We start from the raw sequence: 56,825 nt of genomic DNA on the forward strand, positions 1-56,825 counted from the left end.
CACCCGGAGGCGTCGAAGCGGCTGCAGCACGCGATCGACGAGCTGGACGGGACGATCCGGCAGATCCGCTCGTCGATCTTCGCGTTGCAGGGGCCGGTGGGCGAGGTCGCGCCGGGGCTGCGGGGCCGGATCGTGGAGCTGGTCGAGGGGGCGGGTGGCCACCTCGGGTTCATGCCGGGGCTGCACATGGAAGGTCAGCTCGACACCGTGGTGCCGGAGCCGGTCGCCGAGCACCTGCTGGCCGTGCTGCGCGAGGCGCTGTCCAACGTGGTGCGGCACTCCCACGCCCGGCGGGCGGAGGTGTCCGTCGAGGTGGGCCGCGACCGGCTCGCGCTGGTGGTGAGCGACGACGGCACCGGCGTCGGGGAGGCCGGGCGGCGCAGCGGCCTGCGCAACATCGAGGAGCGCGCCCAGCGGCTCGGCGGCGCCGCCCGCCTGGAGGCGCCCGGCGGGGGCGGCACCCGCCTGTGCTGGGAAGTCCCCCTGGGGCCCACCGGCCCTTCCCTGTAGGACCTTCGGCCCTGATCCTGGCCGCCCGAGCCGTGATGCGCTGGGCGAACAGCGAGGTGAAGGGACGAGGTCATGATCGATCGTTCGGTGAAGGCCGCACTGGACGCCGCCGTGGAGGCCGCCCGCTGGGCGCCGTCCGTGCACAACACCCAGCCGTGGACGTTCTCGGTGTCGGAAGAGGAGATCGGCCTGCGCGCCGACACCGGCAGGAAGCTCAGGGTCGGTGACGCGTCCGGGCGCGAGCTGCTGATCAGTTGCGGCGCCGCACTGTTCACGTTGCGTACGGCGCTGCGCTGCCACGGCTTCGAACCCGTCGTCCGCGTCCTGCCCGACCCCGACCGCCCGTCGCTGCTCGCCACCGTCAGGCCGGGCCCGGCGACGCCGCCCGACGAGGCGACCCGCCTGCTCGGCGAGCACATCGAGCGCCGCCGTACCCACCGCGCGGGCTTCACCGGCCTGCCCGTGCCCGGCAAGCTCCTCGACCGGCTGGCCGCCGCGGCGGCGGACGAGGGCGCGAGGCTCACCCCCGTCCTCGCGCCCGGCGCGGTGGACGTGCTCGCCGCGCTCACCCGCGCCGCCCAGGCCGTGCAGGCGGCGGACCGGCGCTGGAGCCTGGAGGTGATCCGCTGGGCGCGTCCGCCGGGCAGCAGCCGCAAGGACGGCGTGCCCGCCGACGCCTACCCGCGCACCGCCGCGCGCACCGAGCCGCACTTCCCGCAGCGCGACTACTCCTGGCGTCACGACTGGGGCGGCGAGGAGGCCGAGGGCGCCTCGCTCGGTGTGCCTGCCCTGCTCACCACCGGGGGCGACGGCCGCGAGGAGTGGCTGGCCTGCGGGCAGGCGCTGCAGCGCGTGCTGCTGAGCGCCGCCGCGCACGGCGTCAGCGCCGCCTTCCACACGCAGGCGCTGGAGATGGACCTGCTGCGCGAGTTCCTGCGCCACGAGCTCTGCTCGGGCGAGCACCCGCAGATGATCATGAGGTTGGGCGTCACCTTCGACGACAAGGGCGCGGTCCGCCGCCCCCTGACCGACCTCGTGGAGTGACCCTTGCCGGGGCGCGAGATCGCGGAGACACTGCAGGCGACCATCGGTGCTCGAGACGCCCCTGGGAGGCGCCGTGAAGTGGCGTGCCGTGATCGCCGCACTCCTGATGACGCTCACCCTGGGAGCCGCCTCGGCCGCCCCCGGCCGTGACGCGTACGAGATCTGGCTGGTCGACCAGTCCGACAGCAACGGCCTCGCGTACGGCGGCTACATCCACGTCTACGACGGCGGCGACGTCACCAGAAGGTTGTCCGCCGCGCGCCCGACCGGCGTGATCGACCTGGCGGGCGCCACGTCCGCCCTGTGCCTGTCCGCCACCGGCAGGAACCCGGTCAGGCCGCACATGATCGTGTTCAACCAGGCCGGGACGCACGCGGCGCTCGCCTTCGTCGCCAGCGGCCACGTCGTCATCTTCGACGCCGCCACCCGCCGCCCCCTCACCTGCGTCGAGACCGAGACCGGAGCCGGCGGCGCCCGCCAGGCGCACGCCCTGTGGCCCACCGGCGACGACCGCTACCTCGTCATCGCCAACCAGAACGGCAAGAAGCTGGAGCGCGTCCGCACCGACTACGCCACCGGCACCTTCACCCAGGAGCCCGCCGCGACGCTCGACCTGGCCGGCTGCACCACGCCGTCCGGCGCGCCCTGCCAGGCCCCCGCCGTGCGCCCCGACAACGCGCCCATCTGCCCGTTCATCGCCTCCGACAACGGCCCCGTCTTCGTCAGCCTGCGCGGCGGCGGCATGTTCGTCGTCGACTGGCGCGCCACCCCGATGGCGATCGCCGGCGAGTACGACGCCACGCACGTGCCCGCCAACGGCTGCGGCTTCGTCGAGGCCAAGGGCTCCGTCTACGGCGACGGCGGCGGCGGCACCCCGGCCAACCTCGACCAGTTCAGCGTCTTCCGGATGCCGCGCGGCGGCTACTCGGCCGCCAACCCGCCCAACACGCCCGCCGTCGAGCGGCTCTTCGACGACGACACCCCGGAACGCGACGCCCACGGCACCGCCGTCAGCGCCCGCGAACGCCACGTCTGGGTCGGCGACCGCGACGCCAACGTGGTGGAGGTCTTCGACGGCCGCACCGGCACCCGGGTCAACACGGTGCCGCTCACCTCCCCGTACAGCGCCGACCCGACCGTCGACCTGTTCGCGTCCTCACCCGACCACGCATGGGCGTTCGCCTCCACGCGCGGGCCCAACCCGCTGTCCGGCGACCCGCACTCCTCCCACGGCCACGATCCCGGCATGCTCATCGTGCGGATGACCGACGACGGCCGCTCCGGGCAGGTGCGCGGCCTGATCCCGATCACGAACGTCGACGCGGGCGGCACCGAACGCGCCGACGCCCACGGCATCCGGGTGCGGCGCGTCCGGTGAGCGGTCAGCGGGCGTACCGCAGGGTGAAGGAGTCCAGGTCGAACCCGCCGCCCTCGAACACCAGGTGCACGGGGCCGGAGGCCGAGCCGGTGGCCAGCGTGGCGGTGACGCGCTCGCCCCGTCCCTTCGCGGCGGGCACGACGGCCGTGCCGAGCAGCGGCCCGGCGGGCGTGCCCGCCCGCACCTGGATCGCACCGCCACCTCTGGCGGACACGTGCGCCGAGAAGCCCGTCGCGCCCGCCACGGAGACGCGCCCGTAGCCCGCCCAGTCGCCGTCGTCGATCCGGCCGAGCACCTTGCCGCCGCTCGCGGAGCCGCGCCGCACCACCCGCACCCCGTCGCCCGCCGTGCACGCCTCGCCCTCCACGGTGATCTCCAGGCGTTTGACGCGGATGTCGCGGAAGGCGACCTGGTCGGCGTCCCCGTGGTTCTGGATGCCGACGTGCCCCTGGCGCAGCGAACGGCGGGGGTCGGTGTTGGTGAAGTCGTTGATCAGCACGCCGTTCAGGTAGACGCGCAGCCGTTCGCCCTCCACCAGCAGCTCGTAGGTGTTCCACGAGCCGGGCGGGTTCAGCGCGGCGTCGCGGGCGGCCAGGTCGGCGGCCTGGAACCCGTAGATCGAGCCGGTCGTGCGGTCCGGGGCGTCGGTGGCGTCGATCTGCACCTCGTACCCGTTGTTCACCGCCGACCACGGATCGTCCGACGCGGGGAAGCCTGCGAACACGCCCGAGTTGCTGTCGCCGGTCACCCGCCAGTCCAGCTTCAGCGAGTACGAGCCGAACTCCTCCGCCGAGTACCACAACAGGCCGAGCCCGCCCTGCGAGGTCAGGGTGGCGTCCGCGTTCGCGAACCCGCCGGGGCCCGCCTGCGACCAGCCGGTGGTGTCGCCGTCGTAGAGCGAGCTGTAGCCGTTCTCCGGACGGCAGTCGGCCTTGACCGTCCCGGCCGCGTACCGGATGCCGCCCAGCAGCACGTCGCGGAACGCCGGGTCGGCGTAGGACTCGATGGTGTGGCCGAGCCCGGTGTAGAAGGCGCGGCCCCGCTCCTGCGGGTGGCACCAGGTGATGGGGTGGTCGCCGCCCATGTCGCCGCCGCTGTAACTGCTCTCGTCCAGAGATTGCAGGACATGTACGGACGCGCGGGGGTTGGTGCGGTAGTTGTACCACTCGTCGGTACGCGTCCACGTGGGGCCGAGATGCGCGGTCGCGGGATGCGCCCGGTCTTCCGTGCGGACGGTGGCCTGCTGGATGGCCGGATGGTTCCTGAAGTACGCGCCCACGAGCTTCCCGTAGTACGGCCAGTCGTACTCGGTGTCGGCCGCCGCATGCACGCCCACGTAGCCGCCGCCACCGTCCACGTACTGCTGGAAGGCCGTCTGCTGGGCGTCGTCGAGCACGTCGCCGGTGGTGTTCAGGAAGACCACGGCCTCGTAGCCGGACAGGCTCGCGAAGGCGTTCGCGTCCTCGGTGGCCGTGACCGAGAAGTCGTCGGCCGCGCCGAGGTCGCGGATCGCCTCGATGCCCGCGGGGATCGCGTCGTGGCGGAAACCGGCGGTCTTGGAGAAGACCAGCACGTCGTACGCCGGCTCCGCCGGGGTCGCGGTCAGGGTGGCCGCGACCAGCGTGAGAGCAAGGAGTCTGTGCAACATCGCCGCCTACCCGCTGATCGGTGGGACTCGCCCTCGACCGTCACCCCTGGGACGCGGAACGTCAAGACGCGGCGCGACAGGTGTGGGCTGGTCACCAGTCCCCTCGGTAGAGCTGCCCCCGCACCGCCCCGCCCGGGAACTTGGCGTTGTGCAGGTTGGCGTACCAGTTCCTGGGGTTCTTCCAGATGCGCCGCGACACGGCCGCCGACGTCGTGGAGCTGCCCGCCAGCCCGTTGACGCTGGCCGGCAGCCCGCCCTTGGCCTCGAAGAACGGCACCACCACGGGCCCGTTCTTGCCCTTGGGCGCGCGGTGGATGTGCGCGGCCGTCGGGGCGCTGATCTTCTTCCAGGCGGCGGCGAACCACACCCGCCGCCCCTCCGGCTGCACCAGCCAGGCGGCCCGCCCGTTGCCGTCGCCGACCTTCGTGCCCGGCGCCGGGATCTCCTGGCGCCCGTCGGCCTGGGCCGTCAGCGTGCGGCCGAAGCCGTGCGCCAGCACCGACTCCATCGACACCGGCCGGACGCGGTGGAGCTGGGCCCGTACGGCGCCGCCGCCGAACTCGGCGTTGTGCAGGTTGGCGTACCAGTTCTGCGGGTTGGCCAGGATGCGGCCGAGCAGGGCGCGGTCCTTGACGAAGACCGTGCCCTTGACGGCGTGGAGCTGGGCGGGCAGCGCCGTGGCGAAGAACGGGATCCTGACGTCGCCGTTCTCGCCCGCCGCGCCCCGGTGGATGTGGAACCCGCTGGGCGCCTTCACCTTGTGCCACCGCACCGCGTAGTCCACGCGCTCCCCGTGGATGCGGAACACGGCGAGCGCGTTCCCGTCGGTGTCACCGACCTTCGTGCCCTGGGCGGGGACCTCGTTGGCGCCCGTGAGGGAGGCGGCCAGGTAGACGGGGGTGCTCGACTGCGCGGCGGCCGGGGTGACGGAGGTGGCGATCATGGCCGTGGCGACGGCCAGACCGGGAAGAGCGAGGGTGCGCTTGGTCATGGTCGGCCCTTCTCAAGGGGTTGCTTGCTCCTGAGAGGTACGGGCGGCGTCCTGAGCAAGGTTCAACCGTCACAGCGGCCGTCACAGCGGCAGGGTGGCCGCCAGCGGCGCTCCGATCTGGACACGGAGGTAGGCGACCAGGTCGTCGCCGTCCACGGCTCCGCGATCCGCGTCGATGATCACGACGGTGCCGGCCACGATGCCCGCGAAGCTCGTCCCCTCGCGGCGCGACTGTTCGAGGCGTTCGGTGACGGGCCCGCGCACCGCGTCCGTCAGGAAGGTGAGCCCGTGCGGGAACTCCTGGCTCAGCGGATGCCGTTGCCGCCCCGCCTCGATCAGGCTGCCGATGCCGAACCGGGCCGTGATGATCTGGTCCTCGCGGAGCGTGACCTCGAAGTAGCCGTTGGACTGCACGCGGTTGCAGTTCGTCTGCGGCGGATAGTGGCAGTCGTAGCCGCCCGCCAGGAGGTCCCGCACGGCGGAGCTCATGGTGGTGGCGTAGTGCTCGCCGCCGGACGGCCAGCGCCGTACGGCGGCGTCACCGGCGGTGACGATCAGGCCGTCGAGGTCGGAGAAGTGGTAGTCCGCGTGCTCGTCCCGCCACGCGACGGCCGAGGGGATCTCGTGCGTCTCCCGCGTGTGGTCGTCGATCTCCTGCCGGATGCGCTCAGGGGCGCCGGTCCAGATCGTGCCGAGCGCCGACGTGGCGGCCGCGGTGACGTGGCCGGCGGCGTCCTGGTCGGCGGGCGGGAACCAGGCCCAGGCGAGCCGGTCGCGGCTGTCGAGCAGGAAGTGCGCGGCCTGCGCGCTGACCGTGTCCGACGCGTCGCGGCGGCCGATCCGGCACCACAGGGCGCGGCCGTCCGCGTTGCTCCTGGCCTGCGCGCAGAACCAGCCCGCCGCCGTCAGTGGCCGGGTCAGGGCGCCGGACGTGCCACTACCAGGGGCGGGTTCGGCCCGGGAGTTCTCGCCCGCCGTGTCGTGGTCGTAGACGCCGGTGGGCGGCATCGGCGGCGGACCGGCCGGGAGGGTGCAGCCGGTCAGCGCGAGCAGGCCGATGATCGCGAGCGTCCGGGCGAGTGAGGGGAACGAGCGGGGCACGCAGGTCATCGAACCGGCTGAACGCGCGTTCGGCAAACGCGCGGCCCTGAGGATCCTCAGCGCCGCGCGTTCGGCGACTACGAGGTCAGCGGTGAGCGGAGGAGCGGGTCGTCCGCCTGAGGGCGGCCCGGAGGTCGGCGAGGACGGCCTGGGCCGCGCGCCGCCCCGACACCATCGCCCCTTGGAGGGACCCGGTGTCGCGGTGGTCGCCGCACACGTACAGACCGGCGCGCAGCCGCACCGGCCGGCGCAGCGGGTACGGCGGCGGCATCGCGGGCAGCGCGGCCGGGATCGGGTACGTGGCCAGGTGCTCCCAGCCGGAGGTGTCCCCGTAGATCTCGCCCAGGCGCCGCCGGACCGGCCGCTCGTCGGTGTCCAGGCCCAGCACGGACGTGGACACCAGCGCCCGCCCGTCACCGGAGTACTCGGGGGCGGCGTCGGTGAGCACCAGGGTGTCGGTGACGGCCCCGGTGGCGTCGATGATCTGGATCGGCTCGCGCACGGGGGAGCGGGGCGCGGCGTGGTAGAAGGTGGTCACCGCGCGCATCGGCGGCACCTCGATCTCGCTCAGCAGCTCGCCGGCCGACACGGGGTCGGCGGCGACCACCGTGGCGCGGCCCTCGATCACGGTGCCGTCCGCGAGCCGCGCGCCGCCGGCCGTGACCTCGCTCACCCGGGCGCCGAGCGTGACGGCGCCGGGCGGCAGCCGGTCGGCGAGCAGGCGCGGGATGCGCCCCATGCCGAGCGCGGGCACGCCGATGGTGCCGCGCGCGAACGACCGCCAGAACAGGTGGAACATCCGGCTGGAGGTCTCCAGGTCGCGTTCGAGCAGCACCCCCGCGAGGAAGGGACGGATCAGGCAGTCGATCATCTTCTCGGACATGCCCCAGGAGCGCAGCTCGTCGTCGGTGCGCCGTTCGCGTCCGCCGCGCAGCCAGGAACCGGGCAGCAGCAGGTCGCGTGCGGTGAGGGCGGCCAGCACGGCGTGGTCGGCGAGCGTGCCGGCGCCGGACAGCGGCCCGCTGAGCGCGTGCCGGGGGTGCCGCCACGGCAGCATCACCCTGGCGCGGGCGGTGCGGCCCTGCACGAGCAGCCCCGAGGCGAGGGGTCGCAGGTCGAGCGCGCCGAGGTCGAGGAGACGGCGGGCCTCGGGGTAGGCGGTGTTGAACACCTGGTAGCCGCGGTCCAGCCGGAAGCCGCCGATGACGTCGGTGCGCACCCGGCCGCCGACGTCGTCGGAGGCCTCCAGCACGCGCACCGGCACGCCGGCCTCGTGCAGCCGGACGGCGCAGGCGAGCCCCGCCATCCCGGCTCCGGCGATGATGACGGCCTCGCGTGTTCCCCGATCGGTGTTCATGCAGCGGGACCTACCCAGTCGCTCACGTGGAGTGTCCTTTCCCGGGTGCCGCGCGCGGCTTCCTGGCGGCACGCTCAGCTTGCCAATCCGGTAACTTTAAGTGACAGTCTCGTAAGTAAAGCTTTGGCAAAGCCCTTGCTACCTGCGATTATGCTCGCTCAAGATCTCCATCGCTACCACGCTGAGTAGTCGCGTCGCCGATCTGGAGGATGCCATGCCCGATCCCGCCACCCGCACCCCGACCGCCTGCCTGCCCCCCGCGGTGGCCGCCGCCGGACCGTTGCGGCGCACGGCCCGGTTGTGCGCCGTGGCGGTGGTGCTGGTCGCGGCCCTGCCGCTGTATCCCGTTCTGTGCCTGGCGCCCGCGACGTGGCGGACCCGCCTCGTCAAGAACGAGGCCAGGCTGCTCCTGCGCGCGATCGGGGTCACCGTGCGGCTCATCATCGACCAGGGCGGCGGGGCGAGCGGCGGGACGAGCGCCGGCGCGCTGATCGTGGCCAACCACGTCTCCTGGCTCGACCCGCTGGTGCTGGCGGCGACCGTGCCCGCCCGCCCCCTGGCCGGACGGGAGTTGCGCAGACGGCCGATCGTCGGAGCGCTGGCGGCGGCCGGCGGCACCCTGTTCATCGACGGGGAGGACGCGCGGGCGGCCGTCCGCGCCGTCGCGCGGGCGCTGCGGGACGGCGACACCGTGATCGCCTTCCCCGAAGGCGCAGCCTCGCGCGGCGTCAGGACCGGCGCCTTCCGGCCCGCCGTCTTCCAGGCCGCGATCGACGCGGACGCCGTGATCCGGGCCGCCGCGCTGCGCTACCACGAGGGCGACCTCCCGTCCACGCGGGGAAGCTGGGCCTGCGACGACCCCATCACCGCCTCACTCCTGCGCGTGGTCGCCACCCGCCACCTGCGCGCCGAGGTGCGCGTGTCCGCCCCGCTGGGGCCGGTCCCGGCGGGACGGCCGCAGCAGGTGCGCGCCCTGCTGGCCAGAAGCGCCGAGAGCCAGGTGCGCGCCGCCCTCGCGTGACCGGGTGAGCCTCAGCGGGCGCCGAAGTCCTGCGTCCAGTAGATCTGCCCCTTGCCGTCCTTGGCCGCGCCCACGCCGATGTGGGTGTAGGTGCAGTTCATGATGTTCTGACGGTGACCGTCGCTGTTCATCCAGTCCCGGACGACGGCGGCGGCCGACCGCTGGCCCATCGCGATGTTCTCCGCCCACGCAGAGCCGCCGAAGCCGGTCGCGCGGATGCGGTCCATCATGTCGCGCCCGTCCTGGGAGTCGTGGTCGAAGTAGTCGTTCTCCGCCATGTCGGCCGAGTGCCCGAACGCCGCCCTGCGCAGCTTCGCGTCGTGCGTCAGCGCGCGGCAGCCGCCCTTGGCCCGCTCGGCGTTGGTCAGCCGGACGACCTCGTTCTCCAGCGCCGAGCCGACCGACGACACGGTCGTCTTCTTCGCCGTGGCGGCGGGGCTGGGCACGCGGGTGGGGCTGGCACTGGGGGTGGCGGTCGGCTTGGGGACGGGGCAGGTCAGCCGCACGGCCTTGGACGTGGCGGCGCGGCTGCGGTAGTCGGTGGCCACCGCGTAGTAGGTGCCCGCCTTGCAGGGCATCTTCAGCGTGATGCGGTCCTGTCTGACCGCGCCGCTCTTGACGACCGGGTCCTCGCCGGGCACGGCGCGCTTGATCCGGACGCGCAGCAGCGCCGGGCGCGTGCACTCGCGGCGGACGGCCGAGGTCTGGATCGTCCGCGCGGTGATGGCCGGGGCGGCCACGCTGACGCGGCAGTCGTCCGGCTCGGGCGTCGCAGTCGGGGTCGCGGCCGGGGTCTGGGGCGGGGTCTGGGACGGTTCTTCGGCAGGTGCCGACACGGTGCGGCCGGCCTGCAACTCGGCGGGCGACGGGCCGCAGGCGGCCAGGCTGAGCACGGCGGCGAGTGCCCCAAGGGGTTTTCGCATGGGCTTCCTCCACGGGCGTGACACGCTGGACGTCCCGCATCTAACCATGAAAGCGGACATTTCGCCCATCGTTCATGTCATCAGGGACTGTCGCGGCCCCGTAGGATTCCGCCTTATGATCATCCGTTTATCCGTCGGGACCGCCCTGGGGCTGGCCCTTCTCGGCGCTCCCGCGCTCGCCGAGCCGATCAAGGGCGCCCCCGAGCTGACCCACAACGCCCTCTACAAGGCGGCCAAGCTGCCCAAGGTCGCCTGCAAGCTGACCAAGGGCACCAGCAGCGCCTCCACCAAGAAGTACGTCACCAAGCTGGTCGGCTGCCTCAACAAGGCGTGGAAGCCGGCCATCAAGGGCTTCGTCCCGGTCAAGGTGGTCTTCAAGGACGCCGACGACAAGGAGTCCTGCTCCACCGGCATGACCGTCTCCGAGTCCTTCTCCGAGATCTGTGCCACGGACATCCGCGTCCGGCTGGCCGGCGACTGGATCAAGGCCAAGAGCGACGTGGCCGTGTTCACCGCCATCACGCGGACGTGGGGCGGGGTGGTGACCGGCCAGACCGGCATCGGCAAGGCGTGGTGGGCGCTGGAGAACGACGCGTCCGAGTCGGTCATGGACGAGCACAACCGCCGCTACTACCTGCAGATCGGCTGCTTCACCGGCGTGTCCGCCAAGGCGCTGGGACGTCAGGTGAAGGACTGGAAGCCGGTCGTCAAGGTGCCGGAGTTCTGGCCGAACAGGTTCCAGGGCAAGACCGCGAACCGCCTGTACTGGCTGGACAAGGGGTACAAGGCGGGCAAGCCGGGTGCCTGCAACACGTGGACGGCGACCTCGTCCAAGGTCGCCTAGCCGGACAGCGCGTCCCGCACGGCGGCGACGTAGGCGTGGAAGTCGGCCGTCCAGTGGGCCGGGTCTTCGATCCACGCCCGGCTCAGCCTGCCCTGCTCGAAGAAGCGCCGGCGCTGCCCCTCGCTGACCTCCAGTTGCACGCCCATGCCGCGCAGGTTGCGGTTGGCGATGTTGCGCGGGCTGGTGCCGGCCAGCTCGGGCGGCACGGCCGCGGCGACCGCGAACCCCGCCTCCTCCAGCGCCGCGCCGACCCTCTCGATCAGCTCCTCGTCGCGCCCGCCGACGTAGGTGGCCGGCGTGGCGCCGGAGGCCCCGTGCCAGGAGACGGTGGCGGACACGGCCGACTGCACGGCGAGCGCGCGCGGCTCGTCGAAGTGGGTGGAGGTGAGGTGCAGGGCGCTGTTCCCGGTGGGCTTGACGCCCTCGAAGGCATAGAACGCGTAGTTCCCCTGGCCGGCCGCGTGCCCGGCGAGCTGGGACGTCCCCGCCTCGATCGCGCCGCCGTGGATGGCGATATGTGACACCCCGGCGCCCGCCGGGAGCCGGTGGACGACCCGGTAGTCGACGCCCTCGACCTCGTGGGCGGCCAGGTCGGCGTAGTCCGCGTAGACGTCCGCCAGCGCGGGGGCCGGGACGGCGGCGACGCCCACCGCCAGGGCGGCGGTGACGACGCGGGTGAGAAAGGCCGGCATGAGGCGACTCCTTGTCGATGCGGGCCCCGGCGCCGAGCCTAGCGGTTCCCGCCGTGCGCCGCGCGGACCGGCGCAAATCCCCGGCCGCCACGGAGCCGGATGGCGGCATGTCTGAACGTTCGTGGTTCCGCGCTCTAAGGTGTGCCGCATGAGTAAATCGACTACCGAGAGTAGCTTCCTGCAAACTCTCAGATACGACCTCCCGGCGTCACTGGTGGTGTTCCTCATCGCGGTGCCCCTGTCGCTGGGCATCGCCATGGCCGCCGGGGCGCCGCTGGCGGCGGGCCTGATCGCCGCCGCCGTGGGCGGCATCGTCGTCGGCCTGCTGGGCGGCTCGGCCGTCGTGGTGAGCGGGCCGACGGCCAGCCTGACCGTGGTGGTCGCGGGCCTGGTGCACACCTACGGCTGGCGCGCCACGTGCGTCATCACGATCCTCGCGGGCGCCGTCCAGGTGCTGCTCGGCGTGTTCAGAGTGGCCCGGGCGGCGCTGGCCGTCTCGCCCGCCGTCGTGCACGGCATGCTGGCCGGCGTCGGCATCATCATCGCGCTCGCCCAGCTCCACGTGGTCCTGGGCGGCAGCCCGCAGCACTCCGCGCTGGCCAACCTGACCCAGCTCCCCGGCCAGATCCTCGACATGCACGGCCACAAGGTCATGGTCGGCGTGCTCACCGTCACGGTCATGCTCGTCTGGGGACGGCTCCCGCAGCACATCCGGGCGATCCCGGCCCCGCTGGCCGCGCTGCTCGTGGCCGCAGGCACCGCCTGGGTCTTCGGCTGGAACGTCACCCGCATCGACCTGACCGGCGCGATCACCGCGTGGGCGCCGCCGGAGCTGCCGCGCGGCGACTGGCACGACGTGGTCGGCGGGATGTTGCTGATCGCGCTGCTGGCCGGGGCGGAGTCGCTGCTGTGCTGCGTGGCCATCGACGGCCAGCACACCGGCCGCCGCGCCGACCTCGACCGCGAGCTGTCCGGTCAGGGCCTGGCCAACGTGGCCAGCGGCCTGCTCGGCGGGCTCCCCGTGGCGGGCGTGATCGTGCGCAGCACCACCAACGTCCGGGCCGGCGCCCGCAGCCACTGGTCGGCCGTCCTGCACGGCGTCTGGGTGCTGATCTTCGCGCTCTGTCTCGGTGGAACGATCCAATTCATCCCGATGGAGGCGCTGGCGGCCCTGCTCGTCTTCATCGGCATCAGGACGATCAGCCTCGGCCACGTGCGCAAGGTGCACGGACACAACGAGATCCCCGTCTACGTCGTCACCATGGGTGGCGTGATCCTGGTCGGGCTGGCCGAGGGCGTGCTGGCCGGGCTCGCCCTGGCCGCGCTGATGGCGTTGCGGCGGCTGACCCGCATCACCGTCGACAAGCGCGAGGAGCCGAACGGCCGGCTGCACGCCACCGTCTCCGGCTCGCTCACCTTCCTCGGCGTGCCCCGCCTGACCCAGGAGCTGCGCACCATCCCGGCGGGCACCGTCGTCGACCTCGACCTGAACATCGACTTCATGGACAACGCCGCCTTCGACGCGCTGCACAACTGGCGGCTCGACCACGAACGCCTCGGCGGCACCGTCACCATCGACGAGCTGCACGACGAGTGGTACACCCTCGCCGCCGGCGGCGCCCGCATGTTCCCCGCCAAGAGCCCGCCCAAGCCGTCCGGCCGCTGGTGGCTGCCGTGGACGCACCGCCGGCCCGACTCGGCCACGACCGTCGAGTGCCGGCTCACCCAGGGCGCCGAGGAGTTCCACCGGCGCACCGCGCCGCTCGTCCGGCCCATCCTCACCGAACTGGCCGCCGGGCAGCAGCCCACCCACCTGTTCATCACCTGCGCGGACTCCCGGATCATGCCCAGCCTGATCACGTCCAGTGGTCCCGGCGACCTGTTCACCGTCCGCAACATCGGCAACCTGGTGCCGCGCGCCGGTTCGCTGCCGGGCGACGACTCGGTGGCCGCCGCCGTCGAGTACGCGACCCGCGTGCTGAACGTGCACACCATCACCGTCTGCGGCCACTCCGGCTGCGGCGCGATGGCCGCGCTGCTCAGCGGCCCCGCCACCACGGCGGACCTGCCCCAGCTGCGGCGCTGGCTGCAGCACGGCGACCCGAGCCTGTCCCGGCTCGGCGGCGAGCGGCCCGGCGACGCGCTCGAACTGCTCTGCCGGCAGAACGTGCAGCAGCAACTGGAGAACCTGCGGACCTATCCCCGGGTTGAGGAGCAGGTCGCGGCCGGGCGGCTGAAGCTGGTCGGGCTGTACTTCGACATCGGGGCGGCGCAGGTGGACGTGGTGCCGCCCGTGATGCCCGTCCCGCCGGAGCCGACGCAGCGATGACCGGCGCGGAGCGGGGGCGCGTCGGCGGCCCCGCTCCGCGTATCGAACATGTTATCTAAAACTCGCTGGTCTCAGGTTATGATCTTGCTGTTTCCCCGAGGACAGGAGATCGACTTGAGGCGTGCCCTGATCGCGTTAGGCATCGGCCTGAGCGTGCTGGCCCCAACCGCCCCGGCCCAGGCCGTGAGCGTGGTGAACGTCCGGCTGGCGTACACGACGGCCGCCGCCCAGGAGGTCGCCAGGTTCTGGCTGGCCGACGGCGCCGCCAATCTGCGCAACGCGACGCCGTACGACGTGCAGACCGAACTGGCGGGGGAGCGCCTGGCCACGGACGTCGCCCCCACCGGCCCCGCGTACACGATCCCGCCGGTGGAGGGCGTCGCCCAGCCCGCCGGGGACGCGCCCGCCACCCTGGGCAAGGTGTTCTTCATCGGCAGCGACCTGCGGCCCCACTGGTGCACCGGCACGTCCGTGCAGACCGCGTACCGCAACCTCGTCGCGACGGCCGGCCACTGCGTGCTCGACGTCGAAGCCCCCATGGGCGCGCTCGGCAAGTGGGTGTTCGTGCCCGGCTACGCCGGGGGCGAGGCCCCGCACGGCCTGTACGTCGGCAAGGAGGGCATCGGCCACTACGACTTCGACGACCTGCGCGACCGGGACCGCGACTACGGCTTCGCCGTCGTGCACGACGGCGTCGCCCTGTCCGGCGCGGACGCGCTGACCAGCGTCGGAAGGCTGGGCGACAACGTCGGCGGCCAGGGGCTGACCTTCAACCAGCCGCTCGCGCCCGCCGCCGACCTGTTCGGCTACCCCGGCGGCGACAGCCTCGCGCGGACGGCCGGATCGCCGTTCGCGATGCTGCTGGCGGGCCCCCGCGAGGACCGGCCCGTCGGCGTCGGCTCCTCCCACGCCGGTGCGGGCTGGCTCGGGTCCTCCTGGCTGACGCGGTACGCGGCCGACACCCGGACCGGGTATCTGAACGGCGTCACGATGGGCGTGTCCGACACCGACGGGGACGGCTCGTACGACGCCAGCGTGTCGGCGTACTTCGACGGGGCCGCCGCCGAGGTCTACCGGTACGCCGCCCACCGCTGGAGCGGCAAGATCGCGTAGCCGGTCAGGCCGTGTCGCGGGCGCCCACGGTGACCACGCCGGCGGTGTGCAGGCTGGTCAGCAGGGTCCAGTCGTCGGCCGGGTCGAGCCACACCTGAAGCTCGGCCGGGCCGGACGGCCTCGGCAGCGCTCCGCCGGGCGCGTAGAACGACGCGACCAGGACGAGCGGGACCGGGGCCGTCCATCGGGCCGGGGCCGGCGGCTCGTGCCGGGGGCCGAGCAGCACGGCGCGCTCCGCCTCGCCGCACCCGCCGAGCCGTCCGGCCGCGAGCCGGGCCTGCAGCCTGACCTGGACGTCCAGGGCCAGGCCGAGCCGCGCCCGCGCCCGGTCGCCGTCAGCGGTCAGCGCCAGGTAGCCGGGCACCAGCATGCCGACCAGGTCGGCCGGCTCGTCGGCGTAGCCCCGCAGCGTGCCGTCCGCGTGGATCATCTCGTAGCGGTACGGCCGCCCCGGCGGTCCGGCGTCAGGGGCGTTACGGACGATCACGGTCATGGCTGTGCCTCCTCCCGGGCGTCGGCCCAGCGGGTGATCGCGTACAGGGCGGTGAGCTGCTCCTTGTCGGCGGCCCGCCAGAACAGCTCGTCCATCAGCCGCCGGAAGGACAGGCTGCCCTCCCGCGAGGTGTCCGCCACCGAGCCGAGGTCGCGCAGCCCGGCGTGGGCGCCCAGCGCGTCGTGCCGGCCGTCGTTCGGCGGCAGGTCCAGGATCGCGTTGCGGAACGCGGCCTCGACCAGCGCGAGCGACACCTTCACCTGCGCCTGGATGACGGCGGGATCGAGCGAGCCGTCCCACATGCGGAACTCGATGTGGTCCGTCGGCTTGCCCGCCACGCCGAACGTGTTCACCGCCGCGTCGCGCGTGTGCAGGTCGCGCACCTGCCCGATCGAGGTGTAGCCCGCGGACGGCGGCGCGTACGGGCGGCACCACTTCTGCCCGCGATGACCCTCGCGCTCCGGGTTGTGCCCCAGCCGGTAGAGCGTGTCGGTGTGCCGGTCCGCGTAGTCCAGCACACTCGCGTAGTTCGCCACGATGTGGTGGTAGTCGTGCGTGCTCACGTGGATGTGCCCGCCGGTCCTGACCGTGGCGACGCCGCCGTGCGCGCGGATGATCTCGCAGGCCAGGCGGAGGTTCGCCCACGTCTCCGGCTCGTCGTACAGGATGGGCGAGACCAGCTCGCCCAGAACCGTGCTGTCATTCTCCAGCAGCCACAGCCCGCGCCCGCCGGGAGGGCCCGAACGGTAGCCCCTGTCCTTCGTGGTGTGGTACGCGTGCGCGGTGGCGTCGATCGTCAGGCCCGCCTCGTACAGGGCGCGGGGGATGGCCAGCGCGAGGTCGTCCGTGGCGCCGGGCGGCGTGTCGTACTCGATCTCCAGGCCGAAGCCGCGCCCGCCGTCGCGGGCGCCCAGGCCCGCGGTGGCGTTCTCGTACAGGTAGGGGATCACCGCCTCGCCCCGCAGGCCGCGCGCCACCGCCTGGTCGTAGGCCCTGATGTATGCCTCGAAGTCGCGGGTGAACGACACCTCCGGGGTTTCCGGCCAGCGCTGCCACGACCGCTCGCGGGCCTCCAGCGAGGCGACCCAGCGCCGCTCCGCGATGATCCGCGGGTCCGTGCCGAAGGCGTCCGCCGAGGCGCGGCGCAGCCGCGACTGGTTGCGGTGATGTTCCTGCTCGGCGTGCGCGTGGTGGCCGCTCGCCGCCTCCCTGGCCTTCCGTACGGTCGAGGCGGGCAGATCATGCAGGCTCTCGGCGCTTCCCCAGCGGCTCGCCGCCCTGCTTCCGCCCTCGCCGGGGGCTTCGCCTGCGAGTCCGGGCGGTCGCAGCGCGCCGGGGCGTTCTTCCGCGAGTCCGGGCGGTCGCAGCGCGCCGGGGGGTTCGGCCGCGAGGCGGGGTGGTCGTAGCGTGTCCAGTACCTGCCGCCGGTCGACCGGGCCGAAGAGGTCGAGGCCGTTCTGCCCGGCTTCGGCCGCCCGCCGGGCCAGCCCCTCCACCGAATGGCCGAGCCCCGCCTCGTCGGCCAGGCGGCGCAGCGGGTCGAACACCCAGATCCGGGACGGCGGCTGCGCGGCGGTCAACTCCGAGAGCCGGGCCAGCGCACGCGCCTCGGCGTCGGCCACCCGAGGGACGCCGTACTCGGTCGCCAGCCGCAGCCCGTCCCACAGGTACGGGTCCCGCGACCGATGCGCGGTCAGCGAATCGACGAGTTCCCGGACGCCGGGCGCGTGCGCCGGATCGGCGCCGTGCGCCCGCGCGTCCCCGGCCAGGCGGATGAGCTGCTCGACCGAGCCCGCCTGACCGACCTCCCCGGCCAGGCGCTCCAGCGGCAGCACGACCCGCCGCCCCATGCCCGTCTCCGGGTGCCTGACGACGTCGTTCAGCGCCGAGAGCAGCCGGACGCCGTCGTCGCCGAGGCCGGCCAGGGCGTAGTTCTCGGCCACCAGCAAGCCGTTCCACAACCGCGGGTCGTTCAGCTTGAACCCCCGCATGGCCTCCTGGAAGGCGCGCTCCCCGGCCGACGCCGGCGGCAGCAGCCCCCGCTCGTGCGCCGCCCGCACGAACGGGAACAACTGCCGGACCGTCTGCACACCCGCGGTCTCCATCATGGGCCGGGTGAACGCGCTCACCGTGCTCGGCGTGACCAGCGGCCCCATCGCCTCCACGATGATCCCGGCCGCGCGGGTGTCCTCGACGGTCGTGGTGGGCAGCAGGGAGCGGTGCAGGTAGCCGAGCCACCGGTGACGGTCCTGCTCCATGGTCCTGTTCAGCACCTCGGCCACCTCGGCGTCGCCGCGTGCGGCCCCTGGTGCCATGCCCTGGCGTTCTGCCTCGTGGTGGAGCTCCACCAGGGCGTCGATGTCGCCACGACCGCCGAAGAGGCGCGTCGACAGGTCGTCGATGGCTCTTCTGGGGTTCTCGGCGCGCAGGCTCGTGCTCAGTACGGCCAGGGCTGCGGCGGTGGCGTCGCTCTCGTTCTGGACGGGGAGGTTCCGCATGATGTACCGGCCGTGCTCCAGAAGCTGCTCGTCCAGCAGCCCGCCGTCCTGTCGGCCGTTGCCCGGTGGGTCGCCGTCCGACGCGCGGCCGATTGGTGCGGTGCCGTCCGATGGGTGGCCGTCCGATGGGTGGCCGTCCGATGGGTGGCCGTCCGATGGGTGGCCGTCCGATGGGCGGCCGTCCGATGGGCGGCGGTCCGATGGGCGGCCATCCGGCGGGTGGCCGTCCGGCGGGTGACCGTTCGGTGCGGTGCCGTCCGATGGCCGGCTGTTCGTGTTCTGGCCGTTGAGCAGCCTTTCGATGCGGGTCGACGCACCGTCGCGGCCGGACGCGCCGTCGCCGGGCGTCCAGCGGTGGACCATCGCCGCGGCCTCGGCGAAGTTACGCGGCCGGGGATCCGCGATGGGGGTGTGCCCGTCGGCCTGACGGTCACCTGGGGCCGTGCGGGCGGCCGGGGCCACGGCGTGGGTCGAGGGCAGCTCTGTCCGATTCCCGGGCAGCTCCGTCCGGTCGGCAGACGTCCGGGAGGCCGTGGACGTGTGCTGGTCCGCCACCGGCTGGGTGCCGCCTTCCGCCTGCACGTGCGGCGCCGGTCGTAAGACCCCACCCCCAGCATCCCTCACCGCCTCCCGCTGGGCCGCCTCCCCCTCGGCTGTGTCTCGCTCGGCCGTGTTCCGCTCGGACGTGTCCCGCTCGGGTGTCTTCCGCTCGGCGGTGTCCCGCTGGGCTGTGTCTCGCTCGGCCGTGTTCCGCTCGGCTGTGCCCCGCTCGGCTGTGCCCCGCTCGGCTGTGCCCCGCTCGGCTGTATCCCGCTCGGCCGTATCCCACTCGGCCGTGTCCTGCGCGTCGCTCTCCACGACGTGGTGGACCGCGTTGACGGCCGGGACCGTGGCGGGCAGCGCCGAGCCCCGGGACAGCTCCCCGGGAGGCGCGGCGTCAGTACGCACCGGCGCGACCTCACCCACCGGCCCCCGCTCGGCGACGACTCCGCCCCGCCCGGCTGATTCGTCCGCCGCGTGCGCCGGTCCAGCGGGCAGCAACGTGTCGTGACGCCGGACGACCTCACCCACGATCGTCTCGCCCCGATGCGCCGGAAGCACGCCACCCCGCGCTTCGGCCGGCGGCGACGACGAACGGTCACCCACCGGGCCGACCCCACCCTGACGCTCAACCGGCGCGTGCTGCCCGGCTTGCGTGGCCTGTGCGTGCTGCGCCGCCTGCGCATGCCGCCCGGCCTGCCCAGCTTCTGCGTGCTGCGTGGCCTGCGCGTGCCGTCCGGCGTGCGTGGCCTGCCCGGCCTGTGTGTCCTGCCCAGCCTGTGTGCCCTGCCCGTCCTGCCCGTCCTGCCCAGCCTGCGTGCCCTGCCCGTCCTGCCCAGCCTGAGCGCTCTGCGAGCGCTGCTCAGCCTGCCCGGCCTGCGCATGCTGCAAATCTTGCCCCTGCGACCCATGCTGTGCGAGGGCCGTGACACTGTGCCGTACAGAAGACGAGCCGTCCCCGGCGGCGGCCCCATCACCGGACCGCCCGCCCAGCGAGGCGACGGCCTGCATCGGGCTGTAGCTCACCCTGGCCGAAGCCGGCACATCCAAGCCCCCCGCAACCCCCGAAATGAACGTGTACCCCAGATGCGCGGCATCGAGCTGCCCGCTGAGCGCCAGTCCCGGAACCGCCCCCGCGGTCCCCGTCACCCCGCCCAGCAGCGCCTGCCCGTACATGCTCTGCCCGATCGCCACGAACTTGTCGCGTACCGCCAGCTCGGCCTTGGAGGCGACGTACACCATCTCCCGGCTCAGCAGCCGCGACAGCCCCGCGTTCGCGCCGGCGAACAGCGCGCCGGTCAGCGCCCCGCTGCCCGCCGACATGGCCAGCGACGCGTAGTCGAAGTCGCCCGCCTCGCGATCTCCCCAGAACTGCTGAGCGATCTGCACGCCGAGGTCCAGGCCGCTCACGATGCCGCCGAACTTCAGCATGTTGATCAGGACGAGCCGTTTCAGCGTCTGGATGCTCACCTTGGTCAGCAGCGTGTTGTGCTGGATCATCCCGAGCACGGCGGGACCGTTCACGTAGATCCACACCAGCAGCCTGATGATCATCGCCCCGAGCAGCGCCAGCGACGCGTAGATCATCCATTCGGTGTGCTGCATCCGCACGCCGTGCTCGCGCAACGACCGCGCCTCGTCCCGGAGCGCCTGTTCCAGCAGGTCGAGCAGCGCTTCGGGGGAGCCGGGCCCGTCGTGTCCGCTGAGCGCGGCGAAGACCTGCTCGAACGTCTCCTTGGCGACCCCCTTCCAGAGCCCGTCGCGTAGCTGCCGCATGATCGCGCCCGCGTCGTCGGCCTTGATCTCGGCCAGGGCGTCGGCCAGTTCCTCCATGGTCCGCGCCTCGGCGATGATCCCGCCGACGTCGGCCGCGGGCAGCGCCCCGCCCGTCAACGGTTGCGCGATCGGCCGGACCACCTCGGGCACCAGGCTGAGGTCGAGCGGCATCTAGGACGTTCCGGGCCGGGGGAGGAAGGACTCGAAGCTCGTCTTCTCCCCGAACAGGTCCTCGAAGGGCAGGTCCGGGACGAAGGGCTCCATCAGCTCCTTCATCTCGCCGGAGACCTGCCGGGTGGCGTCCCTGATCTGTGCCACGATCGTGTCGGACAGCTCCGACGGCGTCAGCTTGCGGTAGACCCGCGGATCGAGGTCGATCGTCCGCACCTCACCGCGGGGGCCGACGGTGACGGTCACCATGCCGTCCTTGGACGTGGCCGTCGCCGACAGCTCCCGCATCCTCTCCTGCATCTGTCTGAGCTGCTCGGTCTGCTGGTCGACCTCCTGGACGAGCTGCTCCAGCAGCCGCCACTGCTCATCCGACGCCATTCGCCGTCCCCACGTCAGCCACTTCGGCCTCAACGGCCTCTTGCGTCTCATCTTCTCTCACGTATGTCCGGCAGATCCACCTTGGTGGACGATGACGGATACGCTGCCGACTCGTGGAGTTCGACGGAATCGTCTACAGCAAGAGCGAGTTGCGCCGGTTGGCGCGCGGGGCGAGCGACGTGTCCGGTCTCGTGTCCGGCGCCGACACCCGGTTCGAGACGTCGGCGAGCGTGGCCCGCACGGCCCTGGGCGACGACGACTACGGCCGCGCCTACTGGCAGGCGCGCGGGACGCAGCTCGGCAACATCGGGGCCGGGCTGAACCTGCTGGCCGCCGCGCTCGGCCGGCAGGAGACCCGGCTGCTGCGCGCGCTGCGCACCTACAACGCCGGCGACGACGCCTCGACGATGCAAACCTGACACGCCCCCTGCTCGCCAGGGGGTCTTGACGGGGACGATGGCGTACCGGGCGGGGACCTGCGACCGCGCGCAGGCGTACCGGACGGTCGCCTGAGACCACCGCGCGCAGGCGCCGTCCTACTGCGGGCCGGGTGGCGCGAGAGCCGCGTCGAAGTACGGGCTGAGCAACGGCCCCAGCGTGGCAGCCATCAGCCGATCACCAGGCTCGATGGCGCGCCGCGCACCGTCGAACGGCACCCCCAGCGTGCTGACCGCACCCGTGGCAGGCGACCTGACGACGATCTTCAGCATGTCGTCGATGCCGTTGCGGCGCAGGAACGTGTCCGCGAAGTCCCGCTCAGGACCGGTCGCCCGCAGCCGAAGCTGCCCCAGGGTCGCCACCCCGTGACGAGTAAGACAGGCGACCCCCTCACGCGACGCGAACGGATTGTTCAGGCGCCAACGCTCGGCGTACTCCTCCACGAAGTCCGCCCGGAACATGGTGCGGTACTGCTCCTCACCGCCGCCGTCCAGCGTCAGGTACGCGGGATTCTCGGCCACGAACGCGTCCTTCCAGCCGAGATGGACGGCCAGGGAGTCGGCGAGCACCGGATACAGCGCCCCCTGCCGAGCCGTGGCGACCTGCTCCAGCACTCTGATGAGCTTTCGGTATTCGAGCTGTTCCACGGATCCGCCATCGCACTCGGTCTTCAGCGTTCTCTCTGCCAAGGATCGCGTAGCAGACGGCCGATCACCCAGCACTTGGCCAAGGACGGCCCATGTTTCAGGACGCGTCCCGGCCACAGACCACGGCGAATCCGGCCAATGCCCTCAGCCGGCGGCCTGGCCGCTGACCGGGACGGGCTGTGCCGCCCGGAGCGCGGCACGGATGGCCGCCTCCAGGGTGTCGTGCACGTTCAGCCCGCTCGCGGACTCGGTGGCGTGCAGCAGGTGCGCCGGCCCTCGCTGCAGCGACGCGAGGTGCAGGCCGGCGCCGTGGTGACGGGCGACGGTGTGGGCGTGCAGCAGGACGTGCAGCGCCGACTCGCCCAGGTAGGGCACTTCGCTCAGGTCGAGCACGAGGTGGTCGCCGGGGTGGCGGCGGGTGCGGCTGATGTAGTCGTCCAGGAGGCAGGCGGTGGTGATGTCCGCCCGCCCGGCCACCGCGATGACGGTCACGCCGGGCAGGTACTGGGAACTGAACGTCAGCGACGGCACAGCAGCGGACCTCCATCAGAGCCCAGGGGGGACGGGCACGTGTCGGGGCACTGCCAGCCTATGCCCTCTACCTGGTCTGCCCGCTACCCCTGAAGAGGTCTTCGGGCCGAGAAATGTCCAGCTCACCCGGCTTCGCGCAGAAAGTTCTCGCGGCTGGCGGGGCGGTCGAGCACCGTCGCCCTCGCCAGTCGCGGGGGCGGCGAGCACCGTCGCCCCCGCCAGCCGCGAGGTCCCCGAGCACCGCCGCCACGACGACGCGGCCAACTTGTCGGACCCGCCTGCCATACTCGCCGCGACCATGAGAAAAGGAGCCCGATGAGCAAGGTCATGCTCTCCGACTACGCGTGGGTGCGCGACTGGGCGGAGGAGATCTTCACCGTCACCTTCGTCCGCGGCCTGGACGAGCGCGAGACGCTCCGGCGGTTCGGCGTGGTCGACCAGAACATCCACCCCGTGGACGACGATGAGGTCGTGGAGTGCATGGAGGCGACCGAAGGCTGCGGTGACCTGGTGCTGGTGACCCGGGCCGGTGACTGGACGATCGCCTTCGAGCACGGAGGCTGGGAGGGCACCCGCGCCGAGACCCTGCGCGAGCTGACCCGTGACGGCGGCGAGCCCGTGTCCGTGATGCGCCACGACTACGCGGCGGCCCACGACTTCGAGCACGCCGTGGACGGCCGGATCCGGACGGCGTTCCGCCCGCAGCTGCCCCACGAGCGCTGGGGCACCCACCCCGACGCGCTGAACGAAGACCTGCGCGAGCTGGGCCTGGAACCCGAACCGGACGAGGAGCTCCAGTACCTCCCCGGCACCGTTCCTGCGGCCCTCACCCTGGCCTCCCGCATCTCCGGCGTGCTCTTCACCCCTGCGCTGCTGGACATGCCGCTGCTGGGCGGGGTCATCACCGACGCCGCCCCCGCCGATCCCCAGGAAGGCGACCCGCTCGCCCGTAGCGTCCTGCGGGTCTTCCACCCGGAGCTCGCCCAGGCCATCGACGACGCCCCGCCCGTCCTCCAGCGGCGGGCCGCGCTCGCCGAGGCCCGCCGCCAGTGCGAGGTGGCCGGCGTGGCCTCCCACCCAGTGCTGACCGCCGCCCTGGCCGAGGCCGAACGGGGTGGGGTTGAGCGGGGTGAGGCTGACCAGGGCGAGAGCAAGCGGGGCCAGGCCGAGCGGGGCGGGAATGAGCGGGGTGAGGGCGAGCGGGGCCAGGCTGAGCAGGGCCAGGCTGAGCGGGGGGAGGCTGAGCGGGGCAAGGTCGAACGGGGCGAAATCGAACGGGGCGAGGCCGGGCGGGCCGAGGTCGAGCGAGGTGGGGTCGAGCGGGGCGAGGCCGGGCGGAGTGAGGCGAGTCCGGCCGGATGTGACTCCCCGGGCGCCCGGCCCATCCGCGACGACGACTCTCCGCTCGCCGCGCTCATCCGCGACTACGAGTCGGAGCTGACCGGCCATCCGATCGACGCGGCCACCGGCGAATGGATGACCGGCCCGCCCGCTGATCCGCGCCTCTTCCCGGTCGGCGGCCCGGATCCGGGCGCGCCGGCGTCGGGCGGCCAAGGCGGCGTGCGTGGCCGCAACATCTTCTCCACCGAGAACGCGACCGGCATGCCCGCCTGCCCCAGCTGCAAGTGGCATCACCGGCCGGACAAGGCGGAGCGGGAGGCGGTCCGGCCGCGCTGGCAGGCGGCGATCTCCGTACGGCACGCCCTGTTACCCGACCCCAGGAGGGCCGCCTACAACACCCACACCACCCTGATCTACGGCGCTGAGGTCCTGACCGCTCCCGAGCGAGCGGCGGACGTCGCCGCGATGCTGCGCGCCGGCCCCGGCCTGACGGAGGCGCTGGTCTGGCACCGAACGGACGGCCCAGTCTGACGGAACGGACGGCCAGCCTGACAGAAGGGACGGCCCGGCCTGACGGGAGCGCCGGCCTGGCTCGACCGAACGGACGGCCCCGGCGCGATCGCAAGCCCGCTACCTGCACATTCACCACCTACCAGGAAGACCGCGACAGGTGTACGGTCTCTCCACGACAAGCACAAAGGGGACAGACGTGACCACATTGGAGAACCGGCCGAAGACCGCGCTCCTCGTCATCGACGTACAGAACGGCACCGTGGGAGAGGCCCACGCCCGCGACGCCGTGGTGGCCAACGTGGCGAGCCTCGTCGACAAGGCGCGGGTCGAGCAGGTCCCCGTCGTCTGGGTGCAGCACAACGACGAGGGCATGCCCCGCGAGAGCGACAGCTGGCAGATCGTCGCCGAGCTGTCCAGGGGCGACGACGAGCCGTTGGTGGAGAAGACCTACCTCGACTCCTTCGAGGACACCACGCTGGAGAGCGTGCTGGCGGGGCTGGAGGTGGGGCGGCTGGTCGTGGCCGGGGCGCAGACCGACGCCTGCATCCGCTCGACGCTGCACGGCGCGCTCGTCAGGGGGTACGACGCGATCCTCGTCAGCGACGCGCACACGACGGAGGACATGTCGGAGTGGGGCGCGCCGCCGCCGGACCAGGTCATCGCGCACACGAACCTGTACTGGAGGCACCAGACGGCGCCCGGCCGCACGGGTGGCACGGTCGAGACGAAGGACGTCGACTTCAGCCGGTGACGACCCCTCGCGCGGATCCGAGCCGGTGACGACTCCGCGTGGGCGTCAGCAGGTGACTCCCTCGCGTCGGGGTCCTGGGCTGCAGCCGTTGACGCCCCCCGCGCCGGCGTCCCCGACCACAGCGCCTGACGCCCCCGCGCGTCGGGCGTCCCGGCCTCAGTCGCTCACCCCTCGCGTCAGCGTCGCGGGCGGAAGGCGTGTGCGACCACGTAGGCCGTGACGTTCTTCCCGATGCCCGCCCCCGCCACATCCGCCGCCCGCGTGTGGATCCCACCCCACACCCGCGCCTCGATCACCTCGTCAAGAGCCTGCGAGAAGCTCCCGAAGTGCCGCGTGGTCCCCGAGTCGGCGCTGTAGCCGCTGAACGGGATGTCGTCGCGCCCGTAGAAGCGGGCCAGCGCCGCCATGCTCGCCGCCGTGAAGCAGGCGTGCCCGGAGGTGTAGTCGGGGTGCGGCGGGGTGACGAGCAGCGGCGTCCACTCCGGGTCGGCGGACGTGGCCGGGTTGCCGTCGGTGTCGGCGAGCCGGATCGCGGTGACGGGCCGCCACGACGTCCAGGCCGCCTTCTCGTTGAAGCAGGCGATGGTGGCGTCGGCCTCCGCCAGGTTCGTCATGGCGAACATGCGCGCCGTCCGCAGCGTGTCCAGCCGCTGGGACGTGGCGAGCTGCCGCTTGATCTCCCATTCGGCCAGCCGGCGGTCGTGCCACCAGATCGCGGCCTGCGTCTGGTCGGTGGTGCGGGTGGTGCTGGCGGCCGAGCCGATGGTCTTGACCTCGTTCAGGTCGCGGGCGTAGCGGCGGGTGGTGAGCGCGGGCGGCCCCGAGGTGCGGAACATGGCCGCGCTGGGGATGACGAACGGCTTCACCTGCCCGACCCAGGCGCCGTCGGAGGCGAAGGCGGGAGGCGTGGGCCGCCACTGGCCGGGCTGGGTGCCGACGGGCCAGGTCTGGTCGCCGAAGGCGCCGTCGTTCTGGCGGGCGGCGATCATCGCGGTGGCCGTCCGCGTGCCGATGGCGATGCCCTGCTGCTTGGCGGCGCCGTCGGGGATCTGCGCCAGCGCCTTGTCGTACTCGGCGGCCAGGCGGTCGTGCTGGGCGGGGAAGAGGGCGTCCAGGACGAGGTGCGCGGCGGTGGCGACGGCCGCGCTCGTCGACTCGCGCCCGGTGGCGCGCGGCGCGACCAGGTACGGCTGGTACGGGGCGCCCGCGATGGCGTTGACCGCGTCGTAGACGGCCCCGTGCACCATCGCGAAGCCGCGCGAGGTGACCTGGGGCGGCTGGCGGGCGATCTCGTAGATGGCGGTCTGGGCGTGTCTGTCCCAGACGATGATGGGATCGGGTGCGGTGACGGCGTCGTGGAGGGCGGCGGCGGCCGGTGCGCCGGCCCAGCTTCCCACGATGACGGCGATCGCGACGGAAAGGCGAGCGGTCCTGCGCGGGAGGACGGCACCTGCGCCCCATGACCTCGGCATGGCAGCAAATTACTTCCCCAGCCGCATTCATCACAGCGGCCGAGTGGTCGAAACGTCCATATTGACATATCCGAAAGGGTCCGGGACCCTGCTGCTGGGTGGGTTCCGGAGAAACGGGTGACCGCTCAATGTGTCGCCCTGGATGATGGAATCTTCCGATGCGGAGATTAATTCAGTTAGAATGACCAAGGCGAACTCATGCTGATCCGCCACTCCGCGCACAGAAAATTTCCGGTAAATCTCGATACGGCTTGACGGCATCGCGCGACGCGCTACAGTACCGCACAACCTGGGGCTGAATTGGAGTGCCAGCATGGCCAAGAGGTTGATTGAAACGATCACGGACGACTTCGACGGCTCCCCGATGGAGGACGAGAACCCGGTCTCCTTCAGCATCAAGGGCGACCGGTTCGTGATGGATCTGAAGCCCGAGAACGAGGACAGGCTGCGCGCGGCCCTGGCGCCCTTCATCGCCAAGGCGCGCCGCGACGAACCGGTTGCCACGTCGAGGCCCCGCGGCCGCCGCCCCACCGGCGGCGCGACGCGGGCCATGAGCAAGGAGAAGAGCCAGGAGATCCGGCAGTGGGCGAAGGCGCACGGGTTGCCGGTCAGTGAGCGGGGCCGCATCGCCTCGTCGGTGATCCAGAAGTACGAGGCCGCGCACTAGATTCGCCCGCGAAAGGCCCTCTGGAATAGGGGGCCTTTCCTCTTGTCCGCGCCACGGCCGATTAGCGCCCGCGCATACGGCCGGCATAAAGCGCGCAGTTGCCCGGGCAAGCCATTTCAAAGGGTCCGTTCAGCCGTTCCTCATCTTGGCCCCCGACATTGACGACATGCACGGACACGCACCTCGTACCCCGGAAGCGGAGCGCAGCCGCCGCTGGTTCCTGAACAGGGCGCTGCTTCTCGGCGGCGTCGCCGCCGTGGCGACCATGACCGGCTGCGCTGCCGGAGACACCACCACGTCACCCACCGCCACCGCCACCGCGACCGGCGGGCCGACCGGCGGCCCGCCCGGCGGCGGCGGGATGGGCCCGGGCGCGAGCGAGGTGAAATACAAGGACTTTGTCGGCGTCACCACCGACGGCAAGGTCGTCGAGGACCTCTACGCCGTTCACTCCACGGGCGTCTCCACCGCCGCGATCGTCAAGGCCGCCCAGGCGTTCCTGGCCGGGCTCTCCGCCGAGCAGCGCGGCGAGACTCTGTTCGACGTGCGGGCCGACGAGTGGCTGGCCTGGAGCAACGTCGACGGGTACGACCGCGAGGGCGTCCGCATGGGCGACCTCACCGAGGCGCAGCGCGAGCTGGGCTACGCGCTGCTCGGCGCGGCCCTGTCCGCCGACGGGCTCACCCAGAGCCGCAACATCATGAAGCTGAACGCGTTCCTCGGCGACTACAACGGCGGAGGCAAGCAGACCCTCACCGAGGGCCACTACTTCTTCACGTTCATGGGCACGCCGTCCGCCACCGACCCGTGGGGCTTCCAGTACGAGGGCCACCACCTGGCCATCAACTACTTCGTCCTCGGCGACCAGGTCGTCATGACGCCGACGTTCATGGGCTCGGAGCCGACCTCGGCCACCTACCAGGGCGAGCAGATCACCACGTTCCAGAAGGAGACGCGGGCGGGGCTGGCCATGCTGCGCGCCCTCACCGGCGAGCAGCGCGCCAAGGCCGTCTCCACGTCGGAGCAGAAGAGCGGCGTGAACATGAAGGCCGGCGCGGGCGCGGACAACCTGGAGCTGCCCTACCAGGGGCTGCCCGGCTCCGAGATGACCGCCGAGCAGAGGCAGAAGCTGCTCGACCTGGTCGGCGTCTACGTCGGCTACCTGGACGACGCGCACGCCGAGGTGCGGATGAAGGAGGTGCGCGAGCACGTCGCGAAGACCTACTTCTACTGGATCGGCGAGAGCGGCGACGACTCCGCGTTCTACTACCGGGTGCACAGCCCGGTCGTGCTCATCGAGTACGACGCGCAGTCGCCGCTCGCGTACGGCGAGAAGGCGGTGACCAGGCAGAGCGGCACCCCGACAGGGTCTCCGGGCGGCGGCATGCCGGGCGGGCCGATGGGCGGGGACCCCACGCAGCAGCACATCCACACGATCATCCGCACCCCGAACGGCAACGACTACGGCGTGGACCTGCTCAAACTGCACCTGGCGACCGACCACTGAGCCCTGCCGCCCGCGCCTCACATTCCGGCCTTTCTTCTCGTCGTACCTCTGAGGAGAAAACCGACAAACCAGGAGACCGAGAATGAGCGACTTTCAGGCCATCGCCGACCGGGTCGAGATCGAGGCGTTGCGCGGGGAGTTCACCGACGCGGCGATGATGCGGGACTACGACCGTCTGGCGTCGTTGTTCACGCCGGACGGTGTGCTGCGCATGCCGAACATTCCGGCCGAGCTGGCCGGGCCCGAGGAGATCCGCACGTGGGGCAGGCGAGTGCCGGGGTTCGTGGAGTTCCTGGTGCAGACGACGCATCCCGGGGTGATTCGGATTGAGGGGGACACTGCTCACGGACGTGCGTACATGCAGGAGGTCGGGCGGTTGGTGGATGGGCGGTCGGAGTTCAACTTCGCCATTTACCACGATCAGTACAGGCGGACCGGGGATGGGTGGAGGTTCACCGAGCGGGTGTACGAGGTGCGCTACCACGACTCGACACCGCTGACGGGCTCGCCCGTCCCGGCCTCGACTCCACGCCGCTGACCGGATCGCCGCCCCGCCCGAGGCTCCTTGCCCGAGGCTCCCCCTCCTGGGGCTTCCCGTCCGAGGCTCCCGGTCCGGGGCTTCCCGCCTGGTACCGGGGCCGGTGCTGCGCTTCGGCGGGCGGATGCTCTACCGTCTGCTCAGCGACCGCTGAACGAGAGGACCCCTCCGCCCATGGCACCCGAGCCCACCCCCACCGGCAGCACCCGCCCGGCGACCGTGGCAGGCGCCCGATGAGCGACAAGCTGATCGAGCAGGTGCAGGCCCTGCTGGCGGCGCCCAGGCCCTGGTCCGTCACGCAGGTCGGCGACCCGGTGCTGCGCGGCCCGGCCGAACGGTACGACGGGCAACTGCCCGGCGCCCTGCTGCGCGAGCTGCTCGACGCGATGTTCGCGCACCTGCCGGGCGTCGGGGTGGGGATCGCCGCCCCGCAGGTCGGCATCCCGCTGGCGCTGGCCGTCATCGAGGACCCGGCCGAGGTCCCCGAGGAGATCGCCGCCGAGCGGGAACGGGTGCCGCAGCCGAGGCTGGAGCTCGTCAACCCCGTCGTCACCCCCGTCGGGTCGCGCTACCACGCCTTCTACGAGGGCTGCCTGAGCGTCGAGGGGCTGACCGCGGTCGTCGCGCGCCACGCGCGGGTGCGGCTGTCGGCCTCCGACGGCGACGGGCGCCCGTACGAGACGGAGCTGTCGGGCTGGCCGGCGCGCATCGCACAGCACGAGACCGACCACCTCAACGGAATCCTGTACCTGGACAGGGCCGAGCCGCGCACGTTGTCGACCACCGGCAACTACGAGCGCTTCTGGGCCTTCATGAAATAAGTCGAGGAGCCGGTAGGCGTGGGGTGAAGGCCGCCACCAGGGTCGGCAGGGCCACCTTGGCGGGATCCAGCAGCCGCCGGAGCCGGTCGGACGTGCCGGGCGACACCGGGAACCCGCTGTTTCCGCACGGCCGCATGCCGCCGGCCTTGTGATCGCCGCGGCGGCAGAACCCGCCGCCGAGATCGTGGTCCGCGCGGGCGTTCCGGATCAGTGTCGTGGCCCGCGCTCGGCGAGCTCGATGACGGTGCCGAGCTCGTCGGTGACGAACGCGATGCGAACGTCGTGCCGTGCGCCTCGAACCGCTGCTCGACCGAGAAGCCGAGCTTGGCCGCGTACCACTCGATGGTGGCGTCGAGGTCCTCGGGCGTCACGCTGATGCCGACATGGTCATGGGTGAAAGTCATGGTCATGGGGACGAGCTTCGCCGAGGGCCGGGGTCGCCGACCAGGGACGGACGGACGGTAGGAACGGCGGTACCCGCCTCGTCCGCCGTTATGATCTTGCGCATCGTCACTCACCTCTGGGCCGTCGCCGGCCGCTACCGCTGCGGACGCCCGGCCGCCGTCGTCGCCGCGCTCTACCTGACGGCCGTGATCGCCGCCACCGGATACGCCGTCGTGTCCCGCGACCTGGTGGCGCTGTCGATCGCCGCGACGGGCATGAAGGCGTGGCCCGTCATCCTGCACGGGTCCTGGCTGGGGCCGATGCTCGTCGCGATCGGCTGGCTCAACGCGTGGATGGTGTGGCAGGTGCTGCGCGGTCCCGCGCTGCCGCGCCTTGCGGGCTTACCCGGTGGTGTGGTCTGGCTGCGGCGGCTGCTCTACCTGGGCATCGCCGGGGATCTGCTGATCTGGGAACTGGTGGAGGACCTGCCCGACGTCGCGGAGATCGTCGTGAGCCGGGTCTTGTGGGCCGCCACGATGGTCCTGTGGGTGCGCGTGCTGTCGGGGGTCCGGGCGCGGTTCCGGGTGATCGCCCTCGCGCTCGGCTTGATCGGCTCGCTGCCGCTCTCGCTGTTCTTTCAGGTGACGCCTGCGGCGCTGTGGGTGCTGGGGCTGGCGAGCATCGCGTTCACGGTGACGATCCTCCTCGGGCAGCGCCGCGACGGGCGGTGGAGCGCCGCCACGGTCACCATCGGATGGGTCGCCCTGGTCGCGCCGCTGCTCCTGATCGCCCTGAACGTCGTCCTGCCCAGCGGCTCAGGGATCGTGTCCGACGCGCTGGACGCGCTCTCCACGGTCTGGCTGGCCCGCACCGCACACGAGCTCGCCCAGCCAGGACGAACCGTCCACCGGCGGCGGGCCTGGAGGACGCGGTCGCTCCTGCCCGTCGCGCTGCTGCTGCCGCTGCTCGCGGTCGGCGCGGAGGAAGACGCCCGGCACAGCTTCACCGGCGCCGAGGAGGACTGCGCCGGGCGGCTCCGCCCCTACGCCGGCACCCGCCCGCAGGACCGGCGCGCCACGTTCCTCTGCCTCGCCAGGGACGCCTCATCCGGGACGCCGATGTTCCCCTCCGACCTGCCGGACCAGCAGGTCGTGGCCCACGGCAGACGGCTGTGCGCGACTCCGGACGTCCAGAAAAGGCATGCGTCGCTGCGGCGCCTGGGCACGGACCCGACTGACACGACCCAGGTCGGTGACGCGCTGGAGTTCCTGTGCCCCGGCGCCGCGGCCCAGCACCGGGCGCAGGCGGCACACGCCCAGCGGCGACGTGAGCGGGAGCAGGCCGCGTGGCGGGCCAGGCTCGCCGAGGCCAACGCCCGATGCGCCGACCCGTGGCCTCAGGTGCGCGCCGTGCGGCAGGGGACGGCCGCGTACCAGCTCTTCGAAGGGGGCGGCTACTACGTCCACGACGACCGGGACGACACGGAGGGCGGGCCTGACGGAGATGTGTTCGAGGCGATCGACGACGGGTTCGTTCATGCCGCGGGGAGTAGCGCCGTCATCATGACCTTCGGTGAGAACGAGCCCATGTGCCTCACGGTGAAGGCCTTTCGCAGTGCTCCGCCGTTGCGGCTCAAGGGCTGGGATCGGGTGGTGGAGGTGGGCATCGTCAGCCGGGGCGGGCACATCGGCGTCCCGCCGTACCCGGAGGGGGGTGAGAGCGGGGCGCTCGGGCCGCTGCCGGACCTCGCCGTTGATGGGCCTGGGCGGTACCGGATGCGGGTTCACGCGCGTGCGGGGGAGCGGGAGAGGGGCGGCTCCGAGGAACACCTGATCGTTGTGTATCCGGGGCGGTCCGCGAAGAAGGTCGTTCATCGCCAGTAAGTGACGCCCGCCCCCGGCTCGCCTACCCGCACTGCCTCTCCCCGGCCCGCTCGTCCCGCGTCGCCCAGGCCCACTCGGCCCCCAGACCCCGCTCGCCGCCGTCAAGGCCCGCTCACCTCGCCTCGGTCACCTGGCCGGCTACCCCCGCTCCCTCACCTCGCTCAACCTCGTTCGCCACCTGATCGCTTTTTGTCGGTGGCTTACGGCAACCTACTGACTCGTGAACGTGACCGACCCGCTCTCCCCCGAGGCCCGCCACCTCCACCGCCACCTCACCGAGCCCGGCAGCGGCTACCCCGACCCGTGGCCCGACACGTCCCGGCTGACGGCCCTCGACCTGGGCCACCTCCTGCCGCTCGCCTACCGCACCACGGGCGGCGGCGGCCCCGCCATGTCGATGCGGTTCGCCGTCGAGGGCGAGGTCAGGCAGCGGCAACCGGAGTTCACCCCCGAGTCCTGCCTGGCCTTGTACGAGGCGCTGGTCGAAGGGCTGGCCAGACGCAAGTGGGCCGACGTGTGCCTGGCGGCCGGCGCGCTGCTGCGCTGCCCCGGCGGTGTACCGGCGGCCGCGCTGGTGGAGCCCGCGCGGGTGCTGATCGAGTCCATGGTGGCGAATGCGCGCTTCGAGCAGCCGTACGCACTGCTCGCGGTGGCCGGCTTGGCCGGGATGGGAGGGGCGGGCAAGCCGATGAACGGGTCGCAGGAGTCGCCGGCGGTGACAGGTCTGGAGGGGATGGACGAGCCGCAGGAGTCGCTGGCGGTGGCCGAACGTGACGTGGTGCTGGGGCTGGGCCCCGCCGACAGGGCGCTGGTGGCCGAGATCGGGCCCCGCTCGTACGGCTCCCCGCCCGAATTGCCGGACGTGTGGGATCGGCTGGCCGCCCTGATGCCGTACGCGACCTTCGCCCGTTCCGCGCTGGAGGCCGCCGATGCCAGGCTGGCCGCCATTCACGCGGGCGAGCTTCCGTACCGGGCCGACAAGGCGTTCAGCGCGGCCGAGGTGCCGGCGCTCGGCCGCGCCGCCTGTCTGGCGCTGCACTGCGACGCACCCTGGCTGCCCGAGCTGCTCGACAGCCTGCTGGCCCGCGTGGCCGTCGCGCCGACGGCGGCCAAGACGTTGCCGTCGCAGGCGCTGCTGTTCGAGATCGGCCGGGCGGTGGGGCGGTTCCCGACGCCCGAGGCGATCACGGCGCTGCGGGCGGCGCGGGCGGCGACGCGGCACGCCGGGGTGGTCAAGCAGCTCGATCGCATGATCAAGAAGGCGGAGCCGGGGCTGGCCGATCGGGTCGAGGTGGCCTTCCGCATGCCGGACCTGGGGTTCTCGGCGGGAGGGCGGCTGGAGGTGCCGTTGGGGGAGTGCACGGCGGTGGTCGAACCCGGCGTGGGCGGTGAGTTCGAGCTGGGGTTCCGTCAGGGTGGGAAGGCGCTGAAGAGCGTGCCGGCGGCGGTGCGCAGGGAGCATGCCGAGGAGGTCAAGCGGCTGCGTGAGCTGGTCAAGCAGGTGCGGCGGCAGGTGACGACGCTGTGCCGGGCTCTTGAGGGCGGGTTCGCGGGGGAGATGTCCTGGCCGTACGGGGTGTGGCGCGAGCGGATCGCCGGGCATCCGATCGCGGGTACGGTGGCGGATCGGTTGATCTGGGAGGTGGAGGTCGCCCCGGGCGAGTGGCGCACCCTCCCGCCCGCCTTCGCGCCGGAGTCGCAGGCGGCGGGGGAGCGGCTGACCATGCCGCCCTCGCTCGCGCCGATACCGGATGCGGCGGGGGAGCACCGGGCCCTGCCGCCCGCCTCTGAGCCGGAGCGGCGGGCTCTGTCACCCGACTTCGCGTCGCAGCCGGACGCGGCGGACATCCCATCGGAAGCAGGACGGGCGCGGGTGCGGTTGTGGCATCCGGCGCGGGCGGAGGCCGGTGAGACGGCGCGGTGGCGGGAGGTTGTGACCGAGGGGCGGGTCAGGCAGCCGTTCAAACAGGCCTTCCGCGAGGTCTACCCCCTGACCCCGGCCGAGGAGCAGACCGCCGTCTACTCCAACCGCTTCGCCGCCCACGTCGTCGACTACCGCCGCCTCTACGCGATGTTCCGAGCCAGGAACTGGGACTCCAAGATGCTGGGCCCGTGGGACGGCGGCGGCACCGACGCGGCCACCCGGGTGCTGGCGGAGGGTCGCTGGCGGGTGGCGTTCCACCACGACTATCTCTACGACGGTGCAGGCGAGTGCGCCGCCACAGACCAGGTGCGTTTCCAGCGGCGCGACGACCAGGGCGGCTGGCTGGAGGCGCCGCTGGCGGAGGTGCCGACGCTGGTGTTCAGCGAGGCCATGCGGGACGTGGACCTGTTCGTGGCCGTGACGTCCATCGCGGCCGACCCGGACTGGACCGACCGGGGTGACGACCGCCACCTGACCTACTGGCGCGACACCTCCGTCGGCGCCCTGCAGCCCTCGGGCGAGGTGCGGCGCGACGCCCTGACCCGCATCCTGCCCCGTACGGCGATCGGCGGGCGCTGCACGCTGACCGACCGGTTCCTGGTGGTGCGGGGCGACCTGCGCACGTACAAGATCCACCTGGGCAGCGCGAACATCCTCATGGACCCCGGCGACGTCTACCTGTGCATCGTGCCCGAGCGGCGCCGCGACGGGCGGCTGTTCCTGCCGTTCGAGGAGGACGACCGCCTGGCGCTCATCCTCAGCAAGGCCTTCCTCCTGGCCAGGGATACGGAGATCACCGATGAGACCATTCTCCGGCAGATCAAGGAGGGCGGCTCCTGATCGCGGGCAACTATACAACCGACCGGTCGTTCATATAGTTTGGGCGGCATGACACAGGACGGCCGACGGCTGCGCGGGTTGCGCAGCCGGGAGGCGATTCTCGAGCGGACGGTGGGGCTGGCCTCCGTCGAAGGGCTGGACGGGCTCTCGCTCGGACGGCTGGCGACGGCCACCGGCACCAGCAAGTCCGGATTCTTCGCTCATTGGCGCGACAAGGAGGAGCTGCAGCTCGACGCCGTGGAGTGGGCCACCCGCCAGTGGCGCGAGCACGTCGTCGCACCCGCCATGGGCGCTCCCGCCGGCGTGCGGCGGCTGTTCGCGCTGCACGAGGCGCGGCTGCGGTTCTACGGCGACGGCGTGCTGCCCGGCGGGTGCTTCTTCTTCACCGTCCAGGCCGAGTTCGACGACCGGCCGGGGGCCGTGCACGATCGGGTGGCGCGGGCCATGCGCGAGTGGCAGGAGTTCATCCAGCGGCTGGTGGCCGAGGCCAAGGAGCTGGGCGAGCTGGTGGACGGCGCGGATCCGGCGCAGCTCGCGTACGAGATCGACGCGCTCGGCGAGATGGTGATCATCCACTCCCGCCTGCACGACGGATCCGCCGCCCTCACGCATGCCCGCCGCGCCGTCCTGCAGCGCCTGCGCGCGCTCTGCCCCGACCCCGCACTTCTCCCGGAGGACTGATCATGACAATGGTGGACGACGACGGCGTGTACGAGCCGGTCCAGGTGCATTTCGACGACCTCGACGCCATGGGGTTGCTGCACAATTCCCGGTACGCGCTGCTGGTGGAGCGGGCCATCAGTGCCTATTGGCAGCGGCTGGGGTGGTCGCCTGACGCGGCGCGGTCGGCTTTCAAGGACGTGTTCCTGGCGGTGCGGGAGTTCAAGGTGACTTATCACGCGCCGATCGTGGGGGCGGGCGAGCCTCTGGTGCATTTCTGGATCGAGCGGTTGGGGCGGACCAGCGGTGTGTACGGGTTTCGCGTGGTGTCGCCTGAACGGGAAGTGGTGCACGCCGACGGTTACCGGGTGAATGTGAATCTCGACCCGGCGACTTTGCGTCCCACCCCCTTCAGCGACGAACTCCGCACCGCCGCCGAGCCATTGTTGCAACGGGCGGCGGCGTGCTGAGATCTCCCATGAGATTACCCTCCACCGCTGGACGGCGGGGCGTCGCGGAGAACGGGTCAGCATGGACGACTCCAATGTCTTCCACATTGAGCGAGGGCTGGTCACGCAACGCTGGGAATATGTGGCTGACCAGCACGCTCACGATGCTTTCCGGCGTCCGTGAGCGAGGTGATCACGGCGTGCGGGTCGCGACGCTTCGCCAGCTCACCGTCACGGTGCCCGCCAGCAGGACGATCCCCGACAGCACGCCGCTGAGGATGGGCACCCAGGCCGCGACGGACGTCGGCGCGAGGGCGAGGCCCGCGATGCCGAGCAGGGTGAGCACCGCGCCGGGGACGGCGATGTCCCAGCTCTTCCAGATGGGGGCCAGGACGACGAAGTGCACGCCCACCACCAGCGCCACCCACGCCACGTTGGCCTGCTCGGGGGCTTCCAGCGCGGCGAGCACCCGGAGGCCGCCGAACAGCATGATCGCCTCCACGACCACGACGGCGAGATAGCCCCGCCCGAACATGCCTCCCCGGGGAGCGCCGCCGCCGTCCCGCCGCGTGCGGGCTTCCTGAGAGGCGGCCTGCGCGTGCGGGGCGGCATGCGCGTGGGGGGCGGGCTGAGCATGCGGGTCGGGCTGAGCGTGCGGGTCGGGCTGAGCGTGGGGGGCGGGCTGAGCATGCGGGTCGGACTGCACGCGCGGGGCCCGCTGAGCGTGCGGGTTGGGCTGCGTGTGAGGAGCGGGCGACGTATGCAGGGCGGGCTGCGAGTGAGGGGCGGACGACGTGTGCGGGGCAAGCTGCGCGTGCGCGGCGGACGACGTGTGCGGGGCAGGCTGGGTGCGGGCTTCCTGTGGGGTGCCGCCGGTCCGCTCTCTGCGGGCGGCGGTGAACCACATGGCGAGGACGGCGGCGGCGGCCACCCCCGCGATCACCCGCAGCACGAGCACCGCCGCGCCGCTCAGCGGATCGTGCGTGTTCACGAAGACGAAGACGGCACCGAAGACGGCGCCGATGAGCAGTCCGGTCATGCGTTGCATGCTGATCATTGAACCGCCTGCGAGCCCATGCCCGCGCGGGCCCTAAGCCGAGTACGAGGTCGGGCCAGCCCTACCTGGCCGTCCCCCGCAGGTAGGCGAGCACCGCCAGCACCCGCCGGTTGTCATCGGCCGTGGCCGGAATCTCCAGTTTCGTGAACAGGCTGGCCACATGCTTCCCCACGGCCGCCTCGGTGATCGACAGCGCCCGCGCGACCGCGCCGTTGGACCGTCCCTCGGCGATCAGCGCGAGCACCTCCCGCTCGCGTGAGCTGAGCCGGCGGGCCGGCTCGGTGACCTCGCGGGCCCGCTCCCACGTCTGCTCGAACAGGTCGATCAGCGCGGTGATCAGGCTCTGCTGCCTGATCGCGAGCGCTCCGGGCGAGTAGGCGACGGGCGTGAACTGGAGGAACGCCACCGTGCGGTCGAAGATGACCAACTGCTGGATGGGCTGGTCCACCACCCGGTGCAGGTCGCCGGCGGCGTGCAGTTGCCTGATCCTGGCCATCTTGCGCGGCTCGTCGAGCACGCCGGCGTGCACGATCGTGCGCATTCTCAAGCCGCGCGCCAGGGCGTCGAGGTTCTCGCGCCGGCTCGTGTGCTCGTGCCGCTCCGTCTCGGCCGGCCCCACCGGCTGCATGGCGCGCACCTCGCGGGCCGTGGCCGCCGCCTCGACGATCCGCCGCCGGACGAGTTCGCCGTCCTCCAGCCGTTCGACGTCCACGGGCAGGCCCCGCAGCTCGCTGACCACCTCTTCGAGCCGGCGGGCGAGCTGGCCCAGCGGCATGCTTTCTTCCACGCGCCTCCTTCCTCGCAAGATCTCCGCCCATGCTAGACAGAGCAGCCAAAAAGGGGCGTCTCCCCACTCTTGCCAACAAAATTAGGTATGCCTAACCTAACCATGTGAAGCCGGATCACCCTGTGGAGGTTCTGTGACGAATCCCTTCGACGACGAGAACGGCATCTTCCTCGTCCTCGTCAACGACGAGGGTCAGCACTCGCTCTGGCCCGACTTCGCCGACGTGCCCGCGGGCTGGCGGGTCGCCTTCGGCCCGGGTCCGCGTGCCGACGCCCTCCGGTACGTCGAGGAGCGCTGGACCGACATGCGGCCGCTGAGCCTTCAGCGCGCCATGAGCTGATCTACTTTGTAAAGGGCGCGGGAGGCTCGTCCAGCGGATCGAAGCAGAGCACGATCTCGCCCAGGGCCGAGCCCTCCCGCGCCGACGCCAGCGCATCCCGTACGCGCGCCGCGGGATAGGCGCTGAACGGCAGCGGCAGGCACCCGCCGTCCCTGGCCGGCGTGCCGCCCGACATGACCTCGGCGAACACGTCCGGATCGGACGGGTCCGCGGCGCCGAGCTGAACGTAGCGGCCGTCCGGGTTCAGCGCCCGCTCCCAGCCGGACGGCGCGGGCCCCGCCATGACCTCGGCGCCACGCCCGTCCGTCAGCCGCAGGACCTGGCGGGGCGCGTCAGGGGCGAGGGCGTCGAGGACGCGCCACGCGCCGAGCGTCAGCAGGAGGTCGCGCTGGGCCGGGGTGCGGGCGGCGGCGATGACCCGGGCCCCGCAGTGCAGGGCGTGCCGCAGCGCCGCGAGGCCGAGGCCCGTGGCGTCGTCGTGCAGGAGCAGGGTTTCGTCCGGTGACAGCTTGGCCTGGACGGTCAGGGCGAGGTGAGCGTGCAGGTGCGGCAGCGGGACGGTGGCCGCCTCGGCGTCGCTCGTGCCCGGCGGGGTGCGGGTGAGGAGGCGGGCCGAGGCGAGGGTGTGGGAGGCGGGCGTGCCGGAGGCGAGGCCGGACACGCGGTCGCCCCGCCTGATGCCCGGCACGTTCTTGCCCACGGCGGTGACGCGGCCGGCGCAGGCCCACCAGCCGGGCTCGGGCCCTTGACCGGGCAGGGTGGCGGCGTGCACCTCGATGGTCACCATGCCGGGGCCGGGCGGGGGAGGTGGGCTGGTGCGGGTCCACGCCGGTGCGGTGGTGTCGAGGGCGTAGGAGACGCGGGGGGTGGGTGGCTGTTCGTGGATGACGAAGCGGCCCCTTGGGGTCAGGACGATGTCGTGGTCGGTGGGGGTGGCCAGGAGTTCGTGGGCCAGCCTGCGGGCGTCGGTGGCGAGGTCGTCGCCGGGGTGCAGGTCGATGTGGGGGAGGTGCAGGCCGGGGTGTTCGCGGGCGATGGATCTGGCGGTCTCGTGGACGGCCGGGTTCGGCGGGGAGGGGCGGGTGACGACGTAGAGGGAGCGGTTGATGGAGGTGGGGAGGTCGGTGATGGCGCGGGCGAGGGCTTGCAGGGCGCGGGTGGGGGATGGTTCGGCGCCGAGGCGGTGTTCGGACGATGGGACGAAGGTGACGGCCACTCTCTTGTCGGAGGGGTGGCTGGACATGAGCTCTCGCCAGTGGCCCGGCTCCTGAGCGGCGAGCACGGCGACGGCCCCCTTGCTCGCAGAGGTGCCTGAAACGCGCGCGACCAGGAGCTCCGCGACCGCTCCGGCCAGCGGCAGCCCGTCCTCGCCTTCCGCCACGATGATCCACCGGGTCTCGGGCGCGGCGGCCGGGAGTCCACGCGATGGCGTACGGGCGCGGGGCCGGGCGGCGAGCAGCACGGAGAAGGCGTCCCGAGTGGGCAGGGCGTCGTCGCCGGACTGCACGACGTGCGTGAACCCGCACTCCCGCAGCAGCGGCGCCCACTGCTCGCGCCGCAGCAGCGACGTGCGCGCCCGCAGCGGATCGTCCTCGGCGGGCCAGGCGCGCGAGAGGGCCTCGGGGCTGCCCAGGAGCAGGGCCGGGTGGTGGGTCTCGACGGCGAGGAGGTGCCCGCCGGGTGCGAGCAGGCTGCGGACGCGGTCGAGTGCGGCGGGCAGGTCGCGGGCGGTGTGCAGGGTGTCGGCGGCGATGACGACGTCGCAGGCGCCGGTGGTCAGGCCCTGGGGCGTGGGGTCGGTGCCGAGGTCGAGCCGCTGGTAGTCGAGGAAGCCGGCGCCGGAGAAGCGGTGGCGGGCGGCGGTGAGGGCGAGCGGGTCCGGGTCGGTGAAGGTGTAGCGGGTGAGCCGGGGCGGCAGGAGGGGGAGGAGGGCGGCGGTGGTGGCTCCGGTGCCGCCGCCGATCTCCAGTACGCGCAGGGGACGGTCGCCCGGCCAGGCGGCGACGATCTGGCCGAGGAGGGCCCGCGCCAGCCGTTCGGTGAAGCGCGATGCGGGCGCGACGCCGTGCGAGGGCTGGCGGAGTAGTTCCGCGGGGTCGTGCTCGCCCCGCAGCAAGGCGGCGAGGTGGCGCCCCATGCGAGCCGCCACCGCCACCTCGCCCGCGAACGCCGGATGCCGCAGCAGAAGCTCACGGGTGAGCGCGTCGGGCTCGTCAGGAACGGCGAGCAGCCACCGCTCGTCCGGCGCAGGGCAGGTGGCCAGCCCGTGCTCCCGCAGCACGCGAAGGAGTAGTGCGGCAAACCGCCGGTGACGGGGGAGGAGCCCGGCGTCCAGAAGGTCGTCCATGGTGAACGGAACGGTGGTGGCGGTGGGGAGGAGGCGGGTGAGGGCGTCGGCGTGGCGGTGCAGGAGGGCGCGGGTGGCCTCGGGCAGGAAGCGTTCGTAACGGCAGGCGCGCCAGGCCGAGCGAACCCGTTCGAGCTGCTCACCGGCTCTGGCGAGGATCACGCCTGGCATGGGCAGCCAGCACGTGTCGTCCCCGCCGGGTGGGTGCGGGGCGGCGCGGCGCAAGGCGATCGTCGGTGGCTGCTCGGCATCGAGTTCGCATCGCATATGACTACTGTGCGTGCCCAAAGGGTCGCATTCCTGTCTGCTGTCCTCACCATAAAACCACTTGAATGAGTGAGTACTCGCTCATTACGCTTCGCGGCATGAACAAGAGGCGGAGGGTGCCGGCCATGGCACCGGAAGACCGCCGGGCCGCGCTGATCGCCGCCACCGTCCCGCTGTTGCGGGAGCACGGAGCGGCGGTGAGCACCCGTCAGATCGCCGAGGCCGCGGGCGTCGCCGAGGGCACGATCTTCGGTGTCTTCCCGGACAAGGCGACGCTGCTGCGGGCGGCGCTGATGAGCGCGTTCGACCGGCGGCAGGCCGCGGACGCGCTCGCGGCCATCGGCGGGCGGCCCGGGCTGCGTGAGCGGTTGTGCGCGGCGGTCGCGACGTTACGTGCGGGGATGAGGGCCAACGCGAACCTGATCGCCTTCCCCCGTGAGCTGATGCTCGAGGACGCCGAGTTCCGGCAGCACATGCTCGACGGCCGTCGCCGGGTTCAGGTGGCGCTGGCCGCCCTGATGGAGCCCGATCGTGACCGGTTGCGGCGCTCGCCCGAGGCGGTGGCGCAGATGTTGCTCATGCTGATCGTGGCGTCGGTGCATCCCGGCATCGACGCGGGCGGCGACCTCGCGGAGATGGCGGACGAGGAGATCGTCTCCGTGCTGCTCGACGGGTTGCTCGTCAGGCCCTCTCATACCCCCGACCGAGAAAGTCCCTGTTGATGCTGTTCCGTCTGTTGCGGGTCCAGCTCAGGCCGTACCGGAGAGAGATCGCGCTCGTCGTGCTCTTCCAGTTCGTGCAGACGCTGGCCACCCTCTATCTTCCCACTCTGAACGCCGACATCATCGACGACGGTGTCGTCAAGGGCGACACCGGTTACATCATGCGCATCGGGCTGGTGATGCTCGGTGTGACGCTCGTCCAGATCATCTGCGCGACCGTGGCGGTCTACTACGGCGCCAGGACCTCGATGGCCCTGGGCCGCGACCTGCGGGGCGCGATCTTCCACCGGGTGCAGCACTTCTCGGCGCAGGAGGTCGGCGGGTTCGGCGCGCCGTCGCTGATCACCCGGACGACCAACGACGTGCAGCAGATCCAGTTGCTGGTGCTGATGGCGTTCACCATGATGGTGGCGGCGCCGATCATGTGCGTCGGCGGGATCGTGCTGGCGTTGCGGCAGGACGTGACGCTGTCGTCGCTGCTGCTCGTCGCGCTGCCGGTGATGATCGTCATCGTGGCGGTCATCGTGGTGCGGATGCGCCCGCTCTTCCGTACGATGCAGGAGCGCATCGACCGGATCAACCAGGTGCTGCGCGAGCAGATCACCGGCATCCGGGTGATCAGGGCCTTCGTCCGCGACCAGTACGAGCGCGACCGCTTCGCCGGTGACAACGACCGCCTGACCGAGGTGTCGTTGCGGGTCGGGCGGCTGATGGCGCTGATGTTCCCCACGGTCATGCTGGTGGTGAACGTCTCCAGCGTCGCCGTGGTGTGGTTCGGCGGCCACCGCATCGCCGACGGGGCGATGGAGGTGGGCGCGCTGACGGCCGTCATCTCCTATCTGATGCAGATCCTCATGTCGGTGATGATGGCGATGTTCATGTTCATGATGATCCCGCGCGCCGAGGTGTGCGCCGAGCGGGTCGAGGAGGTGCTGGCGACCGAGCCGACCGTGCACCCGCCGGCGGCCCCCGTGACGCGGGAGCGTCACACCGGTGAGCTGGAGCTGCGGTCGGTGGACTTCCGCTATCCGGGCGCGGAGGAGCCGGTGCTGTGCGAGGTGAGCTTCGCGGCGCGGCCCGGCCGCACGACGGCGATCATCGGCAGTACGGGCAGCGGCAAGACGACGCTGCTCAACCTGATCCCGCGGCTGTTCGACGCGACCGCGGGCGAGGTGCTGGTGGACGGCGTCAACGTGCGCGACCTCGACCAGGCGGAGCTGGCCGGGGCGGTCGGCCTGGTGCCGCAGTCGCCGTACCTGTTCACCGGCACGGTCGCCTCCAACCTGCGCTACGGCAAGCCGGACGCGACCGACGAGGAGCTGTGGCGGGCGCTGGAGGTGGCGCAGGCCCGCGCGTTCGTGGAGGCGATGCCGGGCGGGCTGGACGAGCCGATCTCGCAGGGCGGCACGAACGTGTCGGGCGGGCAGCGGCAGCGCCTGGCGATCGCGCGGACGCTGGTGCACCGGCCGGAGATCTATCTGTTCGACGACTCGTTCTCGGCGCTCGACTACGCCACCGACGCGCGGCTGCGGGCCGCGCTGGCCGAGGAGATCGCCGACGCGACGATCGTGATCGTGGCCCAGCGGGTGAGCACGATCCGCGACGCCGACCGCATCATCGTCCTGGAGGACGGGCGCGTGGTCGGCAGTGGCACCCATGCCGAGCTGATGGACGGCTGCCCGACGTACAGGGAGATCGTGCTGTCGCAGCTCACGGAACAGGAGGCGGCAGCGTGACGACTCAGGCGCCGGCGCGGCGCCCGCAGCCCGGGTTCGGCCCGGGCCGGATGATGGGCGGACCGGCCGAGAAGGCGCTCGACTTCGGCGGCACGCTGCGCAAGCTGGCGCTGCTGCTGCGCCCTGAGCGGGCGCTGCTGATCGTCGTCCTGGTGCTCGGCGCGGCCAGCGTGGCGCTGACCGTGACCGGGCCCAAGATCCTCGGTCAGGCCACGGACCTCATCTTCACCGGCATCATCGGGGAGCGGCTCCCGGCGGGGGCCACCAAGGAGCAGGCCGTGGCGGGGCTGCGGGCCGGCGGGCAGGACACGTTCGCCGACATGGTCGCCTCGATGAACGTCGTGCCGGGCCGCGGCATCGACTTCACGGCCCTGGCGCACGTGCTGGGCTGGGTGCTGGCGCTGTACGTGGTGGCGGCGTTGCTGGGGATCGTGCAGTTCCGGCTGACGACCGTGGTGGTGCAGCGGGCGGCGGCGCGGCTGCGCGAGCGGATCGAGGGCAAGCTGGCCCGGCTGCCGCTGAGCTACTTCGACGGCCAGCCGCGCGGCGAGATCCTCAGCCGCGCCACGAACGACACCGACAACATCGCGCAGACGTTGCAGCAGACGATGAGCCAGCTCATCTCGTCGGTGCTGACGGTGGTGGCGGTGCTGGTGGTGATGTTCTGGATCTCGCCGGTGCTGGCGCTGATCGCGCTGGTGACGGTGCCGGTCTCGGTGTACGTGACCGCGGTCATCGGCAAGCGGGCGCAGCCGCAGTTCATCAAGCAGTGGTCCTCGACGGGCAAGCTGAACGGGCACATCGAGGAGATGTACGGCGGGCACACGCTGGTCAAGGTGTTCGGCAGGCAGAAGGAGGCCGCCGAGACCTTCGAGGAGCACAATCAGGCTCTGTTCGCCTCCAGCTTCCGCGCCCAGTTCATCTCCGGCGTCATCCAGCCGGCCATGATGTTCATCGGCAACCTCAACTACGTGCTGGTCGCCGTGGTGGGCGGGCTGAAGGTGGCGTCGGGCTCGATCTCGCTGGGCGACGTGCAGGCGTTCGTGCAGTACTCGCGGCAGTTCAGCCAGCCGCTGACCCAGGTGGCCGGCATGGCGAGCCTCGTGCAGTCGGGCGTCGCCTCGGCCGAGCGGGTCTTCGAGCTGCTGGAGGCGCCCGAGCAGTCCGCCGAGCCGGCCGGGCGCGCGGGGCCGGAGCGGGTCAGGGGGCGGGTGGCGTTCGAGAACGTGTCCTTCAGGTACGCCGAGGACCGGCCGCTGATCGAGAACCTGTCGCTGACCGTGGAGCCGGGCCAGACGGTCGCCATCGTCGGCCCGACGGGCGCGGGCAAGACGACGCTGGTCAACCTCGTCATGCGCTTCTACGAGGTGACGGGCGGCCGCATCACGCTCGACGGCGTCGACATCGCCACGATGCCGCGCGAGGAGCTGCGCGCGAACATCGGCATGGTGCTGCAGGACACCTGGCTGTTCGGCGGCACCATCGCGGAGAACATCGGCTACGGCGCGGAGGGCGCCACGCGCGAGCGGATCGAGGCCGCCGCCGAGGCCGCCCACGTGGACCGCATCGCGCACACGCTGCCCGACGGCTACGACACGATGATCGACGAGGAGGGCGCGGCGGTCAGCGCGGGGGAGAAGCAGCTCATCACGATCGCGCGGGCGTTCCTGTCGGAGCCGGCCATCCTCATCCTGGACGAGGCGACCAGCTCGGTCGACACCCGGACGGAGGTGCTCATCCAGCGGGCGATGAGCTCGCTGCGGGAGGGCCGGACGAGCTTCGTGATCGCGCACCGGCTGTCCACGATCCGCGACGCCAGCCTGATCCTGGTGATGGAGGACGGGCGGATCGTCGAGCAGGGGACGCACGAGTCGCTGCTGGCGGCGGGCGGCGCCTACGCCCGGCTGTACTCGGCGCAGTTCGCGCAGGCGGTCGTGGAGGTGGATTAGCGCGGTGGCGGCCGGACACGCGTGCTGTGGACGCGGTCCGCCCGCCGTTCCATGTCGTAGGGTGTTCGAACGATCGCTCACCGTACGCGACAGCCGAAGGACGCGATGTTCGACTTGATCATCAAGGGGGGCCGCTGGTTCGACGGCACGGGGAGCCCGTCCGCGGTCCGCGACCTGGGGGTAAGGGCCGGGCGGGTGGCGGCCGTGTCGGCCGAGCCGCTGCCGCGGGCGGGCTGCCCGAAGGTCCTCGACGCGGGCGGCTGCTGGGTGCTGCCGGGCTTCCTGGACGTGCACACCCACTACGACATCGAGGTGCTGCTGTCTCCCGGGCTGCCCGAGTCCGTGCGGCACGGCGTCACCACCGTCGTGCTCGGCAACTGCTCGCTGTCGGCCGTCTACTGCGCGGCCGACGACGCGGCGGACCTGTTCAGCCGGGTCGAGGCGCTGCCGCACGCCGCCGTACTCGACGCGCTGAAGCGGCACCGCCGCTGGTCGGGCGCCGACGAGTACGTGCGGGCGCTGCTGGCCCGCCCGCTGGGCCCGAACGTGGCCGCCTTCCTCGGCCACTCCGACCTGCGGGCCTACGTCATGGGGCTGGGCCGCGCGGTCGGCGCCGACCCGGCCACGGGCGAGGACCTCGACCGGATGGCGGCGCTGCTGGACCGCGCCCTGGACGCCGGGTTCCTCGGGCTGTCCACGGTGAGCAGCACGCACTGCCGCCTCGACGGCGAACGGTTCCGGTCGGCCCGGCCGCCGTCCACGTTCGCGGGCTGGCGCGAGTACCGCGCGCTGCACCGGGTGCTGCGGGCGCGCGGCCGGGTGCTGCAGAGCGCGCCCGACACCGCCAGGCCGTGGAGCAGCCTGCTGTTCCTGCTGGCCAGCGCGGGGCTGGGGGTGCGGCCCCGGCTGAAGACGTCGCTGCTGGCGGCGCTCGACCCGAGGGCCGCGCCGCTGCTGCCGACCGTGCTGCCCGCCGTGCTGACGCGCGCGACCGCGCCGGCCAACCGGCTGCTGGGGGCCGAGGTGCGCTGGCAGCACCTGCCGGTGCCGTACGAGCTGTACGCCGACGGCATCGACCTGGCCATCTTCGAGGACTTCGGCGCCACCGCCGCCGCGCTGCACCTGCGGCAGGAGGCGGAGCGGGCGCGGCTGCTGTCGCGGCGGGCCTACCGGCGGTGGTTCCGCCGCGACTACGACAGCCGCTTCCGTCACCTGTACGACGCCGTCGTCGTCGCCTGCCCCGACGAGGCGGTGGTGGGCCGGTCGTTCGGCGAGGTGGCGGGCGAGCGCGGGCGGCACCCGGCCGAGACGTTCCTCGACCTCGTGGTGGCGCACGGGTCGCGGCTGCGCTGGCGTACCACGATCGCCAACCACCGGCCGCACGTCCTGGACCGGCTCGCCCCCCATCCGGCGGTGCACCCAGGGTTCGCCGAGACGGGCGCGCACCTGCGCAACATGGCGCACTACAACGTGCCGCTGCGGCTGCTGCAACGCGTCGTGTCCGCGCAGGCGGCGGGCCGGCCGTTCATGACGGTGGAGGAGGCGGTGCACCGGCTGACCGGCGAGCTGGCCGACTGGTTCGGGCTGCGGGCGGGCACCCTGCGCACCGGCGACCGGGCCGACCTGGTCGTGGTGGACCCGGCGGGGCTCGACGACCGGCTGTCCGGCTACCACGAGGCGCCCATGCCGGACTTCGGCGGCGTGCGGCGGATGGTGAACCGCAGCGACGCCGCCGTCAGGGCGGTGTGCGTGGCGGGCGAGCCGGTCTTCGAGGACGGCGCGTTCGCCGCCGGTTACGGGAGCGCGCGGCGCACCGGCACGTTCCTGGGCGCCGACCGCAGGTGCGCGTGACCCCTCACGGGGTCGTGGGCCCGGCGGGCTCCGTGGGGAGCGGCACGGGCGTGACCGGCCGGTTGCGCGGGTCGGCGAGGTCGTGCGCAGACTGGGCCAGCCAGGTCGCCATCAGCACCCCGGCCGCCGCCGCGAGGCTGTAGTAGAGGCTGCCGGCGTCCACCAGCATCCAGCCCACCGCCAGCACGAGCATCGGCAGCACCAGGGACGTGATCCCGTACAGGTACGTGACGAACGGCCAGCGGCCGTCCCACCGCTGCGCCCGCAGCACCAGCACCATCCAGATGAGCTGGCTCAGGCCGCAGGCCAGGGTGAACAGGCCGAGGTCCACGCCGAGCTCGTCGGTCACCGCGATGACGGTGCCGCCGCCGTACGCGAGCACGCCGGCGATCCGCGCCACGCCCGCGTACTCCAGGCCGTCGCCCAGCACCGGAGCGAACAGCAGCGCCACCGCCAGCATCAGCAGCGAGTCCAGCACCATCGCCCACCAGGGCCAGCCGGGCGCGATCGGGTAGAGCAGCCAGGACGCCGCGGCGGCGTACAGCGCCACGCGCAGCCGCTGCTCCTGCGCGGTCAGTTCAGGCGGCGTGCCCGTGCGCGGGCCGCGCAGGCACAGCCACAGCGCGCAGGCCCAGGGCGCGCCGATCAGCAGCATGGTGGCCACGTTCTGCGGCGTCGTCTCGACGGCCTCCTCCATCGGCGCGAACACCGTCAGCCGCCACAGCGGGACGAGGTCGCCGGTGGTCAGGGCGAGTGCGGCGGTGATCAGGAGGGCGGCGACGTACAGGGCCGTGACGAGCAGGGCGGGCACGCCTAATCGGTGATGGCGGGGCACTTCACTTCCCGGGGGGCAAGATCGGATTCGAACGCCTCACCTTAGCGAACCGGATCCGGATGCACGAAAGGGCTCAGAACCGGAACCGCAGCAGCCGTCCCGAATCCCGCCCGCCCGGCAGCCGCGCCCCCACCCGCATCCCGATCCGCGCCACCGCGGGCAGCCTGTCCAGGTCGGGCACGTCCACCACGTACAGCTCGTCCGCGAACTCCAGCCCGTCGCACCACCCCTCAAGCTCCCGCGGATCGTCGACCCCCCAGTGCCAGCTCTCCAGCACGGCCCGGGACACGAAGCCCAGCCCCAGCCAGCTCATCTTCCGCGCCATCCGCACCAGTCGCTTGCTGAAGCAGTCGAACAGCAGCTCCCCGCTCGGGAAGTGCCCGCAGATCCGCTGGATCAGCCGCCGCACCTCCTCCTCGTGCAGGTACATCGTCAGCCCCTCGGCCACGACCACGACGGGCCGGTCGCCGGGCACCTCCTCCAGCCACCCCTCGTCGGTCACCGACGAGCCGACCATCCGGTAGTCGCCGCCGGGCTCCGGCAGCAGCCGCCGCCGCAGGTCGATGACGTCGGGGTAGTCGACGTCCACCCACCGCACCGAGGGGGGAGGCGCGAGCCGGTGCACGCGGGTGTCCAGGCCGCAGGCGAGGTGCAGGACGGTGACCTCGCCGGGGTGGGCGTGCAGGAACCCGGTGGTCCACCGGTCCAGCTCCCGCCCGCGCAGGGCGAGGGTCACCGCGTCCCATGGGGCCCCGGTGCCGGTCTTGGACCAGTCGTGCTCGACGCGGCGGACCACCTCGTCGGCGATGTGGTCGCCGAGGATGGAGTAGGGGGCCCGGCTGTCGAGGGCCCGGGCGTACAGGGTGGCGAGCATCGTCCCCTGAACGGTGGTGAGTGCGACGCGTTCCATGCCCGAGAGACTACACTTTTTTCACAAATTCGTGAAAGTTCTGAAACCTTGTAGGATGTGCCGGGTGCAGAGGAAGATCGACCACGGGCGCGACGAGGAGGCGGTGCGCCGCTTCGTGGAGCGCCTCGCCCTCGACCTGGTGGCCACCGGCATCCCGCGGATGCCCGCCCGCATCTACGCCGCCCTCCTGGTCGCCGAGGAGGGCCGGGGCGCGGCGGCCGAGCTGGCGGAGTTCCTGCAGGTGAGCCCGGCCGCCGTGTCGGGCGCCGTACGGTATCTGACGCAGGTGGCGCTGGTCACGCGCGAACGTGACCCGGGCGCGCGCCGCGACCACTACCGGGTCACCGAGGACCAGTGGTCGCAGGCGATCCTCCAGCAGGACGCGCTGTTCACGCAGTGGGAGCGCACCCTGAGCGAGGGCATGGAGGCGGTCGGCGAAGACAGCCCGGCGGCGGCGCGGCTGGCCGAGACGTGGGAGTTCCTGCAGCTCATGCGGGAGGAGATCCCAGTTCTGGTGGACAAATGGCAGGCCCGGCTCGCGGCGCTGCGCGCGTCCCAGGGCAGGGGCTGACCGTGGAGCGGCTGGCGCGGCGGGCCGGGTACGGCGGTGAAGAGCCGCTCGTCGTCGGCGTTCAGCGCGACCGCGAGCCGCCGGTCTTCCACGCGCAAGGGCTCACGCCCGCGACGCCCGTCTACGCGGCCTCGCTGTCCAAGCAGATGACCGCCGCGCTGGTCGCGCTGCTCGCTCAGGAGGGCGTCCTCGATGTGGACGGCCCGCTCCGCGAGCACCTGCCCGAGTTGCCCGCGTGGGCCGACGGCGTCAGCCTGCGGCACCTGCTGCACCACCTCGCCGCCCTGCCCGCCGACTCCCTCGTCGACGCCGCGCTCACCGGCGACCGCACCAGCCAGGGCGTCCTTCGCGCCCTCACCGGCTTCGCCGCCCTGCCCGGCGTTCCCGGCACCGCCTACGCCTACTCCAACGCCGGTTATGTCTGCCTCGCCGCGGCGGCCGAACGGGCGGCGGGCCGGCCGCTGCCCGAGCTGGCCCAGGACCGGCTGTTCGCCCCGCTGTCCATGCCCGGCACCCGCTTCTGGCCCGGCCCCGCCGCCGCCCCGCCCGGCGCGGCGCCGCTGAGCCCCCGGCACCCGGCGCCGCTGTCGCTCGGCGACGGTGGCGTGTGGAGCACCGCCGCCGACCTGCTGCGCTGGGGCCAGGCGGTGAACGCCGACGAACTCGGCGTCTCGGAGCTCCTGCACACCCCCGGCCGCCTGGCAGACGGCACCCGTACCGGCTACGCGTGGGGCGTCGGCCTCCGCACGCACGCCGGCCACCGCGTGCACCGGCACGGCGGCGGCTGGCCGGGCCTGCGCGCCCTGCACGCCCGCCTGCCTGACGCGGGCTGGAGCATCGTGCTGCTCGCCACCGCCGACGACACCGAGCGGCGCGGCGAGCTGGTCAGTCTTCTGCTGGACGAGCTTCTGGACGAGGGGGCAGCCGCCGCAGCAGGTACGTGTCCATGATCCACCCCTTGCGGGCCCGCGCCTCGGCCCGCACCCGCCGGATGCGCTCGCCCACCTCCGCCACCGGCCCCGACACGAGGATCTCGTCGGCCGTGCCCACGTAGGCGCCCCAGTGGATGGCGTAGTCGTCCAGGCCAGCGAACGAGCAGTGCGCGTCCAGCATCACCACCACGTCGTCGGCCGTCGGGCCGCCCTCGGCCAGCCGCCGCCCCGTCGTCAGGTGCACCGGCCGCCCGACCTGGGTCAGGCTGGTGCGGCAGGCGGCCGTCAGCGCGGACACGCTGCTGATGCCGGGGATGACCGCGTAGTCGAAGGTCACGTCCCCGCGCTGGAGGATCTCCTCGACGATGGCCAGCGTGCTGTCGTACACGCCGGGGTCGCCCCACACCAGGAACGCGCCCGTCTCGCCGTCGGCCAGCTCGTCGCGGATCAGCGCCTCGACGGCGCGCCCGCGCCGCGAGCGCCAGTCGTCCACGGCGGCGGTGTAGGCGGCGGCGTCGCGGTCCCGCTCCGGGTCGCGCGCCTCGGCGATCCGGTACGGCTGCCGCCCGTGCTCGGCGATCATGTCCAGCCGGAGCTGGACGAGGTCGTGCTTGACCTCGCCCTTGTCCACGATGAAGAACACGTCCGCGGCGGCGATCGCCTTGACCGCCTGCAGGGTGAGATGGTCGGGGTCGCCGGCACCGATGCCGATGAGGAGTAGCCGCTTCACCCGCCAAAGTGTGCCAGAGCCGGACATTCCCCTCGGATCAGGTGCTGATGTCGAGGCCGCGGAAGACCACGTCGATCCTCCTGTCCCCTTCCCAGAGGACGGCGAGACGGTGGTGATCGGGACCTTCCTCGGCCAGGCTGACCATCGCCACCTCCGAGAACCCCCAGTCGAGCGACTCCGGGTCGCGGGCGACGGCCTCGTTGATGGCGTTGGCCAGCCTGAACTCCTGCACCAGGTGGAGCCGCACCGTCACCAGCCGGGGCCGCGCCAGGATGTCCGGCCGGATCCGGTCACCGTCCCAGATGGAGTTGAAGACCAGCTCGACGGTGGTGCCGTAGTGCCGCCACCTGACGTCGGCCAGCAGGCACTCCTCGAAGTGCCTGTGGCCGGTCAGGAGACGTTCGATGTCTTCGGCGGCGGTGACGATCACTCAGGGGATCCTACGGCGCGGCCGGCTACTCGCTCAGGGCCGTGCGCAGCTTGGTGAGGACCGAGCGCAGGATGCGGGAGACGTGCATCTGCGAGATGCCGAACTCCTGGGCGATCTCCGACTGCGTCATGTTCCCGTAGAACCGCATGAGCAGGATGTTCTTCTCCCGAGAGGGGAGGGCGTCGATGAGGGGCTTGACCGCGTGCCTGTCGACCAGCGTGTCGAGCGAGGCGTCCTGGTCGGCCACGAAGTCGCTCAGCTCGGCGGCGTCGTCGTCGCCGCTGCTGACGGGGGCGTCCAGCGACAGCGTGCTGTACGCGGTGGAGGCCTCCAGGGCGAGCAGGACGTCCTCCTCGGAGATGCCCATCTTCTCGGCCAGTTCGGCCACGGTGGGGGAGTGGCCCAGTTTCTGGGTGAGCTCGGCGGTGGCCTTGTTGAGCTCGATACGGCGTTCCTGGTAGACGCGCGGCACCCGGATCGCCCAGGTGCGGTCGCGGAAGTGCCGCTTGACCTCGCCCATCATGGTGATCATGGCGTAGCCCCTGAACTCGTGCCCGAGCTCGGGGTCGAAGCCGTTGACGGCCTTCATCAGCCCGACGTACGCGGCCTGGCGCAGATCCTCCATGGGCTCGCCTCGGAACCGGTAACGGCGGGTGACCTCGTTGACCAGTCCTTCGTGCATCTCCACCAGACGCTCGCGAACGCGGACGGCATGCATCTCCGAGACCTGAGGGTCGGCCAGCTCGGCCAGCAGCTCTTCGGCGGTGAGCTGCTCGAATGCGATGTTCAGGACAGGCATGTTGCTGCTCCAAGAAAATGTGCCAGCGGCCCTGCCCAAGACAGAAAAAGCCCAGGCAGAGGCACGCTCCGGTGATTCGCGTGAGACGAAGCCCTCTGCTGGACTTCGAGATCGAGAATGCCCCGCAAACGGCGATCTATCACCTCTTTGAGGTCACGAAAGGATTACAACTGCCCGGGTGAGACCTCCGCCACATCCGGCGGCGCCGCGTCACGTTCCCCCTCACGCCGTTCCTCTCAGGAGGCATGACCAAGGGAGGCACAACATGACCGTTCTCGTCACCGGGGCGACCGGCACCGTCGGACGGCAGGTCGTCAGGAACCTGCTCGACCGCGGGCAGCGGGTGCGCGCCCTCACCCGCGACCCCGCCCGCGCCGCCCTGCCGGCGGGCGTCGAGGTGGTCCGCGGCGACCTCACCGACTCCGACGGGCTGGAAGCCGCTTTCGACGGCGTCACCGCCGCCCACCTGATCAACTTCGGCGGCGACTACCGGCCGCTGGCCAACGGGCCGCACCTGGTGAAACTGGCCGAACGCGCCGGCGTCCGCAAGGTCACGGTGCTGGGCGGCTGGCAGGAGGGCACGCTGGAACCCGCCGTACGGGCCGGCGGGATGGAGTGGACGTTCCTGCGGCCGCTGCAGTTCATGGCCAACTTCCTCACCGACTGGGGCGAGCCGCTGCGCACCACCGGCCGGGTGCGCGAGCCGCACGGCGACCGCGAGAGCCCGCCCATCGACGAGTACGACATCGGCGCCGTCGCCGCGACGGTGCTGACCGGGGACGGCGGCCACGGCGGACAGTCCTACCTCCTCACCGGCCCCGAAGTGCTCACCGCGCGCGGGATGGTCGCGATCATCGCCGAGGCGACCGGCCGCCACCTGCGCTTCGAGGAGCTGACTCCCGACCAGGTGCGCCGCGAGTGGGCCGCCGAGGGGCGCAGGCCGCCGCTGTCGCTGTTCCGCGCGTTCTCCGAGGTGGACGGCGTCGGCGACGCCGACCTGGTGGAGATGCTGCTGCGGATGTACGGCACGCCGAACGAGCTCGCCACGACGCTGACCGGCGAGGTCGAGCGGATCACCGGCCGGCCGCCGCGCACGTTCGCCGAGTGGGCCGCCGAGCACGCCCACCACTTCCTGCCCTGACACCCCACTGCCACCGGAAAGCGAGAAACTGATGATCGTCATGACCGGCGCCACCGGCGCCTTCGGACGGCTCGTCGTCGAGCGGCTCGTCGTCGCCGGAGCCCGCGTGCGCGCCGTGACCCGCTCCCCGGAACAGGCCGGGCTGCCCGGGGAGGTGGAGCTCGTCCACGGCGACCCGTCCAAGCCCGAGACCACGGCCGGGTGCTTCGACGGCGCGGACACCGTCTTCCTGCACCCTCGCGCGTTCGGCGACTCCGCGCGGCGGCTGCTGGCCGTGGCCGCCGGACGAGGCGTGCGCAAGGTGGTGGCGCTGTCGGCGATCAACGTCGACGACCCGTACGAACTGCAGCCCTCCCGCTGGCGCGGCGACAGGAACAAGGAGGCGGAACAGGACGCCATGGCCAGCGGCCTGACCTGGACCAGCCTGCGGGCGAGCAGCTTCGCCGGCAACTCCGCGCAGGCGTGGGGCGGCCAGCTCCGCGCCGGCGACGTCGTCCGCTACGCCTACGCCGCTTTCCGCGAGCCGGTGCTCGACGAGCGCGATCTGGCCGACGTCGCCGCCCGCGCGCTGCTCACCGACGAGCTGGACGGACGCAGGCTGGAGCTGACGGGGCCGCGGTCGTTGTCGCACGAGGAGATGGTGGGCGTGATCGCGGCGGAGCTGGGCAGGCCGCTGCGGTTCGAGGAGGTCCCGGCCCAGGCCGTCGCCGCCCACCTGGTGGCCAACGGGCTGCCCGAGCCGTGGGCGCGCGCGCTGATGGCCCGGTACGCGCACTACCTCGGGCAGGGGCGGCAGGTGGTGACGGACGAGGTGGACAAGGCGCTGGGACGGCCCGCGCGCACGTACGCCGAATGGGTGGCCGACCACGCCGCCGCCTTCAGCAACGGCTGACCCGCCGGATCATCGGACCAGCCAGCCCTTTCCTTCGGCGATCTCCACCGCCTCCGTCCTGGTCCGGGCGCCCAGCTTCTGGATCGCGGCCGACAGGTGGTTGCGGACGGTGCCGGGCGACAGGTAGAGCCGGCGGGCGATGTCCGCGATCGTGCCGTGCCCCCGGGCGGCGGCCAGGACCTCCGTCTCCCGGGGCGTGAGCGGGGAGGCGCCCTCGCTCAGCGCGGCGATCGCCAGCGACGGGTCGATCACCCGCTGTCCGGCCGCGACCTTGCGGATGGCGTCGGCCAGCTCGGTCACGGGCGCGTCCTTCAGCAGGAACCCGGCGGCGCCCGCGGCCATGGCGGCGTGCAGGTACCCGGTGCGGCCGAACGTGGTGACGATGACCACCTTGGTGCCGGGCACCGCCTTGGCCAGCCGGCGCGCCGCCTCCAGCCCGTCGATGCCCGGCATCTCGATGTCCAGCAGCGCCAGGTCGGGACGGAAGGCCTCGCAGGCGCTCACCACCTCGTCGCCGCGGCCCACGTCGGCCACCACCTCGATGTCGGGCTCCAGGCCCAGCAGGGTCGCCATCGCGCCGCGGAACATCGTCTGGTCCTCGGCCAGCAGCACGGTGATCGTCATGGTGTCTCCCGTAGGTCAGGGCGGGTCCAGGGGAACGGCCACGCTCAGCCGGAAGCCGCCTTCCGGGCGTCTGCCGACGCTGATCTCGCCGCGCAGGGCGGACGCGCGCTCCGACAGGCCGGTGAGACCGTTGCCCGACGGGGGCGCGCTCGCCGGTTCGCCGGGGCGTGAGGTGGGTGCTGCGGCCTGGTCGGCGGGGCGTGAGGTGGGTGCTGCGGCCTGGTCGGCGGGGCGTGAGGTGGGTGCTGCGGCCTGATCGCCGGGACGGGAGGTGGGTGATGCGCCCTGATCGTCGGGACGTGCGGCTGGGTGTGCCGGGTCCGGGCCGTCGTCGCAGATCTCGACGGCGGCGCGGCGCGGCTCCAGCGCGAGGGTGATCGAGCAGGTGCGCGCGCCGCTGTGCCGCAGCACGTTCGTGACGCCTTCGCGTACGGTCCACGCCAGCAGCCCCTCCACCGGCACCGGCAGATCCCAGCTCTCCGGCATGGCGACGGTGCACGCGATCCCCGCCGACCGCGCGGCCGAAACCGCCCCCGCCACCTCGGCGGCCAGCGCGGGCTGCCGGTAGTTCGTCACCGCCTGCCGCACCTCCGCCAGCGCGCGGCGGACCACGGTGTCGACGTCGGCCAGCTCGGCGTCCGCCCGCCCGGCGTCCACCGGGACGAGCCGCCTGGCCAGCTCGGTCTTCACGGCCACCACCGACAGGCTGTGCCCCACCAGGTCGTGCAGGTCCCTGGCGATGCGGTTGCGCTCCTCCACCACCGCCAGCCTGGCCAGCTCCCGCCGCGTCTCCCGCAGCTCGTCGATGAGGTCGGCGGTGCGCCTGCTCTGGCGGGCGAAGACGCCGGGCAGCAGCACGAACACGCCGAGCACGACGGCCGCGCCAGGGTCGGCGCCGTGCGGCAGGGCCAGCGCGACGCCCGCCACGCTGATCGCGGCCATCTCCTTGGTACGCAGCTCCCAGCCCGCCTGCCGGGTCGCCCACGTCGAGACGACGATCCAGTGCCAGCCCGCCCACGCCTCCAGGCCCAGGCACGCCGCGACGAGCAGGAGGTAGCGGCTGCGGCTGGGGCGTACCCTGACCAGGCCGCCCAGCGCGACGACGCCGAGGGCCCAGGGCACCACCAGCACGCGGCTCCAGAGCGGCGGCTGGGCGGCGAAGTGGTACACCAGGGCCCACGCGGTGGCGGCGAGCATCAGCAGCGACCGCACGTCGAAGCCCCCGGCGAGCAGCGCTCGCCGGGGGCTCAGCCAGATGCGGGCGCTCATCGCGCGCGGGCCCTTCCGCCGCCAGGTGCTCATCGCGCGCGGGCCTTCCGCCGCCAGGTGCTCACCGTGCGCCGGCTTCCCGCCGCCACAGCAGGAGCGCGGCAGCGGCGGCGGCGAGCGCCCATCCGGCCAGCACCGCCAGCCCCGTGACCTGCGGTACGTGTCCACCGGCGATCGCGTACCCCGCCTGGGCCAGGCTGTAGGTGGGCAGGTACGGCTGCACGGTCGCCAGCACGCCCGGCAGGGTGCCGGACCCGATGATCCCGCCCAGCGCCGCCAGCGCGAAGAAGATCACCACCAGGCCGATCTGGGCCGTCTTGCCCTTGAGGGTGAGGGCGAGGCTGAGCCCGAGGAGCGCGAAGGGCAGCGACCCCAGCACGAGCAGCCCGGCCAGCGCCGCCCACTGCCATCCGCTCAGGTGCACGCCGCCGACGGTCACGGCCGCGACGCCGACGCCGGCCAC

50 protein-coding genes (1 of these 50 running past the window's edge) are annotated in these 56,825 nt (G+C 72.5%); 27 read left to right on the forward strand and 23 right to left on the reverse strand.

The window, feature by feature from the left end; all coding sequences use genetic code 11:
• The 3 genes from ABD331_RS46515 to ABD331_RS46525 all read left to right on the forward strand — a co-directional run.
• Window positions 1-510: sensor histidine kinase (locus tag ABD331_RS46515; protein WP_344490509.1), on the forward strand; the 510-nt coding region annotated here is incomplete at its 5' end.
• A gap of 72 nt (window positions 511-582) precedes the next feature.
• Window positions 583-1,554 (forward strand): Acg family FMN-binding oxidoreductase, encoded by a 972-nt coding sequence (locus ABD331_RS46520; RefSeq protein ID WP_344490512.1) that lies wholly within the window; start codon window positions 583-585, stop codon window positions 1,552-1,554.
• Between the two features lie 73 nt (window positions 1,555-1,627).
• Window positions 1,628-2,932 carry a YncE family protein gene (locus ABD331_RS46525; protein ID WP_344490515.1) on the forward strand — a complete coding sequence of 435 codons (1,305 nt, stop codon included), beginning with the start codon at window positions 1,628-1,630 and terminating at the stop codon, window positions 2,930-2,932.
• A 4-nt stretch (window positions 2,933-2,936) separates the two neighbouring features.
• Here ABD331_RS46525 and ABD331_RS46530 read toward each other — a convergent pair whose 3' ends face one another.
• The 4 genes from ABD331_RS46530 to ABD331_RS46545 all read right to left on the reverse strand — a co-directional run bounded on the left by ABD331_RS46530 (window position 2,937) and on the right by ABD331_RS46545 (window position 8,029).
• Window positions 2,937-4,580 (reverse strand): ThuA domain-containing protein, encoded by a 1,644-nt coding sequence (locus tag ABD331_RS46530; protein WP_344490518.1) that lies wholly within the window; start codon window positions 4,578-4,580, stop codon window positions 2,937-2,939.
• A gap of 91 nt (window positions 4,581-4,671) precedes the next feature.
• Window positions 4,672-5,571 (reverse strand): CHRD domain-containing protein, encoded by a 900-nt coding sequence (locus ABD331_RS46535; RefSeq protein ID WP_344490521.1) that lies wholly within the window; start codon window positions 5,569-5,571, stop codon window positions 4,672-4,674.
• A gap of 81 nt (window positions 5,572-5,652) precedes the next feature.
• Window positions 5,653-6,672, reverse strand: a complete 1,020-nt coding sequence (locus ABD331_RS46540; protein ID WP_344490524.1) for a hypothetical protein — start codon at window positions 6,670-6,672, stop codon at window positions 5,653-5,655.
• A gap of 85 nt (window positions 6,673-6,757) precedes the next feature.
• Window positions 6,758-8,029 (reverse strand): NAD(P)/FAD-dependent oxidoreductase, encoded by a 1,272-nt coding sequence (locus tag ABD331_RS46545; RefSeq protein WP_344490527.1) that lies wholly within the window; start codon window positions 8,027-8,029, stop codon window positions 6,758-6,760.
• A 214-nt stretch (window positions 8,030-8,243) separates the two neighbouring features.
• Here ABD331_RS46545 and ABD331_RS46550 point away from each other — a divergent pair, with 214 nt between their 5' ends.
• Complete coding sequence (locus tag ABD331_RS46550) at window positions 8,244-9,050, forward strand: lysophospholipid acyltransferase family protein (protein WP_344490530.1); 807 nt, start codon at window positions 8,244-8,246, stop codon at window positions 9,048-9,050.
• An 11-nt stretch (window positions 9,051-9,061) separates the two neighbouring features.
• Here ABD331_RS46550 and ABD331_RS46555 read toward each other — a convergent pair whose 3' ends face one another.
• Window positions 9,062-9,973, reverse strand: a complete 912-nt coding sequence (locus tag ABD331_RS46555; protein WP_344490533.1) for a CAP domain-containing protein — start codon at window positions 9,971-9,973, stop codon at window positions 9,062-9,064.
• 115 nt (window positions 9,974-10,088) lie between these two features.
• Between ABD331_RS46555 and ABD331_RS46560 the strand changes: the two genes are divergently transcribed.
• A complete protein-coding gene (locus ABD331_RS46560; protein WP_344490536.1) occupies window positions 10,089-10,817 on the forward strand; it encodes a hypothetical protein in 729 nt (242 codons plus the stop codon).
• On the opposite strand, the gene ABD331_RS46565 is transcribed toward ABD331_RS46560, so the two are convergent.
• Window positions 10,814-11,509: a poly-gamma-glutamate hydrolase family protein gene (locus ABD331_RS46565; protein WP_344490539.1), complete on the reverse strand. Its 696-nt coding sequence runs from the start codon at window positions 11,507-11,509 to the stop codon at window positions 10,814-10,816. The two genes, ABD331_RS46560 and ABD331_RS46565, sit on opposite strands and share 4 nt — an antisense overlap.
• Window positions 11,510-11,657: 148 nt before the next feature.
• Between ABD331_RS46565 and ABD331_RS46570 the strand changes: the two genes are divergently transcribed.
• Both ABD331_RS46570 and ABD331_RS46575 read left to right on the forward strand, forming a co-directional pair.
• The gene (locus tag ABD331_RS46570) at window positions 11,658-13,838 is read left to right on the forward strand and encodes a SulP family inorganic anion transporter (protein WP_344490544.1); all 2,181 of its coding nucleotides are present in this window, start codon (window positions 11,658-11,660) and stop codon (window positions 13,836-13,838) included.
• 114 nt (window positions 13,839-13,952) lie between these two features.
• Window positions 13,953-14,951: a trypsin-like serine peptidase gene (locus ABD331_RS46575; RefSeq protein ID WP_344490547.1), complete on the forward strand. Its 999-nt coding sequence runs from the start codon at window positions 13,953-13,955 to the stop codon at window positions 14,949-14,951.
• 4 nt (window positions 14,952-14,955) lie between these two features.
• Here ABD331_RS46575 and ABD331_RS46580 read toward each other — a convergent pair whose 3' ends face one another.
• Genes ABD331_RS46580 through ABD331_RS46590 form a run of 3 tightly spaced genes read right to left on the reverse strand, consistent with a single transcriptional unit; the run spans window position 14,956 to window position 20,807 of the window.
• The gene (locus ABD331_RS46580) at window positions 14,956-15,444 is read right to left on the reverse strand and encodes a hypothetical protein (RefSeq protein ID WP_344490550.1); all 489 of its coding nucleotides are present in this window, start codon (window positions 15,442-15,444) and stop codon (window positions 14,956-14,958) included.
• Window positions 15,441-20,429: a hypothetical protein gene (locus ABD331_RS46585; RefSeq protein ID WP_344490553.1), complete on the reverse strand. Its 4,989-nt coding sequence runs from the start codon at window positions 20,427-20,429 to the stop codon at window positions 15,441-15,443. The genes ABD331_RS46580 and ABD331_RS46585 overlap by 4 nt, the downstream gene beginning before the upstream one ends.
• Window positions 20,430-20,807 (reverse strand): YbaB/EbfC family nucleoid-associated protein, encoded by a 378-nt coding sequence (locus ABD331_RS46590; protein WP_344490556.1) that lies wholly within the window; start codon window positions 20,805-20,807, stop codon window positions 20,430-20,432.
• Between the two features lie 113 nt (window positions 20,808-20,920).
• Here ABD331_RS46590 and ABD331_RS46595 point away from each other — a divergent pair, with 113 nt between their 5' ends.
• Window positions 20,921-21,226, forward strand: a complete 306-nt coding sequence (locus tag ABD331_RS46595; protein ID WP_344490559.1) for a hypothetical protein — start codon at window positions 20,921-20,923, stop codon at window positions 21,224-21,226.
• Between the two features lie 117 nt (window positions 21,227-21,343).
• Here the strand turns inward: ABD331_RS46595 and ABD331_RS46600 are convergent, their stop codons facing one another.
• On the reverse strand, window positions 21,344-21,892 hold the full coding sequence (locus ABD331_RS46600) for a hypothetical protein (RefSeq protein ID WP_344490562.1): 549 nt from the start codon (window positions 21,890-21,892) through the stop codon (window positions 21,344-21,346).
• Between the two features lie 144 nt (window positions 21,893-22,036).
• On the reverse strand, window positions 22,037-22,423 hold the full coding sequence (locus tag ABD331_RS46605) for an STAS domain-containing protein (RefSeq protein WP_344490565.1): 387 nt from the start codon (window positions 22,421-22,423) through the stop codon (window positions 22,037-22,039).
• A gap of 315 nt (window positions 22,424-22,738) precedes the next feature.
• Between ABD331_RS46605 and ABD331_RS46610 the strand changes: the two genes are divergently transcribed.
• Complete coding sequence (locus ABD331_RS46610) at window positions 22,739-24,295, forward strand: DUF6461 domain-containing protein (protein WP_344490568.1); 1,557 nt, start codon at window positions 22,739-22,741, stop codon at window positions 24,293-24,295.
• Between the two features lie 178 nt (window positions 24,296-24,473).
• Complete coding sequence (locus tag ABD331_RS46615) at window positions 24,474-25,028, forward strand: isochorismatase family protein (protein WP_344490571.1); 555 nt, start codon at window positions 24,474-24,476, stop codon at window positions 25,026-25,028.
• A 176-nt stretch (window positions 25,029-25,204) separates the two neighbouring features.
• Here ABD331_RS46615 and ABD331_RS46620 read toward each other — a convergent pair whose 3' ends face one another.
• Window positions 25,205-26,500: a vanadium-dependent haloperoxidase gene (locus ABD331_RS46620; protein ID WP_344490574.1), complete on the reverse strand. Its 1,296-nt coding sequence runs from the start codon at window positions 26,498-26,500 to the stop codon at window positions 25,205-25,207.
• A 313-nt stretch (window positions 26,501-26,813) separates the two neighbouring features.
• Between ABD331_RS46620 and ABD331_RS46625 the strand changes: the two genes are divergently transcribed.
• From ABD331_RS46625 to ABD331_RS46660, 8 genes are all read left to right on the forward strand, one after another.
• On the forward strand, window positions 26,814-27,167 hold the full coding sequence (locus tag ABD331_RS46625; RefSeq protein WP_148440977.1) for a histone-like nucleoid-structuring protein Lsr2: 354 nt from the start codon (window positions 26,814-26,816) through the stop codon (window positions 27,165-27,167).
• A 166-nt stretch (window positions 27,168-27,333) separates the two neighbouring features.
• Complete coding sequence (locus tag ABD331_RS46630) at window positions 27,334-28,674, forward strand: DUF3500 domain-containing protein (RefSeq protein ID WP_344490579.1); 1,341 nt, start codon at window positions 27,334-27,336, stop codon at window positions 28,672-28,674.
• An 82-nt stretch (window positions 28,675-28,756) separates the two neighbouring features.
• On the forward strand, window positions 28,757-29,212 hold the full coding sequence (locus ABD331_RS46635; protein WP_344490582.1) for a nuclear transport factor 2 family protein: 456 nt from the start codon (window positions 28,757-28,759) through the stop codon (window positions 29,210-29,212).
• 233 nt (window positions 29,213-29,445) lie between these two features.
• Window positions 29,446-30,033 (forward strand): peptide deformylase, encoded by a 588-nt coding sequence (locus ABD331_RS46640; protein ID WP_344490585.1) that lies wholly within the window; start codon window positions 29,446-29,448, stop codon window positions 30,031-30,033.
• A gap of 494 nt (window positions 30,034-30,527) precedes the next feature.
• Window positions 30,528-32,300 carry a DUF2339 domain-containing protein gene (locus ABD331_RS46645; protein WP_344490588.1) on the forward strand — a complete coding sequence of 591 codons (1,773 nt, stop codon included), beginning with the start codon at window positions 30,528-30,530 and terminating at the stop codon, window positions 32,298-32,300.
• Window positions 32,301-32,520: 220 nt separating this feature from the next.
• Complete coding sequence (locus tag ABD331_RS46650) at window positions 32,521-35,064, forward strand: DUF4132 domain-containing protein (RefSeq protein ID WP_344490591.1); 2,544 nt, start codon at window positions 32,521-32,523, stop codon at window positions 35,062-35,064.
• Between the two features lie 48 nt (window positions 35,065-35,112).
• The gene (locus ABD331_RS46655; RefSeq protein ID WP_344490594.1) at window positions 35,113-35,745 is read left to right on the forward strand and encodes a TetR/AcrR family transcriptional regulator; all 633 of its coding nucleotides are present in this window, start codon (window positions 35,113-35,115) and stop codon (window positions 35,743-35,745) included.
• Between the two features lie 2 nt (window positions 35,746-35,747).
• Window positions 35,748-36,194 carry an acyl-CoA thioesterase gene (locus tag ABD331_RS46660; protein ID WP_344490597.1) on the forward strand — a complete coding sequence of 149 codons (447 nt, stop codon included), beginning with the start codon at window positions 35,748-35,750 and terminating at the stop codon, window positions 36,192-36,194.
• 172 nt (window positions 36,195-36,366) lie between these two features.
• On the opposite strand, the gene ABD331_RS46665 is transcribed toward ABD331_RS46660, so the two are convergent.
• Both ABD331_RS46665 and ABD331_RS46670 read right to left on the reverse strand, forming a co-directional pair.
• The gene (locus ABD331_RS46665; RefSeq protein ID WP_344490601.1) at window positions 36,367-37,212 is read right to left on the reverse strand and encodes a hypothetical protein; all 846 of its coding nucleotides are present in this window, start codon (window positions 37,210-37,212) and stop codon (window positions 36,367-36,369) included.
• Window positions 37,213-37,291: 79 nt separating this feature from the next.
• Window positions 37,292-38,017, reverse strand: coding sequence for a helix-turn-helix transcriptional regulator (locus tag ABD331_RS46670; protein ID WP_344490604.1), 726 nt, complete (start codon window positions 38,015-38,017; stop codon window positions 37,292-37,294).
• 133 nt (window positions 38,018-38,150) lie between these two features.
• Here ABD331_RS46670 and ABD331_RS46675 point away from each other — a divergent pair, with 133 nt between their 5' ends.
• The gene (locus ABD331_RS46675) at window positions 38,151-38,357 is read left to right on the forward strand and encodes an MbtH family protein (RefSeq protein WP_344490607.1); all 207 of its coding nucleotides are present in this window, start codon (window positions 38,151-38,153) and stop codon (window positions 38,355-38,357) included.
• A 1-nt stretch (window position 38,358) separates the two neighbouring features.
• Here ABD331_RS46675 and ABD331_RS46680 read toward each other — a convergent pair whose 3' ends face one another.
• On the reverse strand, window positions 38,359-40,971 hold the full coding sequence (locus ABD331_RS46680) for a methyltransferase (RefSeq protein ID WP_344490610.1): 2,613 nt from the start codon (window positions 40,969-40,971) through the stop codon (window positions 38,359-38,361).
• Window positions 40,972-41,096: 125 nt separating this feature from the next.
• Between ABD331_RS46680 and ABD331_RS46685 the strand changes: the two genes are divergently transcribed.
• From ABD331_RS46685 to ABD331_RS46700, 4 genes are all read left to right on the forward strand, one after another.
• Window positions 41,097-41,693 carry a TetR/AcrR family transcriptional regulator gene (locus ABD331_RS46685; protein ID WP_344490613.1) on the forward strand — a complete coding sequence of 199 codons (597 nt, stop codon included), beginning with the start codon at window positions 41,097-41,099 and terminating at the stop codon, window positions 41,691-41,693.
• Complete coding sequence (locus tag ABD331_RS46690; RefSeq protein ID WP_344490617.1) at window positions 41,693-43,429, forward strand: ABC transporter ATP-binding protein; 1,737 nt, start codon at window positions 41,693-41,695, stop codon at window positions 43,427-43,429. The genes ABD331_RS46685 and ABD331_RS46690 overlap by 1 nt, the downstream gene beginning before the upstream one ends.
• Entirely contained in the window at window positions 43,426-45,378 is a 1,953-nt protein-coding gene (locus ABD331_RS46695) for an ABC transporter ATP-binding protein (protein WP_344490620.1), read from the forward strand. Before ABD331_RS46690 ends, ABD331_RS46695 begins: the two co-directional genes overlap by 4 nt.
• A gap of 105 nt (window positions 45,379-45,483) precedes the next feature.
• Window positions 45,484-47,229, forward strand: coding sequence for an N-acyl-D-amino-acid deacylase family protein (locus ABD331_RS46700; protein ID WP_344490623.1), 1,746 nt, complete (start codon window positions 45,484-45,486; stop codon window positions 47,227-47,229).
• Window positions 47,230-47,233: 4 nt separating this feature from the next.
• Here the strand turns inward: ABD331_RS46700 and ABD331_RS46705 are convergent, their stop codons facing one another.
• On the reverse strand, window positions 47,234-48,040 hold the full coding sequence (locus ABD331_RS46705; protein WP_344490626.1) for a hypothetical protein: 807 nt from the start codon (window positions 48,038-48,040) through the stop codon (window positions 47,234-47,236).
• Window positions 48,041-48,137: 97 nt separating this feature from the next.
• Entirely contained in the window at window positions 48,138-48,974 is an 837-nt protein-coding gene (locus tag ABD331_RS46710) for a class I SAM-dependent methyltransferase (RefSeq protein ID WP_344490629.1), read from the reverse strand.
• Between the two features lie 64 nt (window positions 48,975-49,038).
• On the opposite strand from ABD331_RS46710, the gene ABD331_RS46715 reads away from it, so the two are divergent.
• Together ABD331_RS46715 and ABD331_RS46720 are read left to right on the forward strand one after the other, a co-directional pair.
• Complete coding sequence (locus tag ABD331_RS46715; protein WP_344490632.1) at window positions 49,039-49,545, forward strand: GbsR/MarR family transcriptional regulator; 507 nt, start codon at window positions 49,039-49,041, stop codon at window positions 49,543-49,545.
• On the forward strand, window positions 49,497-50,495 hold the full coding sequence (locus ABD331_RS46720) for a serine hydrolase domain-containing protein (RefSeq protein ID WP_344490635.1): 999 nt from the start codon (window positions 49,497-49,499) through the stop codon (window positions 50,493-50,495). Before ABD331_RS46715 ends, ABD331_RS46720 begins: the two co-directional genes overlap by 49 nt.
• On the opposite strand, the gene cobF is transcribed toward ABD331_RS46720, so the two are convergent.
• Genes cobF through ABD331_RS46735 form a run of 3 tightly spaced genes read right to left on the reverse strand, consistent with a single transcriptional unit; the run spans window position 50,431 to window position 52,436 of the window.
• Entirely contained in the window at window positions 50,431-51,207 is a 777-nt protein-coding gene (cobF, locus tag ABD331_RS46725; protein WP_344490638.1) for a precorrin-6A synthase (deacetylating), read from the reverse strand. The genes ABD331_RS46720 and cobF overlap by 65 nt on opposite strands.
• Window positions 51,208-51,244: 37 nt before the next feature.
• Window positions 51,245-51,637, reverse strand: coding sequence for a hypothetical protein (locus ABD331_RS46730; protein ID WP_344490641.1), 393 nt, complete (start codon window positions 51,635-51,637; stop codon window positions 51,245-51,247).
• A 25-nt stretch (window positions 51,638-51,662) separates the two neighbouring features.
• Window positions 51,663-52,436: an RNA polymerase sigma factor SigF gene (locus tag ABD331_RS46735; RefSeq protein ID WP_344490644.1), complete on the reverse strand. Its 774-nt coding sequence runs from the start codon at window positions 52,434-52,436 to the stop codon at window positions 51,663-51,665.
• Window positions 52,437-52,701: 265 nt separating this feature from the next.
• Here ABD331_RS46735 and ABD331_RS46740 point away from each other — a divergent pair, with 265 nt between their 5' ends.
• A complete protein-coding gene (locus ABD331_RS46740) occupies window positions 52,702-53,577 on the forward strand; it encodes an NmrA family NAD(P)-binding protein (RefSeq protein WP_344490647.1) in 876 nt (291 codons plus the stop codon).
• Window positions 53,578-53,608: 31 nt separating this feature from the next.
• A complete protein-coding gene (locus ABD331_RS46745) occupies window positions 53,609-54,469 on the forward strand; it encodes an SDR family oxidoreductase (protein WP_344490650.1) in 861 nt (286 codons plus the stop codon).
• A gap of 9 nt (window positions 54,470-54,478) precedes the next feature.
• On the opposite strand, the gene ABD331_RS46750 is transcribed toward ABD331_RS46745, so the two are convergent.
• The 3 genes from ABD331_RS46750 to ABD331_RS46760 form a co-directional block, all read right to left on the reverse strand.
• Entirely contained in the window at window positions 54,479-55,093 is a 615-nt protein-coding gene (locus tag ABD331_RS46750; protein ID WP_344490653.1) for a response regulator transcription factor, read from the reverse strand.
• 15 nt (window positions 55,094-55,108) lie between these two features.
• Window positions 55,109-56,362, reverse strand: coding sequence for a sensor histidine kinase (locus tag ABD331_RS46755; RefSeq protein ID WP_344490656.1), 1,254 nt, complete (start codon window positions 56,360-56,362; stop codon window positions 55,109-55,111).
• Window positions 56,363-56,423: 61 nt separating this feature from the next.
• Window positions 56,424-56,825, reverse strand: partial view of an ABC transporter permease gene (locus ABD331_RS46760; RefSeq protein WP_344490660.1) — the 3' portion only. It continues 300 nt past the right edge of the window; 402 of the gene's 702 nt are visible here — the last part of the coding sequence; the start codon falls outside the window, past its right edge — the gene reads right to left on this strand; it ends in the stop codon at window positions 56,424-56,426.

Source organism: Nonomuraea monospora, assembly GCF_039531895.1.
In the GTDB taxonomy this organism is placed as follows: Bacteria; Actinomycetota; Actinomycetes; order Streptosporangiales; family Streptosporangiaceae; genus Nonomuraea; species Nonomuraea monospora.

Coding starts and splice junctions, on each gene's coding strand:
- ABD331_RS46520 (WP_344490512.1), top strand. CDS start 583: ATGATCGATCGTTCGGTGAAGGCCGCACTGGACGCCGCCGTGGAGGCC.
- ABD331_RS46530 (WP_344490518.1), bottom strand. CDS start 4,580: ATGTTGCACAGACTCCTTGCTCTCACGCTGGTCGCGGCCACCCTGACC.
- ABD331_RS46535 (WP_344490521.1), bottom strand. CDS start 5,571: ATGACCAAGCGCACCCTCGCTCTTCCCGGTCTGGCCGTCGCCACGGCC.
- ABD331_RS46545 (WP_344490527.1), bottom strand. CDS start 8,029: ATGAACACCGATCGGGGAACACGCGAGGCCGTCATCATCGCCGGAGCC.
- ABD331_RS46550 (WP_344490530.1), top strand. CDS start 8,244: ATGCCCGATCCCGCCACCCGCACCCCGACCGCCTGCCTGCCCCCCGCG.
- ABD331_RS46555 (WP_344490533.1), bottom strand. CDS start 9,973: ATGCGAAAACCCCTTGGGGCACTCGCCGCCGTGCTCAGCCTGGCCGCC.
- ABD331_RS46560 (WP_344490536.1), top strand. CDS start 10,089: ATGATCATCCGTTTATCCGTCGGGACCGCCCTGGGGCTGGCCCTTCTC.
- ABD331_RS46565 (WP_344490539.1), bottom strand. CDS start 11,509: ATGCCGGCCTTTCTCACCCGCGTCGTCACCGCCGCCCTGGCGGTGGGC.
- ABD331_RS46570 (WP_344490544.1), top strand. CDS start 11,658: ATGAGTAAATCGACTACCGAGAGTAGCTTCCTGCAAACTCTCAGATAC.
- ABD331_RS46580 (WP_344490550.1), bottom strand. CDS start 15,444: ATGACCGTGATCGTCCGTAACGCCCCTGACGCCGGACCGCCGGGGCGG.
- ABD331_RS46585 (WP_344490553.1), bottom strand. CDS start 20,429: ATGCCGCTCGACCTCAGCCTGGTGCCCGAGGTGGTCCGGCCGATCGCG.
- ABD331_RS46590 (WP_344490556.1), bottom strand. CDS start 20,807: ATGGCGTCGGATGAGCAGTGGCGGCTGCTGGAGCAGCTCGTCCAGGAG.
- ABD331_RS46610 (WP_344490568.1), top strand. CDS start 22,739: ATGAGCAAGGTCATGCTCTCCGACTACGCGTGGGTGCGCGACTGGGCG.
- ABD331_RS46620 (WP_344490574.1), bottom strand. CDS start 26,500: ATGCCGAGGTCATGGGGCGCAGGTGCCGTCCTCCCGCGCAGGACCGCT.
- ABD331_RS46625 (WP_148440977.1), top strand. CDS start 26,814: ATGGCCAAGAGGTTGATTGAAACGATCACGGACGACTTCGACGGCTCC.
- ABD331_RS46630 (WP_344490579.1), top strand. CDS start 27,334: ATGCACGGACACGCACCTCGTACCCCGGAAGCGGAGCGCAGCCGCCGC.
- ABD331_RS46635 (WP_344490582.1), top strand. CDS start 28,757: ATGAGCGACTTTCAGGCCATCGCCGACCGGGTCGAGATCGAGGCGTTG.
- ABD331_RS46640 (WP_344490585.1), top strand. CDS start 29,446: ATGAGCGACAAGCTGATCGAGCAGGTGCAGGCCCTGCTGGCGGCGCCC.
- ABD331_RS46645 (WP_344490588.1), top strand. CDS start 30,528: ATGATCTTGCGCATCGTCACTCACCTCTGGGCCGTCGCCGGCCGCTAC.
- ABD331_RS46655 (WP_344490594.1), top strand. CDS start 35,113: ATGACACAGGACGGCCGACGGCTGCGCGGGTTGCGCAGCCGGGAGGCG.
- ABD331_RS46660 (WP_344490597.1), top strand. CDS start 35,748: ATGACAATGGTGGACGACGACGGCGTGTACGAGCCGGTCCAGGTGCAT.
- ABD331_RS46665 (WP_344490601.1), bottom strand. CDS start 37,212: ATGACCGGACTGCTCATCGGCGCCGTCTTCGGTGCCGTCTTCGTCTTC.
- ABD331_RS46680 (WP_344490610.1), bottom strand. CDS start 40,971: ATGCGATGCGAACTCGATGCCGAGCAGCCACCGACGATCGCCTTGCGC.
- ABD331_RS46685 (WP_344490613.1), top strand. CDS start 41,097: ATGGCACCGGAAGACCGCCGGGCCGCGCTGATCGCCGCCACCGTCCCG.
- ABD331_RS46690 (WP_344490617.1), top strand. CDS start 41,693: ATGCTGTTCCGTCTGTTGCGGGTCCAGCTCAGGCCGTACCGGAGAGAG.
- ABD331_RS46700 (WP_344490623.1), top strand. CDS start 45,484: ATGTTCGACTTGATCATCAAGGGGGGCCGCTGGTTCGACGGCACGGGG.
- ABD331_RS46710 (WP_344490629.1), bottom strand. CDS start 48,974: ATGGAACGCGTCGCACTCACCACCGTTCAGGGGACGATGCTCGCCACC.
- ABD331_RS46720 (WP_344490635.1), top strand. CDS start 49,497: ATGGCAGGCCCGGCTCGCGGCGCTGCGCGCGTCCCAGGGCAGGGGCTG.
- ABD331_RS46735 (WP_344490644.1), bottom strand. CDS start 52,436: ATGCCTGTCCTGAACATCGCATTCGAGCAGCTCACCGCCGAAGAGCTG.
- ABD331_RS46740 (WP_344490647.1), top strand. CDS start 52,702: ATGACCGTTCTCGTCACCGGGGCGACCGGCACCGTCGGACGGCAGGTC.
- ABD331_RS46745 (WP_344490650.1), top strand. CDS start 53,609: ATGATCGTCATGACCGGCGCCACCGGCGCCTTCGGACGGCTCGTCGTC.
- ABD331_RS46750 (WP_344490653.1), bottom strand. CDS start 55,093: ATGACGATCACCGTGCTGCTGGCCGAGGACCAGACGATGTTCCGCGGC.
- ABD331_RS46755 (WP_344490656.1), bottom strand. CDS start 56,362: ATGAGCGCCCGCATCTGGCTGAGCCCCCGGCGAGCGCTGCTCGCCGGG.